This is a genomic window from Virgibacillus sp. LDC1, from assembly GCF_025792345.1.
Taxonomy (GTDB): Bacteria; Bacillota; Bacilli; order Paenibacillales; family Paenibacillaceae; genus Paenibacillus_AQ; species Paenibacillus_AQ lautus.
In genome coordinates this window covers 1,787,817-1,845,487 of sequence record NZ_JAOXLZ010000001.1, presented here as the reverse complement: position 1 = coordinate 1,845,487, position 57,671 = coordinate 1,787,817, and the positions used below count along the sequence as shown (strand labels likewise).

Genomic DNA, 57,671 nt, shown 5'->3' with positions numbered 1-57,671 from the left:
CTTGGGATAGCCGCTGGATTCCTTGGCCGGACTTCTGGCTGCCAAAAAACAAGCTTGCAGCCGCCGACGCGCTTCGCGAAGCATGGACTCGCTCTGAAGTTGAACGGGTTGAAATCGCCTGCGGGGGAGGGATTGGACGAACGGGTACTGCATTAGCCTGTCTCGCTGTGATTGATGGCTTACCAAATCATAAAGCTGTCGACTATATTCGCCAGCACTACACACCGCGTGCTGTTGAGACGCCTTGGCAACGCCGCTTTGTCTCTCGTTTCTGAGGTCCTGCATGGTTTATCCTACATAATAGAGAAGATAAATGGGGGGATTTTTAAGTAAAGTGATCGAACTATATAATCATAGAATACTAATATCGATTTGATGTTAGGCAGTCGGATAAGGGAAATCATACGTATTCGGCACGGTCAAGGAGAACATCTCGAAACCATCGGAAAGAGTCTCGATTAATGGAGTGAATGCTATGAATGGAACAATAAAAATATTGGTTATCGAAGATGATAATGAAATTAATCAGTTATTATGCGAAATCATAACCAATAGCGGATACGTACCGCAGCCGGTTTTTTCCGGCACAGAAGCTTTGTTGTATTTGGCCAATGATCGGGAGTGGAGCATGGTATTGCTCGATCTGATGCTTCCCGGTCTTGCCGGGGAAGAAATCCTTCGGAAGTTGGGACCGGATCGCCGCCTGCCGGTTATCATTATATCGGCCAAAAACGAGCAGCAGTCCAAAGTCGCCGTTCTAAGAATGGGAGCGGACGATTACATTACTAAGCCATTTGATGTGGAAGAGGTAGCGGCCAGAATCGACATTCATCTCGGCAGATATAGACGTGCAGCAGAACCCGATCTGATCCGTCAATTGACGTACAAGGACATTCATTTGGATAGCGATACGAAGGCGGTCACGGTTAACGGTTCCGATGTGGTGCTGACTGCGAGGGAATTTACAGTGCTGGAACTCCTCATGTCTTATCCGAAGAAAGTATTTACAAAGCAGAATCTATTTGAAGCGGTGTGGGGGGACGCCTACTTGGGTGATGACAACACAATTACGGTACATATGAGCAACTTAAGAAAGAAGCTAGCGCAGGCAAACCCGGAGGCCGAGTATATTGAGACTATCTGGGGAATGGGATATCGGTTGAGAGGATGAATTAATGATTTCTTAAGATGTTGGTTAATATCCTATTAGGATCTGATGTTTAGAATGAAAGAACATCATATCGTATAGGGAGAATGTGCAATGAAAAAGATTTTAATCGCAGTAATAGCAACAATAGCGCTTTTGGCCCCGTTTCTGTATCTTCCTCCGTCAACCCATGCCGCGTCTGTTCTCGACAAGGGCGCAGTGGACGACTATGTTGAACGTTATTTGAATCGAAACGGGCTGCCAGGCGCGTCGATTGTTATCGTCAAGGATGGCGGGATCGCCCATGCGCAAGGCTATGGGCATGATTCCGAAGGAAAACCCCTGACGGAGCATTCCTTACTAAGAATCGGTTCCGTCTCCAAATCATTTACCGCCTTTGCCGTACTGCAGCTCATAGATGAAGGAGCTTTCGGACTGGACGATCCGATCGTCCAGCATTTGCCCGATCTGAAGATGAACGACCAAAGATTCGGGCAAGTCACCATCCGCCATCTGCTTAGCCATACTTCCGGGATATCCACCCCGACCATCGTGTCCAAGGCGGATACCTTGGAAAAAGGCGTCAAGCGTGTGCACCAGTGGCAGCTGCAGTCCGATCCTGGTGAGCGGTACTCCTATAGCAATGCGAACTATTGGATCCTGGCATGGCTGGTGGAGAACGTAAGCGGCATGGAGTTCGCTGCGTATCTAGACACGAAGGTGTTCTCTCCGCTCGGCATGGACGATTCCCTCTCGCCCGTGAACTCTGGCGATTCGGTTCCCGGGCTGCCGCGCGGGTATGTTACGGCCTTCGGAACGGCAATTTCCATATCCGAAATGGAGCAAATGTTCACCGGTTCGGGGGGAATCGTAACGACAGCGGCGGATATGGGAGAATGGCTTGCGATGCACACCCGTAACGGCGTAAGCGCATCCGGAGAAAGATTATTATCCGAATCCTTGCTGGACGATTCCTATTCCCCGCAACCCGGAAGCGAGCATTATGGACTAGGCTGGTCGCTCAGCGCTTCGGATATCGCGCCGAAACGCGTGCAGCATAGCGGAGCCTTATCCAGCTATCAGGCTCAACAAACCATCGTACCAGAGAGCGGTTATGCAGTAGCGGTCATGCTTAATAGCTTCACCACCACTTTCGAGCATGCGTATGCGATAAGCGACGGCATTATCCGACTCACCGAAGGACAAGCGCACACAGTGAAGACACCAATACCGACAATTATTGATTTCTCCGTTGGATTACTGACGTTGCTGTATGCTGGTTTGGGAATCAGGGGGATCCTGCGCGGCAAGAAGTGGTCCGATCGACGCCGACACTATTCAGCTCTACGCTATTATCTGCGGTTAATCCCGCAAATCATTCCGATCGCGGGGATCGGTTGGTTACTGTTTATCGTCCCGGAATTACAGGATAACAGTACGACGATCCTGGATGTATTCCGCCTGTGGCCGGCCTTGGCGATTCTATTGTTCGTCATCTTCCTATGTGCCGTGTCCATCACCGGGACACGAATGTATCATCGGATCAGAGGGGGTATCTCCCAGTGAAGGAATCTGTTTTGACAACGATCGACCTGACAAAGAAATACAAAGAACAGACCGCCCTTGAACGTGTTAACATGGTTGTCGAAAAAGGTGATATATACGGTTTTATCGGGCAGAACGGGGCAGGCAAAAGTACGTTACTGCGCATGGTGACCGCGCTGGCCCGGCCAACGAGCGGAACCGTCAGCTTGTTCGGGGAAAGCAATGAAGCGGGGTTGATTGAAGCCCGAAAGCGCGTAGGAGCGATCATTGAAAGCCCGGCATTACATCCCGATATGTCGGCCCACGATAATCTGGAAGTCCATCGATTGCTCCGGGGGATCCCCCGCAAGGCGTGCATAGCGAAGACGCTTGCGCTCGTCGGACTGCAGGATACGGGGAAGAAGAAGGTAAAGAACTTTTCACTCGGCATGAAGCAGCGATTGGGGCTGGCTATCGCCTTGCTGGGTGACCCGGAGCTGCTTATACTTGATGAACCGACAAATGGCCTTGACCCAGGAGGCATCGTGGAGCTTAGAGAGCTGGTCAAGAGGCTGAATCGCGAGATGGGACTAACGATTCTGATTTCCAGCCATATCTTGAGCGAGCTTCATCAGATGGCAACGAAGTACGGCATTATTCATAGAGGCAGACTGTTGGAGCAATTGACCCATGACGATTTAAATGAGAAGTGCAGACAGCATCTTCGTATCCGGGTCGATGATCCAAGCAAAGCAGCAACGGTTCTCGAAATGGAACTGGGCACACCCGATTATGAAGTTTTGCAGGATGGCACGATCAAGCTTTACAGCCTCGATCACGATGTCAGAAGGGTATCAATGGCTTTGACAAGCAGCGGTCTGGTCATCGAATATTTTGCGCCAGGCGGGGATGACTTGGAAAGTTATTTTACCAAACGGGTCGGGGGAGAACTTCATGATTAATTTATTACGTGCGGAGCTGTTCAAACTCAGCAAGAATAAAGTATTCTGGACACTGACCATCACGGTGACCGTTGTTTTTGCCCTCATGCACTATTTAATCACCATCGGATGGTGGAAGATGAATAACTTGTTCATGGATGCGGGACTGGAGCAGTTCTCATCCCTTGCGCTGGCTACAACCCCGTTCTACTTCATGTTATTCTTGTGCACATTGGCCGGATTTTTTGTTGCGAATGACTTTACAATAGGGGTCGTCAAGAACATGGTCATGAGCGGGAATCGCAGAAGTCATATCTTTTTAGCTAAGCTCGTCATATTGGCACTCGGTTCCGTGATTCTGGCTGTGGTGTGCCCGTTAATTGTAATCATGGGCGGAAAGCTATTGTTTGGATTTGGAGAAATGACAAACTCGTCGGCATTGGGCTACTTGGCAAGAGCACTGGGTTTGTTCCTCATTCATTTGATGGCCCTTGTTGCCTTATTGATGCTGATCGCGCTGCTTGTGGAAGATAGCGGGAAAACCATAATTATCTCCGTCGTAATCGCATTATTCATTTCCGTAGCAGAAGTTCTGAGACCGCTACCGGGGATCTTGGAAACATTGTATCATTATTCAATATTCCATCATCTTATTGATTCCTTCCGAATCAGGATGTCCGACGCTGATATCATCCAGTCTTTGTCGGTTGGAATAAGCACCCTTCTAGTTCTGATGTTGTGCGGGAAATTGGTGTTTAACAGGAAAGAGATTAAATAATGGCCGTGAGGTGGAGAAAAATGATCTATGTAACGATCACTGCAGTTCTGCTTATGTTCATTTTTCTCCTTCGTCTTGCGTGGATCAAGAAAGAAATGAGACGTTTATCGGCCCAGGTCGGACGTTTTCATCAAGGCTTGAGCGGGAAGAAGGTCGATATTGCTTTACTGGACAAAGATATCGAAGAGCTCGCTGGAAATATCAATCAATTAATCGATCTGGCGGTCCAGTCGAACAGGGATCGAATACGCAGTGATCGCGAATTGAGACAAGCGATCGCTAATATGTCCCATGATTTGAGAACACCGCTAACGGCTATTATCGGATATACCAAATTATTGGAAGTCAGTACTGTCACGGACGAGAAACGACAGGAGTATATGTCTATTATCAGAGCCACTGCTGATCGATTACATACCTTACTGCATGAGTTTTTCGAGTTGTCTCTTGTGCAATCTACAGAGTATCACCTTAAGCTTGAACCGGTGCAAATGAATGCATTGTTGTGGGAGGTGCTGACCGGTTTTTATGATCAATTTATTGAGAACCAAATAGAACCCGACCTACAAATAACGGATGAACCGCTCATTGCCGAAGTGGATCCGTCTGCAGTCAAACGTGTATTCGAAAATTTAATCAGTAATGTGATCCGTCATACGACAGGCACTGTAGCGATTAGTTTGAAGGAGAATGAAGGGAATATTCTGCTTATCATCAAGAATCAAGCGGACAACTTAAGTGAGCAAGACATAGACAAACTGTTTGATCGCTTCTACACAGCGGATCGGTCAAGATCGAGCCGCAGAACTGGTTTGGGGTTATCCATTGCCTATAGTCTCATGTTAAAGATGAACGGGCGATTGACTGCTAGGCTCCAAGATGGATGCTTGGAGATGAGATGCGAGTGGAAGCGAAGCTGATTCGTATTTACAGGAATTCTAACGGGCAGGATTGCGTGACTCAAGGGCGAATAGAATAAGCAAAAAAATTTATCTAAATCAGAAATGGAAGGATGAGCTGAGCGGTATGAGCCTATCGGCAACAATCAGCAATTTGGAAAACGGCAAACATCAGCACATCGTCGTTTATGGAACGAGTCTAACCGAAGGCGGCGCTTGGGTCAGCGGATTAAAGGAAATTCTGGATCGCCGGTTTCCGGGACAAGTTAAGTTGACCAACAGCGCCAAAGCTGCACAATGGTCGGGCTGGGGAGTTGAACATTTGGAGGAACGTGTAATCGCTTTCGCTCCCGACGCCGTTTTTCTGGAATTCGCTATAAATGACTCGTATTTGCCTTATCAGACGAGCATTACGAAATGCGGTGAAAACCTGAATGCTCTTATTGATCGATTACGTGCTGCCAACAAGAATTGCGAAATTCTGTTGATGACCATGAATCCACCGGTTCGGGAACACCTAGAAATTCGCCCTCTGATTGAGCAATATTATCAGGTGTACCGAGATACGGCTCGCTTGCGCGGACTTTTGCTCATAGATCATTACCCGGTTTGGCGGAGGATGCTAGACGAGAACCCCGCCGAATTCGACCGGCTTATTCCGGATGGAATTCACCCTTCGGACGAGGGCTCGACTACAATAACGCTTGCCGAAATCGTGAAGACCTGGTTGTAGCAACACGAGGTATTAATCATTGGGAATAGAAATCATTACGGTAACCGGTAACGGTAGCTTAATAAAACCATTAAAGCAGCTGGCCAAACGTGATCAGCTGCTTTTGTTCAACTAACGGGCATGTTAGTGGATCGATTTGATCAGCAGGAACTCGTTTTCCCTTCGGATGTTGCTTTCAGCACAGGGGAAGATAAACCTTATGATATATATGGTAAAGGATTAGCATGTGCTAGAATACTGAATTGAAAAGGGATAGGTTCCGTAATCCTAATAAGCGGGCTCTCCTCCGCTTGCAGGGAAATATCTTCCATGAAACGAAAGGAGCACGCGTGATCACTTTACTTCGGAAGTATTCCATCCGCGTTCAGCTGCTTACAATCGGTGCAGCCATGCTGTTGTTATTGTTCGGAACTTTTCTATGGAGCTACGACCAAATGCGGGGAATCACGTATAAACGGAACAGCGAATATACCCTGGAGCTGATATCAACGATTCAGAAAAATATCGCGGATAACGCCGACTCCATTAACCGCATTTTGCCTAATATCGCTTATAATGAGACGATTCAGCGGTTTTTAATGGAGCGCGAGCGCCTGGCTCAGTTCGAACTGCAGGGAGGGGTTGAAGCACTGCTTGTTAATCTTCAGTCCATGAAGCAGGGAATTGACAGGATCGTGCTCCTCTCCACGGTAGGGGGAGGCTTCTATAATTGCGTAAATTGCAAGGATTATATCCCCTTTTCCGATATTCCCGACCAGACTAACGCGTATTATTCTGGACTTTACCGCTTTAAGCTCTCAAGTCCGACAAAAAATGTGGTGTATGTGGGGACGCCTGTGTATGATAAGAAAAACGTTGTGACAATCGGGAAAAAAATCGGATATGCCGTCATCGTTCTGGAGGCCGATGCGATCGCACCTCAGCTCGGCTCGATGTCGACCCATCTTGCAGGGAAATTTTATGTACTGGATCGTAACGGAATCGTGGTGACCAGCAACGATGCTTCCAGCATCGGCCAACCGATTGGCGGGATGGCAGAGGAGGTAGCTCAAGCGCTTCAAGTCAAGGAGGGTGAGCCCGTTAAGTTTCAGAACGAAGAGGGAGATTTCATCCTGCATGCCAGGCCGGTGCCGGCGATCGGCGGAAGCATCATCAGCGTATTCGAAACGGCTGACCTCTTCAGCGGATTAAAGGATATGCTAGTCCTTGTTCTCGGCATCTTTGCGTTGTCCGTTGTAATCTTATATGCTTTCTACACCGCTATAAGCCGCAACATCCTCAACCCGATCCGTGCCTTCATGAAAATAATCAGCGGCCTGCGATCGCAAGGATTAGATAATCCCAACAAGCGTGTATCGCTTGACGGGTATGCGGAGATTAGCATCATGGCCAGGCAGTTCAATACACTGCTCGATGAGATTGACGATCTGGCTGCGAAACTTGTCGATTCAAAAACATATATTTATGAGCTTAAGCTTCTTAGGAAGCAAGCGGAGCTGCAATTTTTAAAGAATCAGATTAATCCCCATTTTCTATACAATACGCTCGAAACCATTAAAGGAATCGCATATGTGAAGAATGTTCCCGAGATTCGGGAAATGACGGATTCTCTTGGACTCATCTTCCGTTACAGCATCAAAGGCGGGGATGATGTTCGGTTCGAGGAGGAGCTTGCGATTGTCAACGCCTATATCCGAATTCAACAAATTCGATTCCAGGATCGGTTTGACGTTGTTTATGATGTGGATGAGCGAAGCTTGCGGGTGTCGGTCATCAAGATGATCCTGCAGCCGCTGGTGGAGAACGCGGTGTTCCATGGAATCGAACCGAGCCTTGAGCGCTGCCGCCTAACGGTAGGAAGCCGGATCGAAGGTGGCAGTATGCTGATATGGGTGCAAGACGACGGTGTTGGCATCGAGCCTGCCCAGCTGGATGAGATCCGCACTCATATAGAGGACAAGTCTGGCCCGGATCTAACCTCGGATATAAAATTTATCGGGATGTTAAACGTAAACAACCGAATCCGATATGCCTATGGGCCGGCGTACGGCATCGTATCGGTCGAAAGCGAACCGTCGAATGGAACTAGAGTAGTTATCAAGGTTCCGTGTGGAGGTATGACGAATGCAGTATAAAGTTTGGCTTGCAGATGATGAACCATGGATCTTGGAAAGCTTGAAACGTATGCTGGATTGGACGTCTCACGGTTATGAGATTGTGGGGGAATCCTGCAACGGGCTGGATGCCTATCGACAAATGAAGCACCATCGGCCGGATGTTGCGTTCATTGATATTCGGATGCCGGGCATGAACGGGATCGAATTGATCCGCAAGCTGTATGAGGAAGAGACCGGGGTCTGTTGCGTGGTCGCCAGCGGATACGCAGAGTTTGAGTATGCCAAGCAAGCTATGCATTACGGGGCCGGTGGATATATCCTTAAACCGTTTCAGAACGATGAGATAACCGAGGTGCTGCAGAGTTTAAAGAATCGCCTGAAGCGGGACAAACAGCCGGAAGCCATTTTACCATCTCCCGAGATCCCGGACATTGCAGATTCGCGATCGGGGGACGATACACTTCGCTCTATCGAGCAGTACATTCGCGAGCATTTCCGAGACCCTCTAACGGTACAGGATATTTCCAGACAGTTCTTTCTCCATCCCAATTACTTAAGTTCGCTGTTCAAGCGGGAAATCGGGGTTAATTTTACGAAATTTCTGAACGATATCCGAATGGAGCACGCTTGCGGCTTATTGCTCAACAGTCCCTTATCCGTCCGCGAGGTGGCTGAACGGGCCGGGTACAAAGACTATTTCTATTTCGCAAAAATGTTTAAGCGGCATACGGGCTTGACGCCGACCGAGTACCGATCCATTGATGCATCGACAAAACCATAGATTCGGGTAAGCCCCGCTGAATGCCTCGGAACACCTAGTGTGTCCGGGGCTTTTTCGTGCGACTGAACAAATTTGAGACGAAAGCTTTGAACGAATGATATTAGAAAAGTACATAGTATAGCTGAGGATCGTACATATGGTTTGACAGCGTCGCACCGTATACTTGGATCATTGAAAGATAACGCAACGAAAGAGAGGGCCGATGCGATGGAGAAAAGCTTATGGGCGCGGATGGTGGAGCATAAATACATGTACTTGCTCGTGTTCCCGCTGCTGATGTTCTACATACTGTTCGAGTATGTGCCACTGTATGGCCTGCAGCTTGCCTTCAAGGAGTTTAATTTCGCCGAGGGTGTATGGGGCAGCGAATGGATTGGACTAGCTAATTTTCGGGAGATCTTTTTGCTGGATGATTTTTGGACCGCCTTCCGTAACACGATCATCATTGCACTGGGCCGGCTTATCTTCGAATTTCCGGTACCGATTGTGGTTGCTCTGCTTTTGAACGAGGTCCGAAAGGCGAGACTAAAGAAATTTTATCAGGTCGTTTATACATTTCCTCACTTTTTATCCTGGGTTATCGTCAGCGGAATTCTCGTTAATTTTCTGGGCTCGTTCGGCGTGCTGAATCAACTGCTGGACATGGCGGGGTTCGAAAAAGTCAACTTGCTGGTAGATCCGGAATCCTTCCGGGGCCTGTTGTTCGGCAGCAGCATTTGGAAGGATATGGGATGGGGGACGATCATTTATTTGGCGGCTATCGCTGGAATCAATCCGTCACTTTACGAAGCCGCCAGCATCGATGGAGCCAATCGATTTCAACAGATGCGTTATATTACGTGGCCGTCACTCAAAAGCACGGTTGTGATTCTGTTGATTCTGCAAATCGGAAATACAATGAGCTCCGGGGGCAGCGGTTTCGACCAAATCTTTAATCTGTACAATCCGGCTGTTTATGAAAAAGCGGATATTCTCGATACCTATGTCTACCGAAGGACGTTTTCGGTCGGCGACAGTTATGGGACGTCAACGGCCGTCGGCTTGTTTAAATCCATCATCAATCTTGGACTGCTTGTAGCGGCAAACCGGGCGGCCAAGAAGTTGGGTCAGGATGGACTCTATTAAAGCGCTCGAATCTACGTTGCTGCTTGTACTTCGGCTGAAAGGAGGACGCCAATGAAACCGAAAGCGAACGGAGCCGATTACGTTATTCACGTCTTGCTGATGCTGATGGCCATCTTGACCATTTTGCCCTTTTACAATGTGTTCATCACCTCGTTTGCCGATCCGGCGGCGGTCGTGAAGCAGCAGTTCTATTTAATTCCCACCAGCTTCAATCTCAGCTCGTACCGAATGCTGCTTGACGGCAGTTATGTCGGGAAGGCACTGTTGAACTCCCTCATCGTCACGGTGTTCGGAACATCGGTTAATATGCTGGTTACCACATGCGGAGCTTACGCCTTGTCCAAGAGATCCATGCCCGGCCGCTCCATCATGATGGCAGGCATTGTGTTCACGATGCTGTTCTCGGGAGGACTCATTCCGTATTATTTGACGATTAAAGGCCTGCATTTGATCAATCATTATGGTGCCATGATTTTCCCCGTAGCTGTCAGCACCTTCTTCTTGATCGTCATGATCAATCACTTCCGCACGATCCCGCCTAGCCTCGAGGAGTCGGCCAAGATCGACGGGGCGAATGATTTGTATATTCTCATTCGCATCGTTATTCCGATTTCCAAGCCGACGATTGCTGCGATTACCTTGTTTTACGCAGTTGCCAGATGGAATGAATGGTATAATGCGATGCTGTTTATGACCGACACCGATAAACATCCCATGCAGCTGTTTCTAAGGAATATGCTGGCAGACGTAACCAAGATGGCCAGGGACGATATGGGCGCGGCCATGATGTCGCAGCTCAATCAGGGGTACCCTGACGGGATCAAAATGGCAAGCGTCATCATAACCATGGTGCCGATTATGCTGGTATATCCATTTTTGCAGCGACATTTTTCAGCCGGCGTTACATTAGGTGCTATCAAAGAGTAACGCATCATAACGCGGGATAAAGTTAGGAGTCGGAACAAGCGGTTCACGAATATACTTGGGGAGGTTGTACGATGCAAAAGGTTCGATGGCAAGGAAGATCCGTCGTGATTGCGATCATGATCATCGCACTTGTAATTTCAGGCTGCAGCGGGAAGTCAGGCAATGGCGAGGCTGGGGGAAACGATGGATCGGGGGAAGGGAAGAACGGGAAGAAACTGGACATATCCGTCTCATTTTTTAACATCGGGCTGGCCTTTCCAAACCGAGAAACGGACGAATATTTGAAAAAGCTCGAAAGCAAATTCAATGTTCGATTCGTTGACAAAGTGATCAGTTATTCGGATTACAAGGAGAAATATCAGCTGTGGAGCGCCTCCGGCGAGCTTCCCGACGTGTTCAGCCACGATATCATCAACTCGGAGACGTATTATTCCTGGATTAAGCAGGGGATCATACGCGCACTGCCGGACGATCTCAGTCCCTATCCGAATGTAGCTAAGGTGCTTTCGCTGGATGAAACCAAGTCGCTTCGAGTGGACGGGAAGGCCTACATGATTCCGCGTCTGACATACCGGGACTATGATACATGGGCGATGGAACGTTCCTTGATCGTCCGCAAGGATTGGATGGAGAAGCTTGGGATTGCAGATCCCGTTACCTACGATGATTATTTGAATATGCTGAAGGCCTTTGCCAAGGATGACCCGGACGGAAATGGAAAAAACGATACAGTTGGGCTTACCTTCCGGTCGGCTGCGATGCTGGCTCCCATCGCCGGAGGCACCTTTCCACACCTGCTGAACAGCTCATGGGTGAAGGAGGATGGAACGTACATTCCTTACTTTGCCTCCGATAAGATGAAGACGGTGGTCAAGCAGATGCGCCAGCTGTTCACGGAGGGCGCGATCGATCCGGATTTTGCCATCATGAAGACAAATGACGGGATTGAAAAATTCGGTCAGGGTAAGGTGGGCGCGATTTCCATGCAGGCAACCCCTAACGGTTTAGCCAAGCTCAATGCGGCGTGGAGCAAATACAACAAGGACACGAAGTTTGAGGATATTGCCCACATCATTCCGGTGAGCTGGCAATCGGATGACGGCAACCGATATCGCTACACGGCTGTTACCTTTTGGTCGGAAAGCTATTTCAGTGCCCGAGTGAACGACGAGAAGATGGACCGAATCCTGCAAATCTATGACTATTTGCTTTCTGATGAATTTATCAGGGATAAGCAGTATGGAATTGAAGGAAAGGACTATACCATGGAAGGCGAGAAGATTACGATTACGCGCGAAAAGAATGAAGAGGGCGAAATTAAAACGATTGGCAGCTTGTATCCGTCCTTCAACCTGTTTGGCTCACTCGCAGCTTGGGGACAAGAGCTCGAATTCGTAGAGAGTGAAGTCAACAATATCGCATATGGAGAGAAGCTGTCGAGGATGTCGAGGGAGGGACTGAAGCAGCGGATTGCCGAGCATGTTCCTGTGCCGACCAACTATCAACTGGAACTGCTGTATACCCCGGCCAAATCGAAATTGAGCACCATAAATCCGACGGAGGATTTGACGCGGGTCATGCTCTCCAAGGAGGACCCGGTAGCCATGTGGGAGAGCATAGTGCAGGGGTACGAGAACAAGGGCCTATCGCAGGCCATACAGGAAGTAAATGAGGCTGTGCGGGAGCAGGGGCTCGACAAATGAGCGGCATGACCAAGGATTATCCGATTGCCTGCACTGACCAAAAAAGCCATCGAATCCTAGTATTCTCACCTTCAGCACTCGATTGGAGCGCAGATGAATCCGAGATTTGGTCCTGGTCTCTCCATGACGTGGACGGATGCAACGAGCTCCTCCAGGCATGGGGGCTGCCGACCGATGTCAAGCTTCGGCATGATCCGATCCGCGGGGGACAATGCATGATCGTTACGGATTCTCGCGGACTAGCAGCGATCGTTCCTTATCCCGGTGGAGAATCTCTCATATGGGGTGTCCATGTAGGAGGTAATCCTCATTCCGCCGAGCTGCTCCCAAACGGGAATTTGGCCGTAGCGGCCAGTACAGCCGGATGGGTCAGAGTCTACGCTTCCTCCCAAGGGCCAACTTGTGAAGATTATGTCGAGATTCCATTTCTAGGTGCGCATGGCGTGCATTGGGATTCTCGAAGAAGCGTGTTATGGGCGCTAGGCGATAACGAATTGGTCGCTCTCCGGCTGGAAGGAACGGATGATCAACCCAAAATCGTGGTGGACGATCGAGTCCCTCTGCCGACCAAGTATGGCCATGATCTTCATCCCGTGTGGGGAAACGACGATCGTCTATGGATCACTACAGTTTCGCACGTTTATCAGTACGTAATATCATCCGGACAGTTTGACCGTGAAAATGCTGATTGCTCGTTTATGGATCGGCATGATGTGAAGAGCATCGGCAATCAGCCGTCGGGCTTGATCGTATCCACTTCGCCGAAGCCGGGAGGACTTTATGAATGGACGACGGACGAGATCCGCTTTCACGGAGCTCCGAATCGGATGCGTCAAGGAGCCGCGATATACAAGGCAAGAATTTGGACGCCAGGGTATTCGTCCAACAAATGATTGGAAATGGAGGGAGGTTATTATGACTTCAGGACAGAGGATTCGGCAAGCTCATTCTGTTCATCCTTCCGGATGGCCGCTTGGAACATCGCTGTCGTTAAATGATTGGGCCAATGGTTATGTCGATATTGAAGCTGTTCGTCAAGCCGGTATCACGTGTATCGAGCTGGCTTGGCGCAACGATGCCTTCGATCTGTTCAATCCGGCGAATGAAATCATATGCAACTCCTGGATCGAGAACATGCGAGAGCTTGGGATGAACATTTGGACGCTGCATCTTCCCTACGGACCCGTCTTTGATATATCGACCGTCGACGAAGCGGCATCGGCAGAAGCATCCCGCTTATTATGCCGGCTGATGCGGCTTGCCCATGAATGGGGGATCCCCATGGTCGTGCTCCACCCGAGCTGGGAGCCGATTTCGGAGGAGGAACGTCCCGGCCGGCTGGAAGCGTGCAGGGGGGCATTATCGGTGCTGGCAGATGAAGCGGAAGCCCTTGGCATACGGATCGCGGTTGAATGCTTGCCACGCACATGTCTTGGGAATACGGGGCGGGAGATCGGTAATCTGCTCGCTGCAGATCCTAGGCTAGGCATATGCTGTGATGTCAACCACCTGCTGAAGGAGGCGCCGGAGGCTTTCATCCGCGAACAGGGCAAGCGGATCTTTACGGTTCATATGTCGGATTGCGACGGTAAGGATGAAAGACACTGGATGCCGGGCATGGGCTCGATCCGGTGGAACGAGGTGCTGCGAGCTTTGGTTCTGCATGATTATCAGGGCCCGTTTATGTTCGAGGTTCGCAGACCTGATCCTTCGGAATTGGCAGCGTGCTGGGAACAGCTGATCAAAGGCTATGATCTTGCTTATCCGGAGGCTGCTGAATATCCATAATCCCATTAGGAGAGGAAGGGACCATATGAATGAGCGGAAAAAAATCGTATCCCGGCTGCGTCATATGCAGCTTGCTGCCGGCTTCGCGCTGACAGTCCTGATTCTGTTTCTTGTCGGAGATCACCAGAGCCTTAGGTGGGTGGACGCATCCTCGTCTCTTCAAGAGGATTATGATATCGCCATGAGCGACCAAGCTTCCCAAAAAATATTGGTGATGGATCCCGGCGTCTCCGATTGGAATGATCCCAGTGCCGTCAAATGGACTTGGGCCCCCAGTGCCTCCAATGGCTTCGCTGAGTTCACCGCCAATTGGGGGCTGCCGACGGAAGCGCGGATCCGAAATAGTGATTTCTTCGGAACTCAGGTTATGCTCGTTACCGATTCAAGGGGACTGGCCGCTATCATTCCGTATCCTGCTGGAGACTTTAAGCTATGGGCAGCGAACGTAGGAGGCAATCCCCATTCCGCCGAGCTTCTTCCTAATGGCAACATTGCCGTTGCAGCAAGCACGGGCGGCTGGGTACGGATATACATGTCGTCACAGCGCTGCCATTCAACGAAATACGCAGAGTATCGTTTGGAGAGTGCACATGGGGTATCCTGGGATCCGCACAATGAAATATTGTGGAGCCTGGGAAATGGGGCGATCGTTGGGTTGAAGGTCGGAGGAACAGCCGCGAACCCGACGCTGACCGAGCATGTTCGGCTGGATGTTGCTCGCTTGAATGGACATGACATACAGCCGGTATATGGGGATCTTGACCGGATGTGGGTGGCATCGGGCGGGAAGGTATATCAATATGTCAAATCGACCAATTCACTCGACCTTACGTATCCGGGAGCAGACGAGATCAGCCGGGTAGGCGTGAAAGCCGTCGGTAATCAGTCATCTGGACAGGTGGTGCAAACGGTCGCGGATGTTGCGAAAAATCCGGTCGGCGGGTGTACGCTGTACACGTGGTGTACGGACTCGGCAGACTTTTTCCTTCCGAGTGCAACACGTACCAAGACCGGTGCTGCATTTTACAAAGCACGGATCATGAATCCGAACTATCAGTAGGTGAAGATCTGTAGTTAAAACAACCGGCTCGCCAGTGTCACCACAAGTCAGAGTCTATCAGGCGTACAGGAGCATATGCAGGATTAGGATCATTCAAGCAATGTGCTTGAGCGATCTTTTTGAGGCAATCGAATGTTGATTATTGACTGACACAAATGACGAGGGACAAGAACATATTTCCATAGAAAGTCGCTATTTTAGCGTCTTTTTTGTTTTATCGGTATAAGTTCTTGTCCCGAGTCGAGGACAAGAACTTGTACCGATTGCCGTAAAGGACAAAAACATGAGCCGATTACCGATTAGATTAGTATCTAACCATATTTCCATACAATTTCATTAAGCTAACGGGCAGGATAGCGTGGCTTTTGTGTAGAAAATTAAAAACGAACGAATCCTTTCACGATCCCCCGGACAACAAGCGCTTGTTGTGCAACTAGTCTGTATAAAGGATCACGAAGAGAAACAGTGGAATCATTCATGAATCTTGAAAGTCTTATGGCTATTACTATTTTGTTATTATAGATGATCTCACCGCTCTTACTACCGCCCTTCTCCGTAGAGGAAAACGGCGGTATTTGTATTGTACAACAGCTGAGCAAACGGCATAATATGAATTACTCCCCAAAAAAATTTCTGCATACATGCAAAATTCCCTCGGCGTAAGGATAAGGGGCAACGTTGTTGTGGCATGACTTTGCCTCTGCCGTAGCGTTCTGGAGAAGATATCCATGGGCAACCATCCGAAGCATCTCGATGTCATTTCCACTGTCACCGAAGGCCAATGTTTTGGACAGGAGTACCTGACTATAATCCATCAGGAATTGCACAGCCGCTTTCTTTCCAGTTCCTGCGGGGATAAAATCGACATCATATGCGTGCTCCGGATCACCCGCCTTAGGATTGCAAATATTGATATTAATTCCGATCCCGTGATTTGCAGCCAGGTGCCTGATGACACTAATATCATATTGGGTTCTGGCTGCTGATACCGGATAATAATAGTAGTTCATTTTATATCCGGATTGACCAAATTGAGTCTGTTCGTGAAGGACAATGTTGAATGTTGATTTTAATTCGCTAATTAAATCTTCTACATCTCTTCGAGAGAATCCGGATGCCCTTATAATTTTTGCCCAGGAAGGAACAGTGACCAGTTGTCCGTCAGGCTCGACTTCCCACATCTCTGTGCCCAGATTGCTCGCTATAAAATGGGGGAGCTGCGTCATACCGGCTATTTTCATTTTTGCTTGTATTTGCTGAACACTGCTTCCGGTGACCCAAGCTATCTTTACTTGATGATTTCTGGCAAGCTGCTGGAGGTATTGTTCCAGTTCGTACACCATGTTGAGTTGTTCAGGCAAACATTCATGCGGGTAATACGTTTCGTCAAAATCAAACAATATCAGATATTCGGTTACAGCGGGGGTATAGATGACTTCCATGAGTGTGACTCCTCCTACAGTTTGTTAACGATATCATAGTTGCAGGGAACGTTCCCAGGTCAATACTTTAGATGAGGTGTTAATTTTGCCCACCATAATTGATATTTCACGTGTAAGCGGTCTCTCCAAGTCGACGGTATCACGTGTGTTAAACGACCATCCACACGTATCTGTTGAAAGCAGACAAAAAGTACAGAAAGCCATTACGGAGCTAGGATATGTCCGCAATACGCAAGGGGTTCAGTTGCGTCTACAGGCAAGCAATCATATCGGTGTGCTTGTCCCGGATGTGGAGCATCCCTATTTCAGTCAGCTTGTTAGTGCATTAAGTCGATCTTTAGGCTCAATGGGGTATCAACTTGTCATCTATCAGACCGAATTATCCCGCGAGCATGAACTTGATGTGTATGCCCGATTGTTACGTCGAGAAATGGATGCCGTGGTTATTGCTCATTCCCATTTCTCGGAGAGAGAAATTAAAGAATATATAGGTTCTTACATTGGAATCATTTGCAACGAAGCGATGGACGGAGAGTTTCTCGATGTCTTTCGATTGGATGAAGAAGATGCGGTCTTTCAAGCGACAGCATATTTGCTGTCCAAGGGGCGCCGTCATCTGTTTTTCTGTATGGATCACCTGACACTATTGCAAGAGAAAAGATGGAACGGGTTTCAACTGGCTCACCAACAATTCGGCCTAGAGTGTACGAAATCACAATGTTATACGGATCTGGTGACGATGGAAGATGGTTATGCCTTGGGAGAACAATTATTTACTTCTGATCAATTGCCGGATGGAATGATAGCAGGTAGTGACTTTGTAGCTACAGGTTTATTGAAAGCAGCAAAGCAAAAGGGGATATCCGTGCCTCAAGAAATGTCCGTCATCGGATTTGATAACCATCCTGTGGGATTGATGACGAATCCGGAACTGACCACATTAACCAATTGTATTCCCGATATGGTCAGGGATGTTACAGAATGTCTTACCCGGAGATTGAAGGGGATGCGATCTGCTCCTATCGCGAAAACCTACAAGAGTTCGCTGATTATACGTAATTCCACTTAACAAAAGTGAAGTGAAAGACAAAAAAAGAAGGATAGCGAAATCCTTCTATCGGTCAGGAATGATACATGTCGGAAGAGGAATTGAACCGTGACTAGATCTCTCGTTGTGGTACTTGAATGTCTAGACAAAATGGAGCATTTCTAAACAAGAAGATATTCAGTGGTTCTTTTACATTGATGGAGAAAGGAGATGCCAGATCCTGGAGACGCTTAAGCTGCTTCGCCAATCCATCGATTATGCGGAACAACATCTCCACTCGCCGATTGAGATTGAGGACATTGAACCGTAACCTCAATAAATCCTTCTGCTCTCCCCAGGTGGTTTTTTTCATTTATATTGACCGACAGGTCAGCATCCTGTATGATCTTACTAACCAATTGGTCAGCAAATTCAAAAAGAGGTGATGAATCTGCCGATACAGCTCTACGAACGGGAGAAGATTTTGCAAGCCTGCTTATCCGTGTTTGCCCGCAACGGTTACAAGAATACATCAACTGAAATGTTGGCGGAAGCTGCTGGTATCTCCAAAGCTTTGATCTTTCATCATTTCACGAGTAAGAAGAAACTGTATCTTAGCTTAGTTGACCACTGCTTTGAGAAAGTCCGAACCGGCATCCATTACGATGAGTGGACGGAAGACACCGATTTTTTTACAGCCATTTCTCAGTTAAGCCATGCGAAGCTCAACTATTTTCGAGAGCATTCTGATGAATGGAAGTTAGTATTTGAAGCATTTTATGCCACACCCGATGGCTTGAAGGAGGAAGTCGAGGATAAGTACGGTCAGGTCAGCGAAACCCGTCAAGCGATGCTCGTAAGGCTTTTCGACAAGGTGCCGCTTCGCGAAGGCATAAACCGCAAGCATGCATTCGAGCTCGTCATGGCCGTTACCAGACATTTCGAAACGAAGTTTCTGGAGGAGACGAAAGGTAGGAACCATATTGATGAAACCTATACCCGCAGCCTTATGAAGGAACTGAACGCTTTTTGTGACATGATCCGATTCGGTATGGAAAACAAAGTAAAGAGGTGATCAGCCGTGAAAGGCATAACAAGCAACGATTTTGTATCGCCGGACACAATGCGTGATTTTAATGCGTTTTACCAAAAGCTGACCCAACATCAGGAAGGACTTTATCGGCTTGATGACTTTTTTGGCATGGGCGAAGCTTGGGTAGCCTTTCGGTATGAGGATGTCTCGGTAATTTTAAAGGACCCCCGGTTCCTCTCGGATCGGCGAAAGTACTCTTCACCGCAAAAAGCCTCACCCCAGAACAGCTCCGTCAATGAATTGCTTGAATGGTTCAAGAATATGCCCAATATGCTCACGGTGGATCCTCCCGATCATACCCGGCTGCGGCGTTTGGTCTCCAAAGCATTTACGCCCCGTATGATTGAAGAGCTTCGTCCGCGAATCCAACAAATTGCCGACGAGCTGCTGGATAAGGTAGCCACCCGGGGCAAGATGGAACTCATTTCGGATTTTGCTTATCCGCTGCCTATCATCGTGATATCGGAGATGCTGGGGATCCCCGGCCATCATCAGGCACGTTTTCGCGAGTGGACCCACAGGCTGGCCCGGGCTGCGCTAAACCCCGGCCAAGAAAGTTTAGTTCAAGGAGCCCTTCAGGAGTTTACTGACTACATTCAATCTTTGATTTCCGAAAAGAGAGAGCACCCCGGGAGCGATGTCATCAGTGGGTTACTCCAGGCTTATGATGAGGGAGATAAGCTCAACGAGAACGAGCTGCTCTCCACCATATGGCTGCTCATTACGGCAGGACATGAAACGACCGTGAATCTGATCGGTAACGGAACCCTGGCGCTGCTTCAAAATCCCGAACAAATACGGCTCCTTCAGGAGGAACCGGCCCTTATGCCGGCTGCGGTTGAAGAACTGTTGCGGTATGCGGGTCCGATCATGATAACGAGCCGGGTCGCGGTTGAAGATATCGAAATACATGGCACACAAATTCGAAAAGGCGAGATGGTCGTGGTTTCACTGGCCGGAGCGAATATGGATGCAAGCCGATTTGACGGGCCTGAGTGGCTGAACATCACAAGACAAGAGATCGATCATTTGGCCTTTGGTAGAGGAATCCATCTTTGCCTAGGGGCGCCCCTTGCCCGTATGGAGGGGCAAATCGCGTTCAGCTCTCTATTGCGGCGTTTTCCCAACCTGCGTCTTGACGTTAATCCAGAGGACTTGACATATCATTACAGCACGCTGCGATCTTTGGTGAGCCTTCCAGTCCGTTTCTAATGCTGTTTCATATTCATATTAGTGGAAAAGTCCGCGATATGCTGCGGACTTTTTTTATTTTTTGGAGTTCATTTCATGTGGAGGGCGCGCCCAAGCGCTCTCCGGTATTTTCCGCCTTTTATCTATTTAAGGTTGCTGTAAGGTTGGGATTAACATGCTGAAAGGTTCGGAATATAACATGAGGGGTGTAAGCGATAAGTTACGAATACAACAAAGCTGAAGCAGATATCTCATGAAAACAATACTGCAAGCGGAGAACGTCAAAAAACCTTTGGCACCAAAGGAAACCAATATACGGCACTACACAATATCAGCCTTAGCATATTGAGTCGGAAGACAAGTGTCGGGTGACATAAACATAGTAACATTAGAAGCCGCTGATTATGCGGCTTTTTATAACATTGTGACTGCAGTTCAAATATAATCCTGGATCTATTAATTTATGAGTAAAAATATTCATACCAGAGAGTCAGAGATGGCAGCAACACCGGGAATAGTAGGGTGGCACCGGTGATAGACAAGTGCAATTCCATGTCAAGCGGAATGGCAATCATTGGCCTGACGTCTGAAAGAGAGCTTCTGCAGGTGGATGAATTGGGGCTCGCATCGAACACAGGTGCATGCGAGACAACGGGGCGGTATCAACATTAGCAGAGAGAATACCCGAAAGCGTTAAACCGCTACTGACATCCCGTTGTCAGTAGCGTTATTTTATTATCGATTATGTAAACATAATGGGGTGGAGAGCTTGTTCTTGCCCAAAAAATGATATGGTACGTATCATTTATTATAGAAGGTAGGAAGGATGGTATTTTATGAATTTTGCTTCTGTACGTATCATTACCGACGATGTGGATCGTCTTGTTGAGTTCTATGAGAAAGTCATGGGTGTTTCGGCGGAACGTCCCGCGGCTGCCTTTGCCGAACTCGTTGTGCCATCGTGCACTCTGGCGATCGGTCACTCCCAGACGGTGCCACTGTTCGGCATTGGTTCCGCAGTGGCGGCCGACAATCACACTGTCATCCTCGAGTTCCGAGTCCACGATGTCGATGCCGAATACGAGCGCTTGAAGCCGTTTGTCGACGAGTGGGTAAAGGAACCGACCACGATGCCGTGGGGGAACCGTGCTGTGTTGTTCCGTGATCCCGACGGCAACCTCATTAACCTCTTCCAGCCGGTGACTGAGGAAGCGATCAAACGGTTCAGCGGCAGGGGGTAACTCTTGGGGACATAACCGAACACCATGATTCAGGGCACCCATGCGACGGTGCCCTGAATTTTTTGCCAAGACCCTTGCTGTATAAGTACTCCGTCATGCTACCATGCGGTAACTTCACTTTGAGCGAATCCATGTATTCGTGACCAACTGACATCACGGTTGTTCTCGCAGACGGTAATTTGATCCGTTAAGAAATCAAATCAGCTTTTGAGACAGGAAGCTCCCCACGGCTAAGCAGCATCTGCCTTGCGGGCAAGGTGCGAATCAACTCGCGGTTACTGAGTACTTACCTTCAGTTAGCGTTTCTTTTACTGAGTCCATGTTAGTAGCTCCCATCCTTTACCCGTCAATATCGTTAAGTGTTAGCGAAATTTCTGGAAGAAAGCCTGGATGTCAGGGATTAGAAGGTCCGGCGCATCCATCGCAGCAAAATGGGTTCCGCGTTCAAATTCTGACCATTGCAAGATATTGGTATTGTCACGTTCAGCAAAGCGCCTTATCGATTTAAAATCATCTCCGAACACAGCTACACCTGTCGGAATCGTATTCGGCCCCTGCGTCTCCTGGCCGTGGTTGTGCGCATTCTCATAATACAAGCGAGCGGATGATTCCGCCGTATTCGTCAGCCAATACAAAGTGACATTCGTTAGGAATGCGTCACGGTCAATAAAGTCCACATGGTCCCCGAAACCGCAAAATAACTCGGCAATCCAAGCAAGCTGACCTGACGGCGAGTCCGCAAGTCCATAGGAGAGTGTTTGCGGGCGTGTGGATTGAATCGCATTGAAACCCGCCCTCATTTGGAAATTCGCTAGAAATTGAAGCTTAAGCTGATCCTTTTCCGATAAGTCCACCATCTCCGCCGGATCTCCCGATGGAAATGAAAACAGCTGCAGCACATGTATGCCCCGAAGACCGTCCGGCTTCTGAATTCCAAGTTCTCTGGACACAAGGGCACCGGCATCGCTGCCATGAGCACCATATTCGGTATATCCCAAGCGCTTCATTAATGTATCCCATGCTTTAGATATGCGGGCTATATCCCATCCGCCTTCAAGGAATGGCCCCGAGAACCCAAACCCAGGAATGGAAGGGATGACCAGATGGAATGCTTGGGTCGGATCACCGCCGTGACTGCGCGGATCGCTGAGCGGTCCGATTAGCTCCAAGAACTCGACAATCGAACTGGGCCATGCGTGTGTAAGCAGTAGTGGAAATGCGTCAGGCTCAGGCGAACGAACATGCAGGAAATGAATGTTGGCACCATCGATATTCGTAAGGAACTGTGGGTATGCATTCAAGCGAGCTTCAAACTTACGCCAATCATATTCCTTCTGCCAATAGGCTGCTAACTCCTTCACATAATCCAGCGAAACCCCATATTTCCAGCCAGCTTCGCCCAACGCATCCGGCCAACGAGTCTGGGACAACCGATTTCGAAGATCATCAAGATCTTCTTGCAGTATGGAAATGCGGTAAGGATGAATTTCTGTTCTTCCCTCGGAACTGATTTGTCTTGAATTGGTCATGGAATTTCCTCCTTAAAATGAATTACATTAATTTTATTTACTATATCTATATTAAATAACGAACCCTGACAACGTTATGTCAGGGTTCATACAAGGCATAATATTTCTTATTAAATTTGAAATGCGTATACTTTCGACCTCCCTCTCACAAGCTTTTTCGCTGGGGCTAAAACCATTTTTAACGGCAGAATTAAAAGGGGACCTGGGAGGGTGCCCTTTCTTGTATATCTTCATCCAGTCGTGCTGGGTCACGGCAAGCCGTTCTTCGGCGGTCCGTGGCCGCCGCTGCGCCTCGTGGCAAGCGATCGAACTGGCGAGCAGGTGATCAGGTTGTCCTATACGTTCCAGCTTAGTTTTGCGGTTAACCCAGCGACCTAAAGGGGCGAAAGTTCAATAAAACAGCGTAGTAAGTGCTGCATGAATTGCAAGACGACAAGAACATACTCACTTGATAGGCATTTCGGAAATTTTGTACGCTGAGCGATTTTCAGCCAAAAAGAGTCAAATCCCTGCCACTCATTCTTAGGAAACGACCGTGCTAATCTCGTGCGCATGATTTCGTCCAACAAACCTATAGAACCACTTTATCCAAACCAAGTACCGACAACGCAACGTGGATTGTTCTTAGCTTTATATTAATCACCTGTAACAGAAGAAGGGGGCGTATCTGTTGCTCGACCGGCCTTAAATCCGGAAGCGAGCAGCAGGACCAAAAATCCCACGGCGACGCCCCACAAAATCAAGGCGTTTGAGTGAGCTGCGTCCAGTCCGCCGAAGTACATTACTTCCCGTAACCCTCCTGCCGCGAACCACAGTGGCGTCCACGAATAGATCCAATCTCGCGTCGTCTGTGACAAGAACTCCGGAGCCATGTTCAGCAGCGGCATGGAGAAGAACATCAGAAGTACGAGCAGCGGTATTGCCCGGAATCCGATCCAATTCAGCAAGGAGGATTGCAACAAGAAGAACGCCGATCCAGCCAACCATAAGAACAACCACGTCTCCCCGACGTTCGCCAGTTCCATGCCGTACCACGACGAAGCCATCCATATGGTGAAGCACGAGGCTATGCCGACGACCACAAGCCCCCCGATAGCTTGCAGCGCGCTGACGGTCCATCTCCTTGAACCCGCGGCGACCGCCTTCTGGCTAGCCAGGAACAAGACGACTCCGGTCACCATGCTGCCGATCCATATAATCTGGGTAAACAAACCCGGCGCATTCCCCGACGCATTATTCGCTCCCGGTGGATGCACGACTTCCTCCTGAACGTTCACCGGTGTCATTAAAGCTTTAGCCGATTGAACCGGAATATGCTCCGTTTGCTGTCCGATCTGCCCAAGCAGCTGCTGCAACAGTTCCCCGTTGATCATTTTCAACGCTTGCCCCATTGCCTGACTTACGACCATCGAGGCTTGGGGGTTCATACCCTCGTTAGAGATGATTTTCACATTAGGGTGAATCGGCGAGTGAGTTGCTAACGAGAGTAAACCACTGCTCAGATCCGCCGGAATCACCATCGCTCCGTAATATTCGCGTTTATCCAGTCCTTCCCGAGCCTTTTGCTCGGAATCCACGACATGCCAGACGAAGGGCATTGCCGGGTTCGTCAACAACTTTTCCTGGATTATTTCCCCTACCGCAAACGTTCCTCCAGTCGACAGCTCCGTCGGCTGGTCCAGGATAACGAGGGCCACCGGGAGCTCCTTTGACTTCGATCCAAGCACCGATCCCATCATCGCTAACCCGAATACGATCAACACGATCAGGACGAGCACCATTCCCAGCCACATCATTTTTTGTGTCAGCATTTTCATGATCCTTTTCCATTTGATTACACGATTTATCACTCAAGTACATTCGTGAAGCGAAAGACATCACCGTACTTAAATTCGGTGATGTCTTTCTTCCGATTCAGCTACACAAACTTCAAAATCTACTGTTTGAATTTTTTCGTTTTTCTTCCGGCAGTATGGCCTCGATTACGTCCCAATGCTCAGCGATCTTTCCATCCTCTACGCGGAACAAATCGTAGAAAGCAGTATGTTGACCATCAAATAGACCTTCACTTACTGTAAGAACAAAATTGCCTTGTCCGATTACTTGATGGACATGAGTATATTCAAACTCAATATTTTTCTCCTTCAGAGCCTGCAAAGCAGCGTGAAGACCGGAAAGACCGTCTGCAATATGCGGACTATGCTGAATGTAGTTATCTCCATCAAAGTAAGAGGCAAGCAGGTCAGGGTTCTTCCCGAGCAAGATGTTCTCAACATAGCTTTTGACAAATGCTTTGTTGGCATCCGTCTTGTCGATATCCTTAATCGTAACCGGTCCGTCAATCATCGTATGATTGCTTGGTGTCTTCTCCACCATCTCTTGCAAATTGTCCCAATGTTCAACGATTAGTCCATTCTCAAAACGGAAGATATCATATACGATTTTAGGGCCGTGAAAATCATATACAGAATGAAGAGCAACATAATTTCCGTCGACTAAAGTCCGCTTAATGCTTACCTTTGTACCAAGCTCCTTTAAATGATCAAGTGCGCCAAGCATGGCTTCACGACCATCGAGTAAGGCCTGATTGTGCTGAATATATTGATCTGGATGAACGTAAGACGTAATCGCTTCGGGGTTGCCGCTCTCAAAACTTTCCAGTACGGCGACTGCCTTACGAACAAGATCATTTTGATGGTTGGATGTCATTGAAATATCCTCCTTGGATTTTTTTAGTCATTAGATAAATAATGAACAGTATGTTGTTTATTTATCTGATGCTCATTATAATAGAGGTTAATACAACGCTCAATATTTAATATTTTTAGTTTTGAAGTATAACAGACAACTCATAAAACTTTGTCGCTTAACGACCTAAAAATAAATTTAGGGGGAACGAAAATAATGAACAAGAAAACCGACCTAAGGATACTGCGCACGAAACAATCGATTCGAAAAGCGTTTTATGAGCTTATTCGGGAAAAGGGATATGAAGCGATAACGATCCAGGATATTGCCGATCGGGCTATGATCAATCGAAACACTTTTTATCTCCACTACCAAAATAAACCTGATTTATTAGATACATGTATGAATGAATTGTTGAGCGAATTAAAGGATGCGGTCGTTCTTTGTCCCATCAGCATGAATCCTTTCAGTATTTCTCTACTCGAAACAGTCATGCAAACTGTACTGGAACATATTTCCCTAAATATGACCTTTTATCATTCCATGTTAATTGAAGAGAATAGAATCTATCAGTTTCAAGCGAAAATGGAGAATATCATTAAAGATAAATTAATGGAGGGGTGGAAACCTGCTCAGGGAAACTCCCCATTAGCGATATCCAAGGAATTGCTGCTCGAATACCTCGGATCGTCTTTCATGGGGATTGCAATTTGGTGGATTAAAAACGATAAACCCCTTCCTGCAGATGAAGTTTCATCTCAGTTTAGTCGAATCGTTGCCTACGGCCATTTAAGAGCTGCCGGCATCGCAGTCGAGGAAAAAAATTAGCGAGGGTAATCCTTGATCGAGTCACAGAACCAATACGCCCTTTACATTTGAACGACATGGTGCTAATATTGATTTCGATAGTTATAGAACTGACGAAGATATTCGGGGAGGTGGAAACAGTGGGAGAAAATCAAGAAGATATCGGGCAAGCGGTTAAAGTGTATAAAGCTTTGGGGGAACCAACCCGGCTGAAAATCGCTTTACTGCTCGCGAAAGAGAGCAATTTATGCTTCACCGCCGTCGGTGAAAGGCTTGAATCGGTTGCAGGCTCGACACTATCGCATCATTTAAAGCAATTGACGGACTCTGGCTTGATTGATTCTCGCAAGAATGGATCGTTTATTCACTATAACGTCAATCGAGAAGTAGCGGAAAAATTTGCGCCCTTTTTGTTGGCGTAATTTTTTTAAAAATCATTTCTATATATTTAGAACAATGGAAATGATGGGACCCATACTTAAATGTAATTTTAGCGAACGAATCGACTTGGAATGATCCTTCAATGATTTTTGCTAATCATCCCTATTCCATATTAAGAAGGAGCGAATAACTATGAGCGGTCAAATGAATACGATGGAGATTGGAATGAGCACTTTCCTCCATGCAAATGCCGGAAATGGCGGTGTCTCGCATGCCCAGAGGCTGCGTCAAGCGATCGAAGAAATCCAATTGGCGGATCAGGTCGGCCTTGACGTCTATGCCATCGGCGAGCATCATCGCATCGAATACACAAGCTCGTCGCCAGCGGTCATTCTGGCAGCAGCTGCAGCTACAACAAAGCGGATCCGGCTCTCGAGCGCAGTGACGGTGCTATCTTCGGACGATCCGGTGCGGATATATCAGGACTTTGCAACGCTGGACGGTCTGTCGAACGGGCGAGCGGAGATCATGGCCGGACGGGGTTCGTTCATCGAATCGTTCCCGCTCTTCGGCTATGACCTGAAAGATTACGAGGAATTGTATGAAGAGAAACTGGAACTGCTGTTAAAGATTCGCGCTTCCGAAAAGGTGACCTGGCGTGGCGGTCATCGCCCGGCGATTGACAACATGGGCGTCTATCCTCGTGCACAGCAGGAGCCTTTGCCGATCTGGATCGGTACGGGCGGCAGCCCGGAATCGGCGGTTCGGGCCGGTTTGCTGGGACTTCCGATTACCTTCTCTATCCTGGGCGGAGCGCCGGAGAGATTCGCACCCTTGGTGGAGCTTTATAAAGAAGCGGCCGTGAAAGCCGGCCACGATCCGAATAAGCTGCAAATTGCTACGCATTCACATGGCTTTATTTCGGATACGGCACAAGAGGCAGCTAAGCGTTATTACCCTGTTATGGCCGCCCAAATGAACCAGCTTGGACGGGAACGAGGCTGGCCTCCTTATACACAAGACTCGTACGATGCAGCCCGCAGCCTTCACGGCGCTCTATATGTCGGAGATCCCGAATATGTCGCAGAGAAGATCGTGCTGCTGCATAAAAACCTTGGCTTGACTCGATTCATGATGTACATCGATTTCAGTTCATTGCCGCATCGCGACTTGCTAAGGACGATTGAGCTTCTCGGCACCAAAGTAGCGCCGATTGTCCGTAAGGAGCTCGCCCATCAGAAGTCTGACCATAACGCCTAAAGCAGAGGCGAACACTTGGAACGAGGAAGCTGAGTAGGCAGAGAAATGAAGCCGGCAATTTGAGCACTCATTTTTTTGAATATGATTTCTATAGATTTAGAAATATAGAAATAAAAAGGGGAGAAACATATGAGGAACTCATGGAAAATTTATATTCTGGCTATTGTCAGCTTTTTAGTCGGAACTTCGGAGTTTGTGATTACCGGCATTTTGGATAAGCTTGCAAGCGATATTGGAGTGTCGGTAGTAGCGGCCGGGCAGTTGATTACGGTCTACTCGCTTGCTTATGCCATCGGCACCCCGATTCTTATTGCACTTACGGCAAAAATGGATCGAAGAAAGCTTATGCTATCGGCTTTGGGATTATTTTTCGTTGGGAATTTGATCACTGTCACAACTACAGGCTACGGCATGCTGCTCGGAGCAAGAATTATTTTGGCGATCAGCACGGGGGTATTTATGGTCGTCGCCATGACGGTTGCCGCCAAAATGTCTCATCCTGGAAAACAGGGCAGCGCTATCGCCACGGTTTTAGTGGGCTTTAACCTCGCACTTATTCTAGGGGTCCCGCTTGGGAGGATCATTGCGGGCTCACATGATTGGAAAATCATCTTCACGGGAGTCGGGGCCCTAAGCTTGGTCGCGATGGCGGTCCTTTTGCTTACGATTCCGAAATCGGAAGGAGAGGCTCCCGTTCCTATTCGGGAACAGCTTGCCTTATTAAAAAGCCCCCGAATCGCTGTCGCGCTTTCCATCAGTTTTTTCTGGATATTGGGCTATACGATGCTGTACACCTATATAACGCCGTTTCTTCTGGACATTACGGGGATGAGCGAAGGGATGGTCAACGTCGGGTTGTTTGCGTTTGGACTGGCCAGTCTCATAGGCTCCCAAGTTGGCGGCTACGGTGCAGATAAATGGGGTATCCCCCGTACGATGATTGGGGGCCTGCTCTTTCACTCCGGAATATTATTGTTACTGACTGCGTTCTCCCACTCGTCCATGTTCGTGTTGCCTTTGCTTATGTTATGGTCCTTTTTTGCTTGGTCGATGGGGCCGGTTCAACAGGTTTATTTAATCGGCATGGCTCCTCAGGCTTCGGGGATCGTCCTGAGTTTGAACAATTCGATCGTGCAGTTGGGCATGGCCGTAGGGGCTGTAATTGGGGGTATCGTTGTAGAAAGCATCTCTCTTGCAGCAGTTAGTTGGTTTGGCGGAGTTGGCGTCGCAATGGCACTCATCCCGGCTATTATTTCTTTATCCATGCGTCGCCGATCTGCAGCGGCGGAACAAAGCGGAGCGTAAAGTACCTTCTTTCTCAGAAATGAAAATACCGCCTAAGCGTTGTTGAATAACGCTTAGGCGGTGTTTTCATACTCATGGAGAACATTGCGTTTTTTTGAGTGCAGCGTACCGTGATTTTAGTTCATTCAGACGCCCTAAATACAAGTTCACCCAACGGGAAGGCAGTTACACACCTCAAACGAATTAATACACGGTAATATTTCCGCACCAGAAGAAAAGTACCTTTGTGCAGGAGCGGATAGGAGTTAATCAATTGTCCATCTTTCAGCTTTAAGCTGAGATCCTTGAATCGTTTCCCGTTTAAAGGATGGGAGGGCGCTTCGGAGTCGGGTGCATAATGTACATCCATGGCGGTAATCTGCAGCAACTGCTAATCGATTATCAGAGCACTTCAGAGGAGCATATCAGTTGCCGTGGATGTCGAATTCTTTGGTGTCCTCTAAAATTGTTTTACCACATCATCTGAATCAGTGGAGTGAGCCAGCTCTTTCTGTGCTTCCAGAGCGGCGAGTCTGTCCAGCAGGGCTGCCCGGATTTGCTCATAGGCGTCACTGCCCAACGCCATACGTATCGGACCCTCTCCCTGGTCGACTCGGCGGATAATCTGCTGCGCCATTTTATCCGGATCGCCTACAACCATTTGATTGAACATGCTCATATCTATACCAGGCAGTTCTCCCTTCATCAGGCTAACGAATTGGCCCGCCTCCGTATCCCGGTATTCGTCCATCCGCTCGCCGAATACGGCGTTGCTTGTAATGAAATTCGTTCGGATTCCGCCGGGCTCCACCATAGTGGTCTTAATATTGAACGGAGCCACTTCCTTAGCTAGCGCTTCAAAGGCTCCTTCGACCGCCCATTTCGTAGAGCAATACAGTCCCATACCCGGAATAGAATAATGACCCGCCATACTCGAAATCTGTACCATGTGACCGCCGCCCTGCTTACGGAAAAAGGGCAGGACTGCACGCGCTGCACGCAGGGAGCCAAGCACATTGGTCATAAACTGATGCTCAATTTGCCTGTCGCTTGCTTCTTCCACTGCGCCATACAAGCCATAGGCTGCATTATTGACAAACACATCGATCGTGCCCAGTTCTAAAAATGCACGTTCCACCACTTCAGCAATTTGCTGAGAGTTTGTCAGATCTAAATTAGCCTGCCAAAGTTGTGAGCCATACTGTGCCTGCAGATCATCCAGCACCCCCGGCTTGCGTACCGTTGCGGCTACACGGTCCCCTCTATCAAGCAACTGGCGAGTTATACGTGAACCCAAGCCTCCTGATGCTCCTGTAATGAACCAAGTTTGCATGCTAAACACCCTCCATTCGTTGTCATCCACTGAATTATACAAACAACTAGAGGGAGCTAGCCACAGCACGTCTATTCTATTAACGGGAGTAACAGTCTACGGTAGCTGCCTGTCCTGCTCAAGTAAACGCAATAATCTCTCCTCCGTACCTGAACCGGGCACCGGAACAAAGAAACACCAGTGCAGTCCCGGGTCATTATCGATTACAGCCGCGGAATGGAGCTCGAACTCCATCTCCTGTGCGTCAGGAACACGGAATAAAGCGGTGGCTACGCGTTTTTGTTTGATTTCATATAGCTCCCAGAAATGTACGAACTCCACGCTTTCCCGCATCAAGCGTTCAAACCGTTCCATATATAACGGGTTGTTCTTGTAAAGATCGAAGCCTGCCCGCAGAATGGCTACAGAGTAACGGGCAGCGCCTTCCCAATTCACCAGTCTGTTGCGGTAATCAGGCTTTAAAAACATAATGTCCATCATATTCCGTTCGTTGTCCGGCAGACTGCCGAAATCGGCTACGATCAGTTCAGCCGCCCGATTCCAAGCGATAACATCCGTACCTTCGTCTGTGATAAAAGAAGGATAATGCAGTTGATTTACGATTTTCTGCAGAACTCCCGTATCCGGCCCACCGTTATTTGGCACTGTGACGAAGCTCGCCACATCTACATTGGCCAGATCGAATAGATGCTTCTGCTCGTCTTCGTCAAGCTGAAGCGCTTTGCTGATACTTAGCAGCACTTCCGGCGAAGGATTAACCTCCTTGCCTTGCTCCAGCCAGGCATAGTAAGTCACGCTTATATTGGCAAGATAAGAGACTTCTTCTCTTCGAAGTCCCGGAGTGCGTCTTCGTCCGGGCAGCGGCTGAATCCCGGCCTCTGAAGGCTGCAACCGTTCTCTGCGCGATTTAAGGAAGTCACCCAATGCGGATGAGGAACGATTCATTTTCAAGTGGGTCACCTCTATTTACTCATATGGAAGATACATATCGCTATTAACCAAATAGACCAAAAGCACACTATACATGATTATTATAGTCTCTGTTGAATGTCGTTTCTACAAAAGAGAACCATAACGAGTACGGAGGCTGTTAATCCGCTGAATTGTTCTAATGTGTCTTGTTCCAAGTAAACGGATTTTATTTCAATGCCTGACGATTGTTGATCATGTGGTGTTGCCGGCAATTTTATATTTTACAAAACGTGAATTCTCATCTGGAGCATAAATGGGTTAAACTTACCGGGTACAAGAACTCAATAATCATAAAGCAGCTTAGTATTAATTCGGTTTGAAAAAAAGTCGAGTCTGTGCTACTATCAGAAAAATAAAAATATAGCGAAGAAGAGAAGGCTATGCAATAGCGTTTATGTCCAGAGAGCGGAGGGATTGCTGAAACCTCCGTCATAATGCATGTATAGTGTCGTCTCGGAGCTGTTGACCGAACGCGGAAGGCGTGATTGCACGCCCGCAAGTAGGATCAACCGGCCTGGCATCCGTTAACATGCTGCAGGTATAGCATCGGCTTTACCTCATGAGACTGCAATTGCGAGATTGCAGTAAACCTGGGTGGTACCGCGAACATTCCCCTTTCGTCCCAAGGCTTCAAGCAGTAGCTTCGAGCCTTGGGAAGGAAGGGGTTATTTAATACCAACAGGCGATGAAGAGAAAGCCGGCAAGGGCGGTTATGCCCAGAGAGCAGAGGAAACGCTGAAACCTTTGCCTTAACCCTTTGTATGGTGTCGTCTCGGAGCTGTTAACCGAAAGCGCGGCTGGTCTCTTTCCATACCCGCAAGTAGGCTTAACCGAAATGGTGCTCGTTAACGCGCCGCAGGTAAGGCATCGGCCTTACCTCATGAGGCTGCATTCGCGAGGGTAGCAGCGAACTTGGGTGGTACCGCGAAAAAATCCCCTTTCGTCCCTGTGTGAGCTGACCGCTGTCAGTTTGCTCAGGAGGAGAGGGGGTTTTATTTTGCAAAGGAGGCTGCCCAATGGAACAGCAATTAGGAATGAAGAATGAAACAACGACGCCATCAGAGGAATATATCACCGGTTCGGAGGTGCTTTTGCGCGGCTTGCTGCAGGAAGGCGTAGAGTGCGTATTCGGTTATCCTGGAGGAAATGTGCTCTATATCTATGACGCGATGGTACATCAGCCGGATTTCAAGCATATCTTGACCCGGCACGAACAAGGCGCGATCCACGCGGCGGACGGCTATGCTAGGTCGACGGGGAAGGTTGGGGTATGCATCGCGACATCCGGTCCAGGAGCAACAAATCTGGTGACCGGGATTGCAACCGCCTATATGGATTCGGTGCCGCTGGTGATCATAACGGGGAACGTATCTACGAATTTCATGGGCACGGATGCTTTTCAGGAAGCGGACATTATTAGCATCACGATGCCGATTACGAAGCACAGCTACATGGTTCGCGATGTACAAGACCTTCCTCGCATCATCCATGAAGCGTTTTACATTGCAAATACGGGCCGCAAAGGCCCTGTCTTGATCGATATTCCAAAAGACGTGACCAACCAGCGGATGGCGTATCGACCAGCGGACACGGTTCAGTTGCGCGGATACCATGGAGCCCCGGAACCGAATCCGGCAGAAATGGATGCGCTGCTTGAGGCGATTGCAGAAGCGCGCAAGCCGGTTATTATCGCGGGCGGCGGCGTTGTCTATGCGAACTCCTCGCAGGAATTGATCAAATTCGTCCACACTACCCGGATTCCGGTCGCGACGACCCTGCTTGGCCTCGGCGGGTTTCCGAGCGATGACGAGTTGTGGCTGGGCATGCTCGGACATCATGGCGTATATGCTGCGAACATGGCGGTGCAGAATGCGGATCTCATTATTTCGATCGGCTCGCGTTTCGATGATCGGGTCACGATGAGACTGGACGGATTTGCGCCCCAGGCCAAACGTATCGCCCATATCGATATCGATCCGGCGGAAATCGGCAAGAACGTCAAGACAGATCTCGCGTGCATCGGCGATATTAAAAACGTGCTGGCTTATGCGAACACGAAAGCGCAAGCAGCCCAGACGGTCACCTGGCTTGAGCAGCTTCAAGAGTATAAGGTGCAGCATCCGCTTCGGTATACCGATTCGGATACCGTCATTAAACCGCAATATGTGCTCGAAATGATTAGCGAGACGACGCAAGGAGAGGCAATCATCACCACCGATGTAGGCCAGCACCAAATGTGGACCGCTCAGTTTTACCGCTTCAAGCATCCTCGCTCGCTCATCACGTCGGGCGGACTTGGCACGATGGGCTTTGGCTTTCCGGCAGCGATCGGCGCTCAAGTCGGAAATCCAGATCGTCTCGTCGTCTCGATCAACGGCGACGGGGGCATGCAGATGTGCGCGCAGGAGATGGCGATTTGCGCGATTCATCAGATTCCGGTCAAGATCGTGGTCTTGAACAACCAGGTGCTCGGCATGGTTAAGCAGCAGCAGGAATTGATGTACGAACGACGCTACAGCCAGATTGATCTTTCGGGCAGTCCGGACTTCGTCAAGCTTGCCGAAGCATACGGAGTCAAGGGATTAAGGGCAACGAACAAGGCTGAAGCCACCAAGGTCTGGCTTGAGGCGCTGCAGACGCCAGGACCTGTGCTCGTCGAGTTCGTCATCCCAACCAATGAGAACGTGTACCCGATGGTGCTTGCCGGCACGCCGCTGGACCAAATGATTCTAGGGTACGACGAATAATTGCGCTGAAGAGAGTCGTTACGCCTCCGGACCGCTCCCGCGGTGCTCAGGCATGGAACGTGGTGGGGATAAGTTAACGGGGATGATAGCTCGGAAACATACGGCAGCCGGCAAGGTGATCGGCTGCTGTTTACGTTGAAGTAACGCGGAGGAGAGCGAAGTAGCGATACGTTTGGTGAACTTGAGGGAAAACCTAGGGGCGTAAAAGAGTTTGGACAGTTCAACTATACGAATACACCTCTGAAGGAAATACAAAGCGGACAAGAAATGGTAATAGAAAAGAGGGGCAGAGAACCCTCTTTTTTCATCGTTGTAAACTAGTGGGCATTTGCCCATTTTGCTTACCTGTAACTAGGCAGTTGCATAGGATAAATGGTCAATAAGAAAATCACTAGAAGGAGTATAAGTATGTACCCTAATTCAGGTTATCAGCATCCATGGCAGTATCCAATGCAATGCTATTGGTATAACAATTGGAACCCCCACTATTTCAATTGGAACAATCGAAACCATAATCCATTTGGAAACATTACACTACAGGATTATGGAACAAGACCATTTGTTGTGAATATTGACCAAGCAACCAAACAAAACCATAACTACCGTACTGCTATTTGGACAGGCAAGTATTTTCAAGTAACTTTGATGAGTATTAATGTTGGTGAAGACATAGGTTTGGAAGTTCATCCGACAACTGACCAATTCATACGGATTGAAGAAGGTCAGGGACTTGTTCAAATGGGTGACCGCAGAGAAAACTTAGATTTTCAAGTGATGGCGTACGATGACTATGCAATTATGATACCTGCAGGAAAATGGCACAATATAACTAATACAGGTAATCGCCCTCTTAAAGTTTATGTTATCTATGCGCCGCCTGAGCATCCATATGGCACAGTTCATGAAACGAAAGCAATCGCTCATGGAACGACGTAAGTAAACATAGCTTTTGGAGTATGAAATAAAAACGTTAGATTCGTTACTGGAACGTCGCTTTTCTAACCGCTCGTTAGGGCGGTTATTTACGTTCGGCAAGCATTTTTGAAATATTTCAGACGTGGATTACACCCTTAAAGTCTTCTCTATGCCTAATTTGCAAACGACCAGGCACCGCATGCTTTTATTCGTTGTTCTTAGTTTTAGCGTCCGTCCCAGATTTATCATGGGAGGTTACATTCATCAAGGTGCTCATGATTCGTCTATTCACGTTCAGCGTAACGCTCAACTCTTATGGGAAGACGTCTAGCAATGTAGTCCAGACGGAATCGGATATGGACGCTTTACTTACGAAATGGCTTGCAAAATATGAACGATCTTCCTTTCCATATCGGAGTCGTCAATCATCTTCAGATATTCAGGTTTGAGCAATTGATACTGCTTCATGTAGTAGAAATCCATAATCGCTCGTTTCACAGTGATATCATACTGAATCGAAAAAGATGGCTCGATAAAGCGTCGCAGAACAGCGTCATCTTGAACCATAAACAACACGGCATTCAATCTGTTGAAAATCTGTTGCTCCATACCGGATTCAAAAAAAGTTTGTAAGCTTTTATTCCGATTTTGCAGGGCAACGGACAGATTCTCAAAATGCTGTGGATAAAATTCCTTCAGATCTTGCAAGAACAAATCAGAGATATACGCGGCACACATTAAAGATTGTAAAAATGTTAATTGAAAACGATCCAAAAAAGAGACGGAATCGTCTTTCACAACGGTGTCAGCCTTCTTCGAATAATCAATGTAATAATCCACGACTTGTTCGATGATGTCGTCTTTGGAGGAAAAATGCTTATAGAGTGTCACTTTGCTGATATCCATATATTTTGCGAGATCGTCGACTTTCAGTTGGCTGAATTTTGTTTTTCTTATAATGGGTTTTATTTTTTCCACATAGGTATCTACACTCACAGCTTTTCTCACGGATAAGTACCTCCCTTTGATGCCTATAAAACACATTATAACAAATTTGCTGACCTTTATGTATGAAATTAATTAAATGAACTAAATTAATTAATTTTGTTTACTTAATAAATTTACTGATGTATAATCGCTCCTGTACCTAATCATCCGATTACGGATTATACAAAGGGAGGACGATTTAAATGGAACCATTCAGTAAGGGCAAATTCTCTGACAAAAAGGTCGTGATCACGGGAGGCAGCAGCGGAATCGGCCTTGCGACGGCGAAGCTGCTAGTGGATGAAGGCGCACACGTTCTGATTACTGGACGTACTCAGGCGACGCTGGATACGGCTCGTGAACAACTCGGAAGCCACGCGATCGCGGTCTTAAGCGATGCCGCCTCATTGAAGGATATCGCCGCATTAGCCGATCGAGTGAAGGCTGAATTTGGAACAATAGATGCCCTGTTCGTTAACGCTGGTGTCACGGGGTTTGTCCCTTTCGAGACAATGACCGAAGAAAAGTACGACGAGATACTTACAATCAATGCCAAAGGGCCGTACTTTACCGTACAGAAACTCGCTCCGTTGCTGGGCTCAGGTAGCGGGGTAGTCCTTACCACCTCAATCGTGAACGTAGTGGGTCTCCCAATGCTCAGTGCTTACGCAGCTAGTAAGGCAGCGCTGCGCTCCATGACTCGAGGTCTGGCGCGCGAGTTATTACCTCGAAATATTCGCGTCAACGCAGTCAGTCCCGGCGTTATTGACACAGGCATCATGGAAAAGTCTATGCCGGAAGAAGCTGCCGAGCAGACAAAGGCACAGATGAGACAGCAGATCCCAATGCTGCGATTAGGCGATCCAGTTGAGGTAGCCAAGGCTGTTGCATTCCTAGCATTTGAGGCCACCTATACCACCGGGGCTGAGTTCCCTGTCGATGGAGGCGGCTCCCAGATATAAGCTCCTCAGTTCGAGCACACCTGACTATTAAAGCGAGGGCAGGGGGCATAGGTTCCCCTCATGACCCCCTTGCCTTCTAGTGAACTTTATAGTTTAGGATTTCTTTGTTTTCCTTGGAAGACCGTTCGAAATCACAGAGAACGCGATTTTATCAGAGCAAAATGGAGGGGAGATCACAATGGAGAATACCATGCGGACAATCCGGTTCCACGAATACGGAGAACCAACGGATGTCTTGTGCTTAGATGAGGTGGCGATCCCAGAGCCAGGGCCGGGACGCATTCGCGTGAGAGTACGCGCTTGCGGCTTAAATCCGGTTGACTGGGTGACGTGTCAAGGCCATTTTGCCGCTCAATTGCCCTTGCCTCGCGGAATCGGGCTGGACGTGGCTGGTATTGTAGACGCAATCGGAGAGGGCGTAACCGATGTTGCCATCGGCGATTCCGTTCTGGGTGCCGCAGATTTCATGAATGGATCGAGCGCCGGTGCGTCGGATCAAGCGATTATGTACTACTGGTTCCGCATGCCGGCCGGACTCGACTTTGTTCAAGCTGCAGCGTTGCCAATGGCAGTCGAAACGGCTTACCGTGGCATTGATACTCTTGGGGTGAAATCGGGTCAGACCGTACTCGTGCACGGAGCCGGCACCACGGTAGGGTTCGCTGCCGTTCAAATTGCCCTCATGCGCGGTGCCAGTGTGATCGCAACCGCTGGGCCCACCTACGCCGACAAGCTCCACGCAATGGGGGCGTTGGTGACCTCGTACGGTGATGGAATGGTCGAACGAGTGACCGAACTGGCAAAGCAGCCGATTGATCTTGCCCTGGATGCTGCACCAATCAGCGGTTCATTGAAAGATCTGGTCCAAATCGTCAACGGGCATCCCCAGCATGTCCTAACCGTCAGCGATTTCGCCGCAGCCGTTGAACTTGGCGTTCGCACCAGCTATGGAGAACTACATACCGCACGGTATGACGTTGTCGGCGACTTTGCCGGGTACGCAGCGGACGGCAAGTTCACGATTCCGGTCGCGAAGACTTTCGAACTCGACGAATGGCGTTCAGCTGTCGAAATCAGCCAGAGCGGAGGCGCCCATGGCAAACTGATCCTCCTGCCCGACTCCGACTGATGAGCACATATAACCGATGAAATTCTGAATGAAGGAGGACATGCATTGAGTAAGAACCAACGAGAACATATTGCACTGATTACAGGCGCAAGTAACGGGATCGGGTTGGCATTGACCCGGAAAATGCTGTCGGAGAACTGGCAGGTGGTTACTTTGAACCGGTCGGATTTTCCAGCAGACGATAAATTCCTACAAAATCATCTCAAGGAAGGACGCCTCCGAGCTTATAAAGTGAAGGATCTCACCGATTATGGCAGCTTGAGACACGCTTTGGACGAAATAAAAAGCAAGGAACAACGGATCGATATTTTGTTTAACAACGCCGGAGGAGGCTTAAGTGAGCTGCGCTATTCGAAACAAGGCCGCGAATTGCATTATGAATTGTTGACGGTTGTTCCTTTTATTACTCTGATGGAATTGAAGGAGCTGTTGAAGAACGGCCGCTTAAAAACGGTGATTAACACTTCGTCGCAGGTGTTTAGATTTACGAAGGAGTTTTCGATCGAAAAATTGGAGCGTCCCAAAACTTTCCGCAAAATGTATGGACCCTATGCGACATCAAAGCTGGCTCTTTCGTTGTGGACCCAAGCCGTCGCACCGCAGCTTGCAAAGGAGGGCATCAAGCTCCGCAGCGTTGACCCGGGCATAAACAACACGCTAAGAAAAGGAAAAGATTCAGGACTGACCGCAGGGTTTGAACGGTTTATGAAGTTTTTTTCCTCTCCGCCTACTCATGGAGCCAATCTATTATATGAGGGAGCCCTAGGCAAACACAGCAATGAGACCGGCGTGTTTCTGTTCAAAGATCGGATTACGGACGTGAAATTTACAGAACATGCACAACGAGTGCTAGAAAAAATCACCTATATATATAGCCATGAATTTCTTGGCGGGAGTTTTCAAGTTAATGGCTGAGTTCCAAAAGATTGTTGCTTACAAGGCCATCTACTTCGTAGTCACATCGTGGAAGAAGTGGAAGAAGGCTTTGAATCGATCGAAATAAGCGTTCACGTTTTGGGTATCATACGGAGCAGTCATTATATTTATAAGCTCAGTCAGTTTTTACTGGTTGAGCTTTTCGTTATGTGCCCAACTGCCTGCCAGCGTACCAATTATTTTCTTTACTTACGAGAGGATCGAGGCGTATAATTCGTTCAGACATCGGAGTGAGAAGAGGAGAATTGATTATGAACAATGGGTTGGTCAACGCTATTATCGCGTATATCATGTGGGGGGTCCTCCCGCTTTATTGGAAGTTGTTTGACGAAGTACCTGCAGGAGAAATTCTATCACATCGGGTTGTCTGGTCGTTTGTCTTCATGGGGATTCTCGTCGCCGTCCAGCGCCGCTGGGGTGACATGAAGCGGATTGCGGCTAGTCGCTCGCTCCTGCTGTCGCTCGCCGCCAGCGGACTGCTGATCGCAGCTAATTGGCTCATCTTCATCTGGGCGGTCAACAATGGCCATGTCGTCGAGACAAGTCTCGGCTATTATTTGAACCCGTTGCTGAACGTGCTGCTAGCGGTCGTCTTCCTTCGTGAGAAGCCAAACCGCGGCCAATGGCTCGCGATTGCCATCGCTGGCGCTGCGGTGCTTATCATCGCCATCGACTACGGGCGGTTCCCGTGGATCGCGATCTCGCTAGCCGTGTCGTTTGGCTTGTACGGCCTCGCGAAGAAGAAGATCGTACAAGACGCTTCTGTAGGCTTGCTGTCGGAGACGGCTGTAGTCCTGCCCCTCGCGCTCGGCTACTGGATCTATTTGGCCGCCGCGGGAAAGACGACGGCATGGACGCTGCCTCCGTCCATGTTCGTCGAACTGCTTCTTTCCGGCGTAGTAACGGCGCTGCCGCTGCTCTTCTTTGCTCGGGCGGCTGCCCGGATGACGCTGTCTACGCTCGGCTTCGTACAATACATCGGCCCGACGATCATGCTGCTACTGAGCGTATTCGTGTTCAAGGAATCGGTCTCGCCGGTTCTGCTCGTCGGCTTCGCGCTCATCTGGACAGCGCTCGTCGTATACGCTACGGCATCGGTTCGCAGCACGAAACTCGCGAAGGTGAGCTGACTTCAAAGGCGCCCCGGTACCGTCATAACAGCCATTTCCGTCCGATGGGGCGGAGATGGCCGTTTTCCGTTTGTGGTGTTATCTGGCATACCTGAGCACGTTGCTGAACAAACGGGTACGATAGTTCAATAAGGAAGTCTACAACAGAAACACTGAAGGAGCTGTCATAAAGCAGCTCCTTTTTACAAGCTCACAAAATAAGTTGTTTGGTACATATGTCCTGCCTGGTGATAAGCTAACGGGCAGATTAGTGGAACAAAGAGGAGGAAGGCTGATTAAGGGAACATTGTAATTTAAGAATTACGCGACCACGGCCAACCTTAGTAAAAACTATAATTTATATAGATTAAGAAAAGGGTTGGTTTAAAGCCGATAAAAGAAGAAACAAGTGGAATCGGTATATTTTATCCAGAAAAAACACCAACGCAAAGAATAGGAGTTCAGCCTGATATTCGTCTTGATCCAACCCTTCGAATTTTTAAAACCCGTTTGACTTCATCATCAACGGGTTTTTGCTTTTGCTATTAGTAATAGAACGTATATATATAATTATTAATTAAAATCACTACAGCTGTGAGTGAGAACAATTATTTTTTTTATACCAGTTCTACACCAAACCAGATCCGACGAGTACAGCTATCGGGGGGACAAGAACATAGTCTGATTACTGATTAGATAAGCATTTAACTACTTTCTTGGCTCTAATCTTGAAACGACTAGACAGAAGGTGCAGCGGAGGGACGGGTCAAGTACTTCTTCTATGGGACTATCTATTGAAAAATCACCCGTAATGACGTTGCATGCATATATCTGCAGTTTTCGAGAAGCGATGTATTCGGGTTTTTTGGGGTATTCCGAACAGGATTATATATATTTTTTCCTCAGCCCATTTACCTAAACTACAAAAAACCACACCACATTGTTGCGTCCAACAATTGGGGTGCAGTTCATTTGCGTTCTGCTTTTTTGTTAAGGATGGATATGATCCGAAAAATCAACTTAGTGAGCAGAGTCTTTTATCAAATATTCCATGTTTAGCATACCCTTTAATTCGGTGACTGCACCGCCGAATGCCGTGATGCCATGCTGGACAATACAAACACGGCAATGATGGCGATGAGTACGCCGAGTACCCCGAACCAGGTAATGGATGCCAAAGAAACACGGTTAACGATCAGCCCTCCGATTCCTGCACCGACAGCCATGGCAAGCTGCATCATGGAACTGTTCAAGCTCAGCATGACACCCGAGGATTCAGGAACAAGCTTGACCAGGTTAAATTGCTGCGCCGGAGCGGATGACCAGGCGGCAAAAGACCATAGGATCAAAATGGCGAAAACGGCAATGACCGACTGTCCGACTAAGGATAGCAAAATCAACGAAATGACGTGAAGCACCATACCTGAAACGAGCGTGAATATAATGCCTCGTTTATCCGCGCTGTATCCGCCGACTTTCGAGCCCATCAAACTGGCAATGCCGAACACGAACAGAGCTGCGCTAATCAATGACTCATTTAAATGAGTCACCTCTAGCAGAAAAGGGGAGATGTAAGTATAGGCAAGGGAATATCCGCCCAACCAGAAAAAAGTAATCGCTAAAGCAACCAAAACCTGTGGTTTTTTTAACAAAGCAAATTGATTGATCAAAGGGACAGGTTTGTCGCCCTGCATACGTGGAAAAACCGCAGCAATGACAAGCATGGCAATGACCCCGACAATTGCGATGGTCAGAAATACCGCTTTCCAGCCAAAAGCCGAGGCTACCATTCTGCCGAGTGGGACGCCGATGATGAGCGATGCGGTAATGCCCATGGTGACATTGGCGATGGCGCTGGCTTGCTTGCCTGGCGGAGCGATTTTGGCGGCGATACTGAGCGCGTTAACGGTGACCACCCCGGCGCCTAACGCCGTAATGATTCTGGCGGCTATGAAGAGACCTAAGCCGGACAATATAAATGTCAGCAGATTTGCGACAATAAAGAGGCCCAGCGAATAAAGTAGGAGCTTACGCCGGTCCATTTTGGCCGTCAGCGCCATTAAAATAGGCGTGCCGACCGCATAGGCCAGGGAATAGACTGTAATGAGCTGGCCTGCTGCCGCAACGCTTGTTCCCATCGTCTCTGCGATCCGGTCCAATATCCCGGAAATGATGTAATTGGATGTTCCAACTAAAAAGCTGACCAAGGCTAGAACGTAAACTTTCCATGTGCTCTTCATAATTCACTCTCCTGATGTGTTTAAATAACTATGTTTTCAAAGATATCGAAATATAAATCGAAATTTATGCGTATATCAGCATATACTCATATATTGGTTAATTGTAATCATCAAATCAAAGAAGCCCCCAGCTTGTTGACTGGCTCCTCTGCTGCTTCTGCTAATTCATAGCATTATTCAGATTGAATGCGATCGGAAGCAGCCTCTGCTTCAGCTCCGGCGAGTCGATAACGAGAAACCGCCACGGCTGCAGGTTAGCGGCTGAAGGGGCGAGTGTGGCTTGCCGCAATTTTTCGGTCAATTCCTCCCGCGAAATCTTGGTCTCGGGATCATAGCTACGAACCGACCGACGTTCTTGGATAACATCAAAAAAAGTTGGTGCTCCATCGTTAGTGACGGTTGTGAAACCGACATGGTTCTCTCCTCCTTTTGGAAAAGTGGTATTCTGCATTTTGTTTCAATACAACATTAGTTGTTTGAACAACACTTGTTGTATTTATATGTTATGATAACAACCGAATGATACGCAATCATCAATAACCATAAACCGTTGTATAGACAACACCATCTCTATAATGTCGTTTTATTAGGGGGGATTTTAACTATGACAATTAAAAAGAATGATGCTGATCCTCGTGTGATACGTACACGGCGACTCCTTCAAGACGCGTTTGCTTCATTAATTCAAGAAAAAGACTTTGAATCGATAACCGTTAGGGATATTGCAGAGCGGGCTACTGTTAACAGAGCGACTTTTTATGCGCACTTTGTAGATAAATTCGAAATTCTAGAGGCCAGACTAATGGAATCCTTTATGACAATCATAAATCGTAGAATAAGCGGTCACGAAGTATTAAATGAAGAAACCATTCAGAGTATTTTTCTGGGTGTATGCGATTTTCACAAGAGTCTAAGCACTATGTGCAAAAGAAGGTATACATCGCTTGGAGCTGTATTCGAAATTCAAATAAAGGAAAAAATTCAAACGATACTTCTTTCCTTTATAGACAAAGACAAGATGCTATCGAGTCCAAACGCGCAATTCTTAATAAATACAGCTTCTATCATGTTAAGTTGGGGGATGTATGGAGCGGCTTACGTTTGGAACAATGAGGGGCGTCTAATAAGTGCGGAATCATTCGTTAAACAGACTATGCCCTTAGTGATGAACGGAGCCAAAGAACTGCTCGGATAGGTCCTGTAGGTCTACATCGGCAGCCTGTTAACCTAACGTGCAGGAAGTGCGAGGAGGATGTGGAATAAATATACAAACGTTACTGCATAAGGAGGTCGTCATATGCCATTTCCAACGCATATCGTAGCCACAGGCGGATTTGTAGAAGATGGGCAAGGAAATATACTTTTAGTAAAAACTCGTGACGGTGGTTGGGTTTACCCTGGTGGACAAGTGGAAGTTGGAGAAAATCTGATAGATGGTTTGATTCGTGAAATCAAAGAGGAAAGCGGAATTGATGTTTCTGTTGGCAGTTTAGTTGGTGTCTATTCGAATACAGGGATACAGAAATGGTATGACGACGTGACTGATGTTCCTACGCAAGTTGGATTTGATTTCGTATGTCAGCCTATTGGTGGGGAATTATTATCTTTCTCTGAAGAAACAACCGACAGCCGTTGGGTAGCGAAGGATAGAGTTCTCGATTTGATTACACAGCCAAGTGTTCGCTTTCGCTATCAGGCTTATTTGGAGTTTAACGGAACTGTAAACTACGCGGACTACGTAAATAAGCCCGAGTTTACAATCAAACATCAAACATATATTTCGAAGTAGATTGTTTCTCGTTGCTGAACAAACGGGCAGAATACCGTTAACGAACAGAAGTTGCCTGCGTCTAATAGCTGGTTGGAGAAAGATGAAAGGAGTTGAATGTAAAAGATGCCAGCATCATTTTCACATAAGCCCGAAGGATACGAATGTCCATTTTGTCGTGTTTGGGGTATCGAGCGACCTAATCAGGGAACAAAACAAAAGGAAATCATCTATCAGAATGAAAAGGTAACGGCATTTATAGCGAGCAAATGGTGGCCAAACAATAAAGGACATGTTCTTGTTGTTCCTAATCAACATTTCGAGAACATCTTTGAACTACCTGCGGATTACGCTGTTGAAATTCACCGCGCGGCTCAGCTTACCGCGTTTGCAATGAAAAGTACATATGGATGTGATGGGATTTCTACGCGGCAACATAATGAGCCTGCTGGCAATCAAGACGTGTGGCATTATCATCTCCATGTTTACCCTAGATATGTGAATGATCAACTTTATCTGACAAAGGGTTCTCAGACCGATCCAGATGAACGCTCTTTCTATGCTGATAAGTTGCGTTCTTGGATAAAAGAAAACATTTAAGGTCTAGGAGGAGCGAATGATAACCATAGTAGGAGATAAACCTGAGATTACGTGGGCCCTTACTAAACGGGAAACGTTAGTTCAATAGAAGACAAGAGAAGGAGCCGTTTACGAGATTGGCTGCCTTTGTTAATGTCGAACGACAAGAACATATAGACATTGAAAGCCGCATAATTTGCGGTCTTTTTGTTTTAAGTATTTCTAGCTCAATGACAAGAACTTATATATTTTACCGAATAGATGATTATCTAAGGTCAGGTGCGATCGCACCTTATTAAGCTAACGGGCAGTTTAGAACAATATTACAGAGGAGGACATAATGAAAAAGCAATATGTGTTGATATTGATTATGATTTTAACTTTGGTCGGATGCAATAATAAATCAATTTCGCTAACTGGGGAGAGTGATAGTTGGAGTGGCGAATACACAGCAAACATTAATGGAGATAAGGAAAGTGGAAATTTCATTTTTGGTTATAAAAATGCAACTGGCAAAGAACTTAATAATTTAGAAATTACCATTAATGATGGAGAACGCGTCCTTAAAGAGGGGAACCACAGAGGAGCAATAATAGAAATGCCTTCTAGTTGTTCAGGCTGTGCAGTAACGAACGAAACTATGCCTATTAAAGTAGAAATTAAATGGGATGACAAAGAAGAAACTTTTCACTTAAAAACAAAAGACCGATAGAGAAATCAAAGGAGCCTTTATAGTCATATTTATCCTTGGGACGAATCGAAGAGATTGAAGTCGGAGACTATGACGAGAACTTGGACCGATTGCCGAAATGGACAAGAACAAGAAAATGTTCCGATTACCGATTAGATTAGCAATCTGTAAGAAACAATCCGAACGGAAATGTACTATATTGTAGTTTATGTAGGCCCCTCTAAAGTCTAAAAGAATAAACGACAGACGCACACAAAGGAGTGAAGTTATGAAATTATTGCTCACATCTGCAGGCATTAATAACAAAAGCATACACGACTCGCTAGTTGATATGCTGGGTAAGCCGATCGCAGACTCCAACGCCCTCTGCATCCCCACCGCGATGTACGGACACCCCTGGGTAGGCCCCGGCGTCAAAGCCTGGCAGTTCATCAGCGGGAATTCCGAGAATCCCATGGTCGACCTGGGCTGGAAGTCCGTCGGCGTGCTGGAGCTCACAGCGCTGCCAAGCATCGACAAAAACCGCTGGGTGCCGCTAGTCCAGGAGACGGACGTCCTGTTGGTTGCGGGCGGCGACGCCCTCTACCTGTGCCACTGGATGCGGCAGTCCGGACTGGCAGACCTCTTGCCGTCTCTGCAGGCGGTTTATGTGGGACTGAGCGCCGGGAGTATGGTGATGGCACCTAACATCGGGGAATTCTTCGTTGGCTGGACTCCACCCACCGGTAGCGATGAAACGCTGAATCTGGTTGATTTTGCAATATTTCCGCATCTTGACCACGAGATGCTGCCGAGAAACACCATGGCTGATGCAGAGAGATGGGCCGCTGGGATGCAAGGGCAGACGTATGCGATTGATGATCAGACCGCCATCAAAGTGATCGACGGAGCGGTCGAAGTTGTCTCCGAAGGGAATTGGAAACATTTTTCGCCCTGATATACTCCGCTGTGGAGCTAATGGGAAACACTAGTTCAAATCAGAAAGATTAAAACCTTCTATTAGAAGCAAACTAGATTTAATAGTTCTAATAGGAGGTTTTGTTATGATTTTAAGTGAGTTATGGCGATTGTATGAGAATGATAAACGTATCCAAGGATTTAGTCCGAAAACATGGAAAGCACACGCCCTCCAGCATAAATGCTGATGAAGGAACTCGGTGACCTGGATATAACCGAGATAACTTTGACTCTGCAGAAGGAGCACTTAGCGAAGCAATCTAATCGGTTGAAGCCAGTCGGATTCGGTTTATTCGTTCCCTCAGTTTATAATCGATGAAGATGTATTTCACTTAAAGATCGATTTCAATCACTGAGGGAAAGGGCGCTACTAAGTTTCTCTACAGTACGGGCTGCCGGGTTGGAGAAGTAGAAAAGATAAATATCGAGAATCTTAACTGGGAAAACTGCTCCGCAATTGTTAATGGCAAGGGTTAAAGCAGAGAGAGGTTTATTTCACGACAGAGTGCAAAGTGTACTTAAGAAGTATCTGGCCAGCCGTGAAGACAACTGTAGAGCCTTATTCGTAACCGATACACATCCGAGTAGACGAATGACCATTCCAATTTTCGAGCTTAGCGCTTATAAGTACTACAAAATCAGGTTAATTAAGCTAACGGGCAGTTTAGTAGAATATCAAACTAAGAATTTTTTCTGGATTAGTAAAATACTCCATTTGTGATTAGCAATCCATAAGAAACAACCAAGCTGAAATGTCCTATAATGTAGTTAATGTAGAGATCCCTATGAACAAAGGAGAACTGAAAATGAGAAAGCTTGTTCTATTTTTGCACGCATCGCTTGACGGTTTTGTAGAAGGTCCGAACGGTGAAATGGACATTGGCTGGGTTTCCTACGATGCTGATTTGGAGAAACACGCAAAAGAAATTCTGAGTACTGCCGACACTGTTATTTGGGGACGTGGGACTTATCAGATGATGCACAGCTACTGGCCATCTGTGCCTTCGAACCCATCAGCTTCGGAGCATGAACGGAATCATGCCGAGTGGATCGAAAAGACAGCCAAAATCATTTTTTCCACGACGCTGGAGAAAGTCGAATGGAACAATTCCAGACTGGTGAAAGAAGATGTCGAGGAAGAGATCAAGAACCTCAAACAGCAACCAGGCAAGGATATGGTCATCCTCGGTAGTCCTAGGTTCGCACACTACCTTATGCACCTTGGTTTAATAGATGAGTATAAAATTACGGTTTCTCCCGTCCTGATCGGCAGCGGGTTGCCGTTATTCCAAGGTATCAAGGAGAAGAGCAATCTTAAACTTATCGAAAACAAGACATTTGATTCTGGAGCCATAGGCCTCGTTTACCAGACAATTAGATGACCTTGTCTCCAGAAGTAGATTATGCTAACGGGACACGTAGCTCAATGAAGACATTTGAAGGCAGCCGACCCAAAAGCCGGCTGCCTTTTTCGATATCCATTGCCACAGCAGTGGTAAATAGGCGCACTAATGTATAATAAAAAGACTTCAAGGATTCGGCCCGCAAATATAAAGATATCAAATCCATCCACGAATCATTCCTTTGGATCCATGGACAACCGGCGAAGTATCGGAAATAATGGGAGAAGCGGGGTCCAATCAACCGGGAGAGGTGGAAAAGGATGAAACTAAAATTGATCAAGGCATTGTGGGGCATGGAGGGTACGGGCACATTGGAAGAACAGATAGCGCGCATCGCTTCCGTCGGCTACGATGGCGTTGAGGCTCCCCTGCCGGCACCTGAAGACGAACAGCGGTTTAAGGAACTCCTCGCAAGCCATGGGCTTGATTACGTGGGGATGATTTTTACCGAAGGGCCAGACCACTATGCTTCTTTCGAAGCACAATTGGAACGGGCGAAGTCATTTGAACCAATCCATGTCACTGCCCATTCCCTGAAGGACTATCTTACTCTTGAAGAGCAGATCGATTATTTCCGGCGAGCCGTACAGCTTGAGCAGCAGATGGGAGTCCAGGTAGGCCATGAAACCCACCGGGGAAGAGCATTATTTAATCCTTGGGATACGGGGAAAGTGCTGAATGCTGTCCCAGGGCTCGGGCTGACGGCCGACTTTAGCCACTGGTGCTGCGTTACCGAATCCACGTTGGAACATCTGGAGAGCGAATTGGATCTGGCGATCGCCCGCAGCGTACATATCCATGGGCGTGTCGGGTATGCGCAAGGACCGCAGGTCCCGGACCCGCGGGCACCCGAGTACGCGCATGAAGTCGCGCGGCATTTTGACTGGTGGCAGCGAATCGCCGAAGCGAGACAGCTTGCTGATGCTACAGAGTTGACCTTTACTCCGGAATACGGTCCCCCGGGATATCTTCATACGCTGCCTTTTACCAATCAGCCGGTTACGGATTTGTGGCAGGTATGCAACTGGATGGTAGAACAATACCGCGAGAACTTCGAACGAATCCATTCCGTGAAAGCCACCTGACAGACATTAGACATGACTGCACTAAAGAAAAAAATGCAAGGCTGCCGCATTGCTTCCAAAGCATGCGGCAGCCTCTTCATATTTGCTGGCGTGGAGGCGGATATTTTCGATAGAGCTTTGATCAGCTGTTCAATGGCGTTAAATCATGGTCCCACAGGGTGGAAGTAAGTAAGGCGAATATCAAACAGGAAGGATTTCTATATAACGTATCAGTTTTGTGTAAGTAAGAATCGGAATAATATCCTTAGACGTTCAAAGATTCTCTCTCCAGAAATCCAATTCGGAGAAGAGACAGCCCAATTTAGGGGTTCATTATTGACTTTGTCTCACTAAATTGGAGTCAAGAGGATCCTTTAAGAGTTACATTTCTATTAAACTATATCCAGAAATTAATAAGGATATTGTGGACAGTGGGACTGGCTGCTTATAGAGGACAGTCAATCTTACTCTTGATTTTATCAAGCATATAGCTATAATTATGTTTAAGTGATTAAACGAATGAACGGAAAGGGCCGATCGAATGAACCAGCGAACCGAGCAAGTTCTTCAACAATTCAAAGAGTCCATCCCGCTGTTGGATGTGCTGACCGATGAAAACCGTCAAGCTATAATTATGGTGCTGGCACAGAACAAATCGGGACTAAATGTAAATGCGATATCAGGTCATATCAATTTATCTAGACCGGCGGTCTCCCATCATCTGAAGGTGCTGAAACAGTCTGGTTTTATTCAATCCGAGAAAAAGGGCGTAGAAAATTATTATGTATTGACTGTCCGCAAACCACTCGAACAACTCAAAACCTTGATTACTGCCATTGAAGCAGAGTGCACTTGGCCTCAGTGATTCCCGAAAGACTTACGTGGAATACTGTAGAGCAGATCATTTTTGTCATATTGATCCATTTGTTTAAACCAATAATCATAATAGGAGTGATATTACATGAAGGCTATAACCATTGAGAAATACGGGAAAAATGTTCCCTTAGTTATGACAGAACAACCAGTGCCTCATGTCGGAGAACATGATGTGTTAGTGGAAATTCATGCAGCAAGCTTAAATCCTATCGACTATAAAATTAAGGAAGGGAAAGTAAAACTCCTGTTGAGTTACAAGTTCCCTCTAATTTTAGGCAATGATTTCTCCGGCGTTATAGTTAAGGTTGGCGAACGGGTGAGTGCATTTAAGCCTGGTGATGAAGTTTATGGCAGACCACGCAAGAGCCGTATCGGCACATTGGCGGAATACATTGCTGTACATGAGGATGATATATGGTTAAAGCCGCAGAATTTAAACTTTGAAGAGGCTGCATCTATTCCACTGGTCGGACTTACGACTTACCAAGCCTTTACCGATATTTTACATCTCCAAAAGGGCCAACAAATTCTGATTCACGCAGGTTCAGGAGGCGTGGGGACGTTCGCCATTCAACTGGCCAAATTGATGGGAGCTTTTGTTGCAACAACAGCAAGCGATAAAGGGTATGAGTTGGTCAAATCGATGGGTGCTGATCTGATCATTAATTATAAAAAAGAAAACTTTGAACAAATGCTTTCTGGATATGACGCTGTTTTTGATACGCTAGGAGGAGCGGCTTTAGAAAAATCGTTCCGAGTCCTGAAGCCAGGTGGACAAATCGTATCCATCTCTGGATTGCCAAACGCAAGATTTGGAAAAGAAACAAAGTTGGGTTGGATGAAAACGGCCATTTTGTCTATCGTGAGCCGTAAGATCACAGCACTAGAGAAGAAGTACCATGCAAGATATCATTTCCTTTTTATGAAATCGAGTGGAACACAATTGAAGGTTTTAAAAGATTTCATTGAAGGAGGCCACATTAAACCCGTTATTGATAAGGTGTATCATTTGGAAGAGACTGCGCAAGCATTCTCGTACCTGCAAGGCGGAAGTGCCAAAGGAAAGGTGGTCATTAAAATAAAGTAACTCCTATGCATATTGGCTATGTATGCGAACATTTTAACCATCTATGATTCGAGAAAATGCAGGTATTAGTGAAAAGAGTGTTCTAGATTGATCTCTGGAAAGACAAGAAGGCAGCCGGTCATTGTGATCGGCTATCTTTGTTAAGCTAACGGGCAGGACTGCTCATGAGTCGGTTTTATGCATCATACTGTTATTAATTGTATTTTATATTTCAATCCTTGGATGCCACTTCTATAATGATGCCTATAAGAAATTTGTATACAAAGTAAATTGGAGGACTATTCAATGAGGGAAGAATCGGAGTTAATAAAAGCCATTGATTATTTTGTTCGAGGTGAATTTTATTGTAGTCGTCAAGCTGCATCCCAAGTATATGATTACGATTCTATAAAACATCTTGCTTTTGGTGCAAATGTGGATGGCAGAACAGACGAGTTTATCGTTTATAATTCAAATCCAGCCCACGTTTTCGATACCATAAATAAACTTGACATTAGAAAGGACTATTGGATTACTGTGTTTTCAGATGAAGAACTGGATGAATATGAAACGAAAGGGTATACCATTAAAAGCAAAGAATTTCTTATGATTTTAAATCTAGAAAGCGGGTCTTTTGAAACAGATACCAAGATCATCAAGCGTGTCAAAACTGAGGAAGAAGCTCAAAGCATTAATCATTTTTTTAATAAGACTGTTATCGAGCCTGAGAAATTAAATGATCCCAATCTGCATTTTTACATTGCTGAGGAAAACGGGTATCCTGTATCTCATGGAAGTTATGCACGAGTAGATCAAACCGTATTTTTGAATAATGTTTTTACGTCAAAAGTACATAGGGGTAAAGGAATGGCAAAAACTCTTTGCCAAAAAATGCTTATCGACGCCAAGCAGGAAGGCGCCGTCCAGAGTGTACTTATTTCTAGTCAAATGGGACATCCTTTATATCTAAAAATGGGTTACCGAGATGTATCAAAAATGTGGGTGTTTATGTCGAGGGACAAGAACTTGAGCCGATTACCGATTAGATAAGTATCTAACTGGGTTTCCATGCAATTTCAGAATACGGACCCTTAAGAGTAGGTTAGGTCGGCCTGTCTTTAAAATAGGGCGTAATCCCTCTTGAATATAGGTTTTCCACTAACTTGAAAAACTCTTCTGACGATAAATCCTTTTGACGCTGGAGCCAAAGGCGAAATAAAGAAAGGGAAGTTGTCAGGTAAAACTCAATGAAGTATGGCGTTAAGGAATGGTTTTGCAGAACGTTTAATTCTAATTGTTCCAAAGTGATTTCTTTTTTTAAGCGTTTTAAAAAACGGGCACTTCCATAATCACCCAAAAGGGCATTAAGAACCAGGAGATGTTCTCTTTTGTCCAGACAATAGAGCGTATCTTGAAACGTATGCATCGATAGTTCTTTATTCGCCAACTCTATCTTCATTTCATTTAACAAGTCATTTTCAACAGAGTCTAACAATTCGTAAATGTCAGTAAAGTATTGATAAAAGGTGCTGCGGTTATATCCTGACTTATTCGCAATTTCCTGAACCGAAATTTTCTCAATCGGCTTTTGGCTATATAACTCACAAAAAACTTTTACAAACTTTTGTCTTGTTTTCTCCGTTATTTGGGGTTGCTTTTTCATATTTCCCTCCTACTAGCGAATAAGAATATCATCCGACAAATCATTAAAAACTGATGGTTGATCAAGGAATAATAAAGATTTAAACTCACATCATACAACATGTTGTCTGGTAATCAAAGGGAAATTTTACTAAGTAGGGGTGGTTTTAATGTCAGCAAAACAAGATAGAATTTTAATTTTTGGGGCAGGTGTTATCGGGAGCATGTACGCAATTAAGCTCATTGAGGCGGGGGTTGACGTTACCCTGTTTGCACGTTCTAATAGATTTAAATCATTAAGAAAAAATGGCCTGCAATATAAAGAAAAAGGTACGGTTAAATCGATACAGGTGAATGTCATTGATACGCTCGAAAATGACGATGTATACGATTATATTTTCGTTACCGTTCGTTATGATCGGTCTGAATCAGCGTTGTTAGCGCTAAAAGATAATCAAAGCAAAAATATAGTTACGATGACTAATAATTCAATTGGATTTTCTTCGTGGCTGGATATCGTAGGGGATAGGCTTTTACCAGCCTTTCCCGGCTTCGGCGGACAGATTAAAGATGGAGTATTGCATGCTCGATTTCTACCAAAGATTATAGTGGCAACTGCATTTGGAGAAATTAATGGTGTAGTGACAGAACGCATAGAAAACCTTGCAAAAATATTTAAAGCAGCAAGGCTTCCCTACGTTATTAAAAAGGATATGCAAGCGTATCTAATTACACATTCCGTATCAGACATTGCCATGTTGAGCGTTTTGCATTCTGAGAATAAGATAATTGACAAAAAAACAGCCAGAACCAGAAAGACGGCACGCAAAATAACAGTCACTTTAAAAGCGTATCTAAGGGCAATACAAAAAGCTGGCGTTTCAATTGATCCACCCATGCTTAAGCTGGTGCTTAAATTTCCAAACTTATTATTGGATCTTTTCTTTATGACATGGCTACGAACTAAAATGGTTAGGGATATGATGTTGCCGGATTATGCGAATAATGCTAACAATGAGATTGTGCAGCTGAGTAATGATTTAATGATATTTTTAAGTCGAAATGATATCAAATCGGAAATACATGTTCAGTAATTTTTTTGTTAAACTATCGGGTATCCCGTATGAAGTGACAAACACTGGCTGGAATACGTTCCTGGTCAGCGGGTAGCCGCCTACTCCTTGGGTATGACGAATGCACAGCCAGTCAAAGTTTCCTTCATTATTGGGCAGCAGAGAACTTGCGGGAGATTTCCCGATATGCTGTTGGTGACATGCCCTTTTTAGCCGTAAATTGTTTGATGAAGTAAGTGTCATACTCAAATCCGGTAGCACGTGCAATTTCATTTAAGCTCATGTCTGTATGAGTCAGAAGATTCCCCGCAACCTTCAAGCGGTGCGACAGTAAGTAACCCATCGCTGTGCACCCGCATCTTTCCTGAAACATCTTATTGAGAGAAACGCGGTTCAAGTACGCGCATTTTGTTAAATCTTCCAGGGTGATTTTGTCCGAATAATTGGTGTGTATATATTCCAGAACTAAATCCACAGGTGATTGTTCGCTATGACGGTTTAAATCTTCAAGCACCCCCAATATTTGTATAAAATATTTTTTTATTCTACATGCCCAGAGTGCATCGCTTTGCGCATACACTTCTGTGCCAAGCACAAAAAACCACTCAAATAATTGTGGATATGCCTTCTCGGTTATGCGAGGCATCCCCGTTCGTTCAGGAGACTTACGAAACAGCGAAAGACCTGTTTGTATTTTCAAATCGGTCGGAAAGTAATTTTGTGTTTCAGAATGGGGGGTTGAGTTAAGAAAATCCGGATGAAAACAAAATGATGATGCAGAAGCGTTGTGCTTATCTAAAACTTGTATCGTATCCTCTGCAGACAAACAAAGAATAGCGGGTGCTGAAATGGTGACCGGGCGTTCGTTCAATATCCCTTTTATACTTCCATTCGTAACAAAAACAAGAGTAAATCGCTCCGGGTAGGGGAAATGTGCAAAATCCTCGGCAGCTACAAATTCGATATTTACGGTTCTGTTTTTATGGCGGTCAATTTGTGGCATGGTTCTCACCTGACAGATAGTATAGTTAAATGCTTCACTTATGACAGTGTATCACAAAAATTCAAGGGATATAATTTGGATATTGACAGAAAGGTGGTTATGATGATGGCAATTAACATCGCAATTAACGGTTTTGGCAGAATTGGCAGACTTGCATTTCGGCAGCTTTTTGATACTGAAGGATATAGAGTTGCAGCCATCAATGATCTTACAAGTCCGCAGATGATTGCGCACTTGCTGAAGCATGACACCACGCAAGGGCGTTATGATGCCAAGATTTCTTATAGCGAAAACAGCTTGAACGTGAACGGTGTGGATATTCCGATCTATGCCGAAAAAGACCCCGGAAAGCTCCCGTGGAAAGAACTGCAAATTGATGTTGTTCTGGAATGCACTGGCTTCTTCGCATCAAAAAAAGCGTCAGCAGCACATATTGAAGCAGGCGCCAAAAAGGTGCTGATCTCCACCACTGCCGGGAAGGATGTTCCCACTATTGTTTTCGGTATCAATGAACATACGTTGGCTAAGAGCGATATCATTGTTTCGGCTGCTTCCTGTACGACGAACTGTCTTGCGCCTATGGCGTATTTCTTGAACGAGCTTGCACCACTCAAAAAGGGCTTTATGACCACCATACACGCTTACACAAACGACCAGAACACCTTGGATGGACCCCATGCCAAAGTCGACCTGCGGCGGGCGCGTTCTGCGGCGGGCAACATCATCCCAACCTCAACCGGAGCAGCAAAGGCAATCGGGCTAGTGATCCCGTCCTTGGATGGCAAGCTGGATGGAACATCGCAAAGGGTGCCGGTCATGGCAGGCTCACTGACAGAATTAACCGCAGTGGTAGGCGGCTCCGTGAGAGCAGAGCAGGTCAATAAGAAGATGGAACAGTCCCAATCGAATGAATATGGGTATACAGATGAACAGCTTGTTTCGTCTGATATTATCGGCATGACTTACGGCAGTTTGTTTGACGCTACACAGACAAAGGTAACAGAGCTAGGAACAGATACATTGGTGAAAATTGCTGCATGGTATGATAACGAGAACTCCTTTACCAGCCAGTTAGTACGTACCGCAAAATACCTGGCTAAATTATAATGTTTAGCGGGCTAGCGGATACTAAAAAATGAGCGAATACCCACAAGAGCTGCCATAAGCAGTGAAACAGGGCATATCACACGGGAATAGGGGCTGTACCCAAATTGTTCGCATCACATGGGAACATAACATAACGTCTAAAACATAAAAAAGGATCTCAAATTCACTGAACAGGATCTCAAATTCACTGAATAGTGGAGACTGGCCCCATAACGTGAACAAATTAAAAACACCTTCAAGAGAATGCAATCATGTCGTAAGATATGAAGACTACTTTGGAGGTGTTTTTGCATTGATTGTTAGTATTTTTTTCAACATATCAGACGATATGAACATCATTACTTACAGAGTCGCATAGAATGCGGCTTTTTTGATTGGGGTAATTAGTGGGACCGATCCCCGGATAAATAAAGCTCTCGTGCAGTTTGAAGGAACAGTTTCACCCCGTGTGAAGCCTCCTTTAATGAAGGAACTGCCAAGTGAATGTCTCTAAAAGGTTGCGGATTAATTGTCCGGATGCGGACATTCGGTGGCAGTGTCGAAAGCGACAAAGAAGTTTTCGATACGATCGAGATTCCCAGCCCTTCTTGAATCATGCTCAACGCCGTGTTTATGTTGTGGCCGTTATATTTGGCGTACAAAGTGGTTCCAAACTGCTTAAACAGCTCAAAAATGGGTGTTACAAACCCCCCTTTGCACACAATCATAGGTTCATTGTCCAGATCCGTAATATGAATGGTTTGGCGGCTTTGCAATGGATGATCATCCCGATGGACCAGGCATAATTCATCTCGAAAGAACGGAATCGTTTCAAGTTCGTTGCTAGGCGGTATAATCCAACCGACATCGATTATTCTGGAGTCTAGCCATTTTTTAATCTCCTCGATGGTTCCTTCATAAAGTTCAAATGTCAGCCCCGGATGGTTCTCCCCAATGATCCGCAATATTTTCGGCAAGAAGTGCGCGGACACAATCGGGAACACCCCGACACGAACGGAGCCAACTTCAAACCCTTTTTCAGCGGTTACCTCCTGCTCTACCTTATTGTATCCTTGCAAAATCTCTCTGAATATGGCCAGTAAGCGCAAGCCGATATCGGTGAGAATAACTCCGCTTTTTCGTTCCCGTATCATGAGAGTGACTCCTAATTCCGATTCAAGCGTTGAGATGGCGCGGCTGACGGCAGGTTGTGTCATATTTAAGTGCTCACCGGCTTTGGTAAAGCTACCAGTCTCGACTATTTTCACAAACAACATCAATTGCGAATGTGTCATAACAATTTTGATATCTCCTTCATAATAAACATGCATTTTATTTATAAGTTGATCCATTGTACCATGGTAATCACCATTACACAAAGGAGCGATGAAGATAAATGCAACTTTCGCGAACACTTACTGTTATCCTGTTAACCTTTTTAGTCGCAATGTGGGGGGTGAATTGGCCGTTGTCCAAGTATGCACTCGAATTTGCACCCCCATTGCTTTTCGCCGGCTTGAGAATCACGATCGGAGGTCTCATTTTGCTTCTTGTCGCTTTACCGCGTTATAGATATCTTAATTTGAAGCATACTTGGCACATTTACCATCTCCGGTTTGCTGAATATCATTCTCTTTTTCGGTTTTCAAACGTTCGGACTGAATATGA

54 protein-coding genes and 2 pseudogenes (2 of these 56 cut by a window edge) are annotated in these 57,671 nt (G+C 46.8%); 43 read left to right on the top strand and 13 right to left on the bottom strand.

Translation table 11 applies throughout. The annotated features are described in order from the left end of the window. On the bottom strand, window positions 1-153 hold the 5' portion of the coding sequence (locus OHJ21_RS08365) for a hypothetical protein (RefSeq protein ID WP_243390883.1). It extends 153 nt beyond the left edge of the window; the window shows 153 of its 306 coding nt (coding positions 1-153); the start codon lies at window positions 151-153; its stop codon lies beyond the left edge, outside the window. Between OHJ21_RS08365 and OHJ21_RS08360 the strand changes: the two genes are divergently transcribed. The 15 genes from OHJ21_RS08360 to OHJ21_RS08290 all read left to right on the top strand — a co-directional run bounded on the left by OHJ21_RS08360 (window position 39) and on the right by OHJ21_RS08290 (window position 15,523). Then, window positions 39-275 (top strand): protein-tyrosine phosphatase family protein, encoded by a 237-nt coding sequence (locus OHJ21_RS08360; RefSeq protein ID WP_243390860.1) that lies wholly within the window; start codon window positions 39-41, stop codon window positions 273-275. The two genes, OHJ21_RS08365 and OHJ21_RS08360, sit on opposite strands and share 115 nt — an antisense overlap. Before the next feature lie 200 nt (window positions 276-475). Continuing rightward, a complete protein-coding gene (locus OHJ21_RS08355; RefSeq protein WP_100537238.1) occupies window positions 476-1,171 on the top strand; it encodes a response regulator transcription factor in 696 nt (231 codons plus the stop codon). 90 nt (window positions 1,172-1,261) lie between these two features. Continuing rightward, window positions 1,262-2,713 (top strand): serine hydrolase domain-containing protein, encoded by a 1,452-nt coding sequence (locus OHJ21_RS08350; RefSeq protein WP_207797458.1) that lies wholly within the window; start codon window positions 1,262-1,264, stop codon window positions 2,711-2,713. Beyond that, window positions 2,710-3,633 carry an ABC transporter ATP-binding protein gene (locus tag OHJ21_RS08345; protein WP_486019794.1) on the top strand — a complete coding sequence of 308 codons (924 nt, stop codon included), beginning with the start codon at window positions 2,710-2,712 and terminating at the stop codon, window positions 3,631-3,633. Before OHJ21_RS08350 ends, OHJ21_RS08345 begins: the two co-directional genes overlap by 4 nt. After that, a complete protein-coding gene (locus OHJ21_RS08340) occupies window positions 3,626-4,390 on the top strand; it encodes an ABC transporter permease (protein ID WP_486019792.1) in 765 nt (254 codons plus the stop codon). Before OHJ21_RS08345 ends, OHJ21_RS08340 begins: the two co-directional genes overlap by 8 nt. 5 nt (window positions 4,391-4,395) lie before the next feature. Continuing rightward, window positions 4,396-5,310 (top strand): sensor histidine kinase, encoded by a 915-nt coding sequence (locus OHJ21_RS08335; protein ID WP_486019791.1) that lies wholly within the window; start codon window positions 4,396-4,398, stop codon window positions 5,308-5,310. Window positions 5,311-5,416: 106 nt separating this feature from the next. After that, window positions 5,417-6,022: an SGNH/GDSL hydrolase family protein gene (locus OHJ21_RS08330; protein WP_100537235.1), complete on the top strand. Its 606-nt coding sequence runs from the start codon at window positions 5,417-5,419 to the stop codon at window positions 6,020-6,022. Between the two features lie 290 nt (window positions 6,023-6,312). Next, entirely contained in the window at window positions 6,313-8,157 is a 1,845-nt protein-coding gene (locus OHJ21_RS08325; RefSeq protein ID WP_100537234.1) for a histidine kinase, read from the top strand. Continuing rightward, on the top strand, window positions 8,147-8,920 hold the full coding sequence (locus OHJ21_RS08320) for a response regulator transcription factor (RefSeq protein ID WP_100537233.1): 774 nt from the start codon (window positions 8,147-8,149) through the stop codon (window positions 8,918-8,920). Before OHJ21_RS08325 ends, OHJ21_RS08320 begins: the two co-directional genes overlap by 11 nt. 207 nt (window positions 8,921-9,127) lie before the next feature. Continuing rightward, a complete protein-coding gene (locus tag OHJ21_RS08315) occupies window positions 9,128-10,045 on the top strand; it encodes an ABC transporter permease (protein WP_100537232.1) in 918 nt (305 codons plus the stop codon). Window positions 10,046-10,096: 51 nt separating this feature from the next. Then, window positions 10,097-10,972, top strand: a complete 876-nt coding sequence (locus OHJ21_RS08310; RefSeq protein ID WP_100537231.1) for a carbohydrate ABC transporter permease — start codon at window positions 10,097-10,099, stop codon at window positions 10,970-10,972. A 71-nt stretch (window positions 10,973-11,043) separates the two neighbouring features. After that, window positions 11,044-12,675 carry an extracellular solute-binding protein gene (locus tag OHJ21_RS08305; protein ID WP_486019790.1) on the top strand — a complete coding sequence of 544 codons (1,632 nt, stop codon included), beginning with the start codon at window positions 11,044-11,046 and terminating at the stop codon, window positions 12,673-12,675. Continuing rightward, complete coding sequence (locus OHJ21_RS08300) at window positions 12,672-13,568, top strand: DUF6528 family protein (RefSeq protein ID WP_486019789.1); 897 nt, start codon at window positions 12,672-12,674, stop codon at window positions 13,566-13,568. The genes OHJ21_RS08305 and OHJ21_RS08300 overlap by 4 nt, the downstream gene beginning before the upstream one ends. Window positions 13,569-13,590: 22 nt before the next feature. Continuing rightward, a complete protein-coding gene (locus OHJ21_RS08295; RefSeq protein WP_486019787.1) occupies window positions 13,591-14,463 on the top strand; it encodes a sugar phosphate isomerase/epimerase family protein in 873 nt (290 codons plus the stop codon). 25 nt (window positions 14,464-14,488) lie between these two features. Further along, window positions 14,489-15,523, top strand: coding sequence for a DUF6528 family protein (locus OHJ21_RS08290; RefSeq protein WP_486019786.1), 1,035 nt, complete (start codon window positions 14,489-14,491; stop codon window positions 15,521-15,523). A 614-nt stretch (window positions 15,524-16,137) separates the two neighbouring features. On the opposite strand, the gene OHJ21_RS08285 is transcribed toward OHJ21_RS08290, so the two are convergent. Continuing rightward, a complete protein-coding gene (locus OHJ21_RS08285) occupies window positions 16,138-16,923 on the bottom strand; it encodes an HAD-IIB family hydrolase (RefSeq protein WP_486019785.1) in 786 nt (261 codons plus the stop codon). A gap of 118 nt (window positions 16,924-17,041) precedes the next feature. On the opposite strand from OHJ21_RS08285, the gene OHJ21_RS08280 reads away from it, so the two are divergent. From OHJ21_RS08280 to OHJ21_RS08265, 4 genes are all read left to right on the top strand, one after another. Then, complete coding sequence (locus OHJ21_RS08280) at window positions 17,042-18,034, top strand: LacI family DNA-binding transcriptional regulator (protein ID WP_486019784.1); 993 nt, start codon at window positions 17,042-17,044, stop codon at window positions 18,032-18,034. Between the two features lie 403 nt (window positions 18,035-18,437). Next, complete coding sequence (locus tag OHJ21_RS08275; RefSeq protein ID WP_243390690.1) at window positions 18,438-19,067, top strand: TetR/AcrR family transcriptional regulator; 630 nt, start codon at window positions 18,438-18,440, stop codon at window positions 19,065-19,067. Window positions 19,068-19,073: 6 nt separating this feature from the next. Then, window positions 19,074-20,297 (top strand): cytochrome P450 family protein, encoded by a 1,224-nt coding sequence (locus tag OHJ21_RS08270; RefSeq protein ID WP_100537223.1) that lies wholly within the window; start codon window positions 19,074-19,076, stop codon window positions 20,295-20,297. A gap of 815 nt (window positions 20,298-21,112) precedes the next feature. Beyond that, complete coding sequence (locus OHJ21_RS08265) at window positions 21,113-21,517, top strand: VOC family protein (protein ID WP_486019782.1); 405 nt, start codon at window positions 21,113-21,115, stop codon at window positions 21,515-21,517. A 362-nt stretch (window positions 21,518-21,879) separates the two neighbouring features. Here the strand turns inward: OHJ21_RS08265 and OHJ21_RS08260 are convergent, their stop codons facing one another. Further along, window positions 21,880-23,046: an epoxide hydrolase family protein gene (locus tag OHJ21_RS08260; RefSeq protein ID WP_486019781.1), complete on the bottom strand. Its 1,167-nt coding sequence runs from the start codon at window positions 23,044-23,046 to the stop codon at window positions 21,880-21,882. A 210-nt stretch (window positions 23,047-23,256) separates the two neighbouring features. Between OHJ21_RS08260 and OHJ21_RS08255 the strand changes: the two genes are divergently transcribed. Further along, a complete protein-coding gene (locus tag OHJ21_RS08255) occupies window positions 23,257-23,424 on the top strand; it encodes a dihydrofolate reductase family protein (RefSeq protein WP_165789590.1) in 168 nt (55 codons plus the stop codon). Between the two features lie 257 nt (window positions 23,425-23,681). Here the strand turns inward: OHJ21_RS08255 and OHJ21_RS08250 are convergent, their stop codons facing one another. Further along, window positions 23,682-24,863 carry a YhgE/Pip domain-containing protein gene (locus OHJ21_RS08250; RefSeq protein WP_486019780.1) on the bottom strand — a complete coding sequence of 394 codons (1,182 nt, stop codon included), beginning with the start codon at window positions 24,861-24,863 and terminating at the stop codon, window positions 23,682-23,684. A gap of 112 nt (window positions 24,864-24,975) precedes the next feature. Then, window positions 24,976-25,755: a nuclear transport factor 2 family protein gene (locus OHJ21_RS08245; protein ID WP_486019779.1), complete on the bottom strand. Its 780-nt coding sequence runs from the start codon at window positions 25,753-25,755 to the stop codon at window positions 24,976-24,978. A gap of 195 nt (window positions 25,756-25,950) precedes the next feature. On the opposite strand from OHJ21_RS08245, the gene OHJ21_RS08240 reads away from it, so the two are divergent. The 4 genes from OHJ21_RS08240 to OHJ21_RS08225 all read left to right on the top strand — a co-directional run bounded on the left by OHJ21_RS08240 (window position 25,951) and on the right by OHJ21_RS08225 (window position 29,487). After that, a complete protein-coding gene (locus tag OHJ21_RS08240) occupies window positions 25,951-26,562 on the top strand; it encodes a TetR/AcrR family transcriptional regulator (protein ID WP_486019778.1) in 612 nt (203 codons plus the stop codon). A gap of 119 nt (window positions 26,563-26,681) precedes the next feature. After that, window positions 26,682-26,963 carry an ArsR/SmtB family transcription factor gene (locus tag OHJ21_RS08235; protein WP_100537217.1) on the top strand — a complete coding sequence of 94 codons (282 nt, stop codon included), beginning with the start codon at window positions 26,682-26,684 and terminating at the stop codon, window positions 26,961-26,963. 151 nt (window positions 26,964-27,114) lie between these two features. Then, window positions 27,115-28,182 (top strand): LLM class flavin-dependent oxidoreductase, encoded by a 1,068-nt coding sequence (locus OHJ21_RS08230; RefSeq protein WP_486019777.1) that lies wholly within the window; start codon window positions 27,115-27,117, stop codon window positions 28,180-28,182. Window positions 28,183-28,311: 129 nt separating this feature from the next. Continuing rightward, the gene (locus OHJ21_RS08225) at window positions 28,312-29,487 is read left to right on the top strand and encodes an MFS transporter (RefSeq protein ID WP_486019776.1); all 1,176 of its coding nucleotides are present in this window, start codon (window positions 28,312-28,314) and stop codon (window positions 29,485-29,487) included. Between the two features lie 439 nt (window positions 29,488-29,926). Here the strand turns inward: OHJ21_RS08225 and OHJ21_RS08220 are convergent, their stop codons facing one another. Both OHJ21_RS08220 and OHJ21_RS08215 read right to left on the bottom strand, forming a co-directional pair. Continuing rightward, entirely contained in the window at window positions 29,927-30,799 is an 873-nt protein-coding gene (locus OHJ21_RS08220) for an SDR family oxidoreductase (protein WP_326120925.1), read from the bottom strand. Between the two features lie 96 nt (window positions 30,800-30,895). Beyond that, window positions 30,896-31,744 carry a helix-turn-helix domain-containing protein gene (locus OHJ21_RS08215; protein WP_486021010.1) on the bottom strand — a complete coding sequence of 283 codons (849 nt, stop codon included), beginning with the start codon at window positions 31,742-31,744 and terminating at the stop codon, window positions 30,896-30,898. A 1,043-nt stretch (window positions 31,745-32,787) separates the two neighbouring features. On the opposite strand from OHJ21_RS08215, the gene ilvB reads away from it, so the two are divergent. Continuing rightward, a complete protein-coding gene (gene ilvB / locus OHJ21_RS08210; RefSeq protein WP_326120924.1) occupies window positions 32,788-34,518 on the top strand; it encodes a biosynthetic-type acetolactate synthase large subunit in 1,731 nt (576 codons plus the stop codon). A 408-nt stretch (window positions 34,519-34,926) separates the two neighbouring features. Continuing rightward, window positions 34,927-35,454 (top strand): cupin domain-containing protein, encoded by a 528-nt coding sequence (locus OHJ21_RS08205; RefSeq protein WP_100537210.1) that lies wholly within the window; start codon window positions 34,927-34,929, stop codon window positions 35,452-35,454. A gap of 348 nt (window positions 35,455-35,802) precedes the next feature. Here the strand turns inward: OHJ21_RS08205 and OHJ21_RS08200 are convergent, their stop codons facing one another. Next, window positions 35,803-36,441 carry a TetR/AcrR family transcriptional regulator gene (locus OHJ21_RS08200; RefSeq protein ID WP_100537209.1) on the bottom strand — a complete coding sequence of 213 codons (639 nt, stop codon included), beginning with the start codon at window positions 36,439-36,441 and terminating at the stop codon, window positions 35,803-35,805. A gap of 182 nt (window positions 36,442-36,623) precedes the next feature. On the opposite strand from OHJ21_RS08200, the gene OHJ21_RS08195 reads away from it, so the two are divergent. From OHJ21_RS08195 to rarD, 4 genes are all read left to right on the top strand, one after another. After that, on the top strand, window positions 36,624-37,382 hold the full coding sequence (locus OHJ21_RS08195; protein ID WP_100537208.1) for an SDR family oxidoreductase: 759 nt from the start codon (window positions 36,624-36,626) through the stop codon (window positions 37,380-37,382). 190 nt (window positions 37,383-37,572) lie between these two features. Next, window positions 37,573-38,511 carry an NADP-dependent oxidoreductase gene (locus OHJ21_RS08190; protein WP_394057414.1) on the top strand — a complete coding sequence of 313 codons (939 nt, stop codon included), beginning with the start codon at window positions 37,573-37,575 and terminating at the stop codon, window positions 38,509-38,511. A 45-nt stretch (window positions 38,512-38,556) separates the two neighbouring features. Further along, window positions 38,557-39,426, top strand: coding sequence for an SDR family NAD(P)-dependent oxidoreductase (locus OHJ21_RS08185; protein WP_486019774.1), 870 nt, complete (start codon window positions 38,557-38,559; stop codon window positions 39,424-39,426). Window positions 39,427-39,698: 272 nt separating this feature from the next. After that, the gene (gene rarD / locus OHJ21_RS08180) at window positions 39,699-40,577 is read left to right on the top strand and encodes an EamA family transporter RarD (RefSeq protein ID WP_100537205.1); all 879 of its coding nucleotides are present in this window, start codon (window positions 39,699-39,701) and stop codon (window positions 40,575-40,577) included. 1,046 nt (window positions 40,578-41,623) lie between these two features. Here rarD and OHJ21_RS08175 read toward each other — a convergent pair. Together OHJ21_RS08175 and OHJ21_RS08170 are read right to left on the bottom strand one after the other, a co-directional pair. Then, window positions 41,624-42,796, bottom strand: coding sequence for an MFS transporter (locus OHJ21_RS08175; RefSeq protein ID WP_326113655.1), 1,173 nt, complete (start codon window positions 42,794-42,796; stop codon window positions 41,624-41,626). Window positions 42,797-42,977: 181 nt separating this feature from the next. Further along, a pseudogene (locus tag OHJ21_RS08170) lies at window positions 42,978-43,210 on the bottom strand (nitroreductase family protein); the annotation flags it as partial. A gap of 190 nt (window positions 43,211-43,400) precedes the next feature. Between OHJ21_RS08170 and OHJ21_RS08165 the strand changes: the two are divergent. The 10 genes from OHJ21_RS08165 (at window position 43,401) to OHJ21_RS08120 (ending at window position 52,250) form a co-directional block, all read left to right on the top strand. Continuing rightward, window positions 43,401-43,991 (top strand): TetR/AcrR family transcriptional regulator, encoded by a 591-nt coding sequence (locus tag OHJ21_RS08165; RefSeq protein ID WP_486019772.1) that lies wholly within the window; start codon window positions 43,401-43,403, stop codon window positions 43,989-43,991. 102 nt (window positions 43,992-44,093) lie between these two features. Next, window positions 44,094-44,585, top strand: coding sequence for an NUDIX hydrolase (locus OHJ21_RS08160; RefSeq protein ID WP_486019771.1), 492 nt, complete (start codon window positions 44,094-44,096; stop codon window positions 44,583-44,585). Window positions 44,586-44,690: 105 nt separating this feature from the next. Beyond that, a complete protein-coding gene (locus OHJ21_RS08155; RefSeq protein ID WP_326096430.1) occupies window positions 44,691-45,164 on the top strand; it encodes an HIT family protein in 474 nt (157 codons plus the stop codon). Window positions 45,165-45,483: 319 nt separating this feature from the next. After that, the gene (locus tag OHJ21_RS08150; RefSeq protein WP_486019770.1) at window positions 45,484-45,855 is read left to right on the top strand and encodes a hypothetical protein; all 372 of its coding nucleotides are present in this window, start codon (window positions 45,484-45,486) and stop codon (window positions 45,853-45,855) included. Window positions 45,856-46,102: 247 nt separating this feature from the next. Then, window positions 46,103-46,771 (top strand): Type 1 glutamine amidotransferase-like domain-containing protein, encoded by a 669-nt coding sequence (locus OHJ21_RS08145; RefSeq protein WP_100537200.1) that lies wholly within the window; start codon window positions 46,103-46,105, stop codon window positions 46,769-46,771. 826 nt (window positions 46,772-47,597) lie between these two features. Further along, complete coding sequence (locus OHJ21_RS08140; protein WP_486019769.1) at window positions 47,598-48,173, top strand: dihydrofolate reductase family protein; 576 nt, start codon at window positions 47,598-47,600, stop codon at window positions 48,171-48,173. 281 nt (window positions 48,174-48,454) lie between these two features. Beyond that, window positions 48,455-49,279, top strand: coding sequence for a sugar phosphate isomerase/epimerase family protein (locus tag OHJ21_RS08135; protein ID WP_486019768.1), 825 nt, complete (start codon window positions 48,455-48,457; stop codon window positions 49,277-49,279). 520 nt (window positions 49,280-49,799) lie between these two features. Then, window positions 49,800-50,123 carry an ArsR/SmtB family transcription factor gene (locus OHJ21_RS08130; protein WP_100537197.1) on the top strand — a complete coding sequence of 108 codons (324 nt, stop codon included), beginning with the start codon at window positions 49,800-49,802 and terminating at the stop codon, window positions 50,121-50,123. A gap of 96 nt (window positions 50,124-50,219) precedes the next feature. Further along, window positions 50,220-51,221, top strand: a complete 1,002-nt coding sequence (locus OHJ21_RS08125; protein ID WP_486019767.1) for an NADP-dependent oxidoreductase — start codon at window positions 50,220-50,222, stop codon at window positions 51,219-51,221. Between the two features lie 285 nt (window positions 51,222-51,506). Next, a complete protein-coding gene (locus tag OHJ21_RS08120) occupies window positions 51,507-52,250 on the top strand; it encodes a GNAT family N-acetyltransferase (protein WP_486019766.1) in 744 nt (247 codons plus the stop codon). 52 nt (window positions 52,251-52,302) lie between these two features. On the opposite strand, the gene OHJ21_RS08115 is transcribed toward OHJ21_RS08120, so the two are convergent. Beyond that, window positions 52,303-52,863 carry a TetR/AcrR family transcriptional regulator gene (locus OHJ21_RS08115; RefSeq protein ID WP_486019765.1) on the bottom strand — a complete coding sequence of 187 codons (561 nt, stop codon included), beginning with the start codon at window positions 52,861-52,863 and terminating at the stop codon, window positions 52,303-52,305. 148 nt (window positions 52,864-53,011) lie between these two features. Here OHJ21_RS08115 and OHJ21_RS08110 point away from each other — a divergent pair, with 148 nt between their 5' ends. Beyond that, the gene (locus OHJ21_RS08110; RefSeq protein ID WP_486019764.1) at window positions 53,012-53,935 is read left to right on the top strand and encodes a ketopantoate reductase family protein; all 924 of its coding nucleotides are present in this window, start codon (window positions 53,012-53,014) and stop codon (window positions 53,933-53,935) included. A gap of 127 nt (window positions 53,936-54,062) precedes the next feature. Here the strand turns inward: OHJ21_RS08110 and OHJ21_RS08105 are convergent, their stop codons facing one another. After that, window positions 54,063-54,917 (bottom strand): helix-turn-helix domain-containing protein, encoded by an 855-nt coding sequence (locus OHJ21_RS08105; RefSeq protein WP_486019763.1) that lies wholly within the window; start codon window positions 54,915-54,917, stop codon window positions 54,063-54,065. Between the two features lie 105 nt (window positions 54,918-55,022). On the opposite strand from OHJ21_RS08105, the gene gap reads away from it, so the two are divergent. After that, window positions 55,023-56,024, top strand: coding sequence for a type I glyceraldehyde-3-phosphate dehydrogenase (gap, locus tag OHJ21_RS08100; protein ID WP_486019762.1), 1,002 nt, complete (start codon window positions 55,023-55,025; stop codon window positions 56,022-56,024). A 383-nt stretch (window positions 56,025-56,407) separates the two neighbouring features. Here gap and OHJ21_RS08095 read toward each other — a convergent pair whose 3' ends face one another. Next, window positions 56,408-57,298, bottom strand: a complete 891-nt coding sequence (locus tag OHJ21_RS08095; RefSeq protein WP_486021009.1) for a LysR family transcriptional regulator — start codon at window positions 57,296-57,298, stop codon at window positions 56,408-56,410. Window positions 57,299-57,399: 101 nt separating this feature from the next. On the opposite strand from OHJ21_RS08095, the pseudogene OHJ21_RS08090 reads away from it, so the two are divergent. Next, window positions 57,400-57,671 (top strand): annotated as a pseudogene (locus OHJ21_RS08090) (DMT family transporter) (it continues 635 nt past the right edge of the window).

Coding starts and splice junctions, on each gene's coding strand:
- OHJ21_RS08260 (WP_486019781.1), bottom strand. CDS start 23,046: ATGACCAATTCAAGACAAATCAGTTCCGAGGGAAGAACAGAAATTCAT.
- OHJ21_RS08250 (WP_486019780.1), bottom strand. CDS start 24,863: ATGAAAATGCTGACACAAAAAATGATGTGGCTGGGAATGGTGCTCGTC.
- OHJ21_RS08215 (WP_486021010.1), bottom strand. CDS start 31,744: ATGAATCGTTCCTCATCCGCATTGGGTGACTTCCTTAAATCGCGCAGA.
- OHJ21_RS08295 (WP_486019787.1), top strand. CDS start 13,591: ATGACTTCAGGACAGAGGATTCGGCAAGCTCATTCTGTTCATCCTTCC.
- OHJ21_RS08195 (WP_100537208.1), top strand. CDS start 36,624: ATGGAACCATTCAGTAAGGGCAAATTCTCTGACAAAAAGGTCGTGATC.
- OHJ21_RS08150 (WP_486019770.1), top strand. CDS start 45,484: ATGAAAAAGCAATATGTGTTGATATTGATTATGATTTTAACTTTGGTC.
- OHJ21_RS08145 (WP_100537200.1), top strand. CDS start 46,103: ATGAAATTATTGCTCACATCTGCAGGCATTAATAACAAAAGCATACAC.
- ilvB (WP_326120924.1), top strand. CDS start 32,788: ATGGAACAGCAATTAGGAATGAAGAATGAAACAACGACGCCATCAGAG.
- rarD (WP_100537205.1), top strand. CDS start 39,699: ATGAACAATGGGTTGGTCAACGCTATTATCGCGTATATCATGTGGGGG.
- OHJ21_RS08155 (WP_326096430.1), top strand. CDS start 44,691: ATGCCAGCATCATTTTCACATAAGCCCGAAGGATACGAATGTCCATTT.
- OHJ21_RS08175 (WP_326113655.1), bottom strand. CDS start 42,796: ATGAAGAGCACATGGAAAGTTTACGTTCTAGCCTTGGTCAGCTTTTTA.
- OHJ21_RS08275 (WP_243390690.1), top strand. CDS start 18,438: ATGAATCTGCCGATACAGCTCTACGAACGGGAGAAGATTTTGCAAGCC.
- OHJ21_RS08290 (WP_486019786.1), top strand. CDS start 14,489: ATGAATGAGCGGAAAAAAATCGTATCCCGGCTGCGTCATATGCAGCTT.
- OHJ21_RS08265 (WP_486019782.1), top strand. CDS start 21,113: ATGAATTTTGCTTCTGTACGTATCATTACCGACGATGTGGATCGTCTT.
- OHJ21_RS08230 (WP_486019777.1), top strand. CDS start 27,115: ATGAGCGGTCAAATGAATACGATGGAGATTGGAATGAGCACTTTCCTC.
- OHJ21_RS08300 (WP_486019789.1), top strand. CDS start 12,672: ATGAGCGGCATGACCAAGGATTATCCGATTGCCTGCACTGACCAAAAA.
- OHJ21_RS08105 (WP_486019763.1), bottom strand. CDS start 54,917: ATGCCACAAATTGACCGCCATAAAAACAGAACCGTAAATATCGAATTT.
- OHJ21_RS08240 (WP_486019778.1), top strand. CDS start 25,951: ATGAACAAGAAAACCGACCTAAGGATACTGCGCACGAAACAATCGATT.
- OHJ21_RS08115 (WP_486019765.1), bottom strand. CDS start 52,863: ATGAAAAAGCAACCCCAAATAACGGAGAAAACAAGACAAAAGTTTGTA.
- OHJ21_RS08355 (WP_100537238.1), top strand. CDS start 476: ATGAATGGAACAATAAAAATATTGGTTATCGAAGATGATAATGAAATT.
- gap (WP_486019762.1), top strand. CDS start 55,023: ATGGCAATTAACATCGCAATTAACGGTTTTGGCAGAATTGGCAGACTT.
- OHJ21_RS08320 (WP_100537233.1), top strand. CDS start 8,147: ATGCAGTATAAAGTTTGGCTTGCAGATGATGAACCATGGATCTTGGAA.
- OHJ21_RS08095 (WP_486021009.1), bottom strand. CDS start 57,298: ATGACACATTCGCAATTGATGTTGTTTGTGAAAATAGTCGAGACTGGT.
- OHJ21_RS08160 (WP_486019771.1), top strand. CDS start 44,094: ATGCCATTTCCAACGCATATCGTAGCCACAGGCGGATTTGTAGAAGAT.
- OHJ21_RS08330 (WP_100537235.1), top strand. CDS start 5,417: ATGAGCCTATCGGCAACAATCAGCAATTTGGAAAACGGCAAACATCAG.
- OHJ21_RS08190 (WP_394057414.1), top strand. CDS start 37,573: ATGCGGACAATCCGGTTCCACGAATACGGAGAACCAACGGATGTCTTG.
- OHJ21_RS08130 (WP_100537197.1), top strand. CDS start 49,800: ATGAACCAGCGAACCGAGCAAGTTCTTCAACAATTCAAAGAGTCCATC.
- OHJ21_RS08165 (WP_486019772.1), top strand. CDS start 43,401: ATGACAATTAAAAAGAATGATGCTGATCCTCGTGTGATACGTACACGG.
- OHJ21_RS08340 (WP_486019792.1), top strand. CDS start 3,626: ATGATTAATTTATTACGTGCGGAGCTGTTCAAACTCAGCAAGAATAAA.
- OHJ21_RS08135 (WP_486019768.1), top strand. CDS start 48,455: ATGAAACTAAAATTGATCAAGGCATTGTGGGGCATGGAGGGTACGGGC.
- OHJ21_RS08310 (WP_100537231.1), top strand. CDS start 10,097: ATGAAACCGAAAGCGAACGGAGCCGATTACGTTATTCACGTCTTGCTG.
- OHJ21_RS08305 (WP_486019790.1), top strand. CDS start 11,044: ATGCAAAAGGTTCGATGGCAAGGAAGATCCGTCGTGATTGCGATCATG.
- OHJ21_RS08350 (WP_207797458.1), top strand. CDS start 1,262: ATGAAAAAGATTTTAATCGCAGTAATAGCAACAATAGCGCTTTTGGCC.
- OHJ21_RS08125 (WP_486019767.1), top strand. CDS start 50,220: ATGAAGGCTATAACCATTGAGAAATACGGGAAAAATGTTCCCTTAGTT.
- OHJ21_RS08110 (WP_486019764.1), top strand. CDS start 53,012: ATGTCAGCAAAACAAGATAGAATTTTAATTTTTGGGGCAGGTGTTATC.
- OHJ21_RS08220 (WP_326120925.1), bottom strand. CDS start 30,799: ATGCAAACTTGGTTCATTACAGGAGCATCAGGAGGCTTGGGTTCACGT.
- OHJ21_RS08225 (WP_486019776.1), top strand. CDS start 28,312: ATGAGGAACTCATGGAAAATTTATATTCTGGCTATTGTCAGCTTTTTA.
- OHJ21_RS08205 (WP_100537210.1), top strand. CDS start 34,927: ATGTACCCTAATTCAGGTTATCAGCATCCATGGCAGTATCCAATGCAA.
- OHJ21_RS08120 (WP_486019766.1), top strand. CDS start 51,507: ATGAGGGAAGAATCGGAGTTAATAAAAGCCATTGATTATTTTGTTCGA.
- OHJ21_RS08140 (WP_486019769.1), top strand. CDS start 47,598: ATGAGAAAGCTTGTTCTATTTTTGCACGCATCGCTTGACGGTTTTGTA.
- OHJ21_RS08245 (WP_486019779.1), bottom strand. CDS start 25,755: ATGACATCCAACCATCAAAATGATCTTGTTCGTAAGGCAGTCGCCGTA.
- OHJ21_RS08315 (WP_100537232.1), top strand. CDS start 9,128: ATGGAGAAAAGCTTATGGGCGCGGATGGTGGAGCATAAATACATGTAC.